Below are 57,671 nucleotides of genomic sequence, written 5' to 3' on the forward strand. Positions count from 1 at the left end.
TTTGTGTCACCTTTAATATTAATCACGACCGTCTCATTATCGATATCTGTTGATAATGAAAGTTCTTGTTTTTGTGTATTATTTTTAGTGTCTGTGTCTAATTTATTATTGAAATCAATCGTTGTTTTATCGTAGTTAGCATTGATTTCAATCTGACCTTTGTCGTTACGTTTATCCCCATCTTGTGATTCTGTATTTGTTAAAGTTGCATCAGACTTACGGTAACCATTATCAAAAGTTACTTTGTAGTTATCTTTATACTGATCGTCTTTTTTAGTCGACTTACCTTTCAGTGCTACTTCTTGGTCATCATCTGTTGTTAATTTATAATCAATCATTAAGTTATCATCATCAACTTGACTTGTCCCATTTAATTTCACTGTTGAACCGTCTTCATCTTTCATCGTTAAATTACGTTTAAGAATCTGATTATCGTCTTCCCATATAACTGATTTCACACTTGGAAATTCTGCTTTATCTGTATCTTTTACTTCTTTTAATATATCATCTAATTGTTTTTTATAGTCTTTCGCATTAAATTGATCTTCTGCAATCGCTTTAATATCTTTGTCTTTTTTAGCTTTTTCTAAAATGTCTGTTAAAATGGCTTTTGTTTCACCTTTACTTACATTCATTGTTACTTTTTTAACATCTTTATCCTCACCATTGACCTTAATTGTTACATCGTCTTTTTCAAAATTATCATCGTCTAATTTATCTGTAATCACTTCACTATATTTCTTGCTAATTTCATCAATTTTATCTTGAGATATTTGTGTACCAGATAACAACGAATTTAAATTTAATGAGTCATTTGTAATGCCATTATTTGTCCCTTCAACACTCGATGTTTCCCCAGTGATTTTTTTATACACATCGACAAGTTCATTATTCTTCGCTTTGTAAACATCATCTAAAATTGGAGCTGCATAATATTGATTTTGCTTATCGGCAGCCCATTGAAATTCCCCAATTTCATTATCTGCAACTGTAGGTGTTAAAGCTATAACTGAATGCTCTTTATCCGGATCATGTCCCAATTTAAATCCTAACTTCGAAGCATCTGCAACAGATTTTGGTATATCCGATGATTTGAGTAGTGCTTCTGGTACATCTGCACTTGCATTTAAATTAATTAAATACGACTCATCTTTCATCTTATCTTGAAATTCAAATTCATTTTCAAACCTGTCTTCACCATACGCTTTCATTTGCTTTGCTGTTTCCTGTTCACTTAGTAAATACGTATTTTTAGGTGTGTTCTTTGTGAAATAATACGCTGCTGCTCCCCCAATGCCACAAATCAGTAGTACCCCAATAACGACTGCTATAACAATCTTCACTGTCTTAGACATATCGTTCTACCTCCCCTTAAGTTTTAATTTCTTTTATAATAGCACAATATATATATATAATTAATTAACTAATTCTAAAATTCTAACAATTTATACATCTTTTTTAATAATAAATATTATATTTATTATTTGTATAAAAATATAATTATACTCAATGTAGTCCTTCACAGTAGGTTGAGCTTAAATTTTTCAAAAATAAAAAGTAGTTGCCATTTTTGATAATGACAACTACTTAAATATATTTAATCTTTTCTAACTTCATCTTCCCACCATAAAGCATCTTTAGGATTTTTCACTACATGATCATAATCCTCTTGCGTTTCGACATTTGGATAAGAACCTCTGAGTGATTTGTTAGAGGTAGATTTAAACATTGTTATGAAGATAATGAGTCCAACGACATTAATAAACATCAAGTAATAAGATGGTGCAATTTGTTGTCCTGTCGTTTCTACTAAAGTTGAAAGTATAAATGGCGTTAAACCACCAAATACCGCAGCACCAATATTATAAACAAGTGATAATGTACGTAACCTAACCTTTGTATGGAACATACTTGGTAATAAGGATGGCATAACACCTTCAAATGTTGACATAAATAATGCAATGATAAACAATCCAAGTATTACAAATGGAATCATTGGAATACTCATTAACCAAAATGCAAGCACCGAGAATAAACTAAATCCTGCTAAACCAAATATAATGGTACGTTTGTTACCAACTTTATCACTATACCAACCAAAGAAAAATACTGCTGGTATCATAACTAACATGGTTATGGTGCTCAATATGGATCCCATAGTTCCACCTAAGTTGATTGTTGAATTCAAGAATGATGGCATATAGGAAAGTACCATATAGTTGGCAACATTTAAGAAAGCTACGCCTGTAAAACAAACGACGACGTCTTTCCAATAATATTTGAAAATATCTAAATATGAATATTCTAATTCTTCTTGTTCTGCTAATGTAGATTCATAAGCTGGGCTTTCATCTAAACTTGAACGTAAGATAATACCAATAATACCTAATGGTGCAGCAAGGATGAATGGAATTCTCCAGCCCCAATCAGCCATTTGTTGATCACTTAATAATGAATACATCAGCCCCGCTAAAATAGCAGCCATAATATTTCCAGCAAGTGTACCAATTTCTAATCCACTGCCTAATTTACCGCGTGTCTTATCAGGAGCTGTTTCTGCAATATAAGTCATTGCACCTGCGTATTCCCCACCTGTTGAAAATGACTGAATCATACGAACAACAAGTAATAATATAGGTGCCCAAATACCAATTTGATCTTGTGTAGGTAACAGCCCGAGCATCAATGTCGATGCTGCCATAAGTAATATCGTTGTCGATAATACAATTTTCCGTCCATATTTGTCCCCTAAGTGACTGAAAAATATACCACCGATTGGTCTCACTATAAAAGCAAAGGCAAATACTGCAAATGTTGAAACAATTTGCATCTCTTGAGGTAAATTCCCAAAGAAATTTGCACTTAATATCACAGCTAATTGTGCATATAAACCAAAATCAAACCATTCTATTGCATTACCAATCCCTGTGGCTACAACACCTTTTTTGGCTTGATCAGAATCTACTCTGTTAACTTTCTCTTTTTTAAATTTCACAAATAAAAACACCCCTTAAATTGTTTCTATTTATATAACATAACCTATGTATTAACTTATAAACACTTATAAGTTATAATTTATTATTTTTTAATTTTCAAAATCAATAAATTTTAAAATGATTTCGCGAATTTATTAAATGCCATTTTAATTATAGACATTCATCTAATGCCGTATCGTAAACACACACTTCAATCTTTTAGTATTTATATAAGTATTTAAGGCAATAAGTTCCAACATGATATCTCAAAGACGCCGCTTCTTTCTCAACACGATATGACTCTGGTTCACTTTTGATATAATAGATTTACAAAATGAAACGGAGGATATTTTATGAAACAAATATATTTTAACCATGACGGTGGCGTCGATGATTTAATTTCTCTATTTCTGTTACTACAAATGGAGGATGTATCACTCATTGGTGTGAGTGCAATTGGTGCTGATAGCTATGTTGAACCTGCAGCAAGTGCATCTCAAAAAATCATTAATCGCTTTAGCAAGCAACCGATTCATGTCGCCGCTTCGAAACAACGCGGAAAAAATCCATTCCCTAAAGATTGGCGTATGCATGCATTTTTTATGGACGCTTTACCTATTTTAAACGAAGCTAATCAAAGCCATTCAAATTTACTTGAACACGATGCTTATGAAGATATTATTGAAAAATTACAAAAGAGTCATGCTCCAGTGACTTTATTATTTACTGGCCCATTAACGGACTTAGCTAAAGCCGTAACAGTTGAGCCTACAATTATTAATAAAATTGAACGTTTAGTATGGATGGGTGGTACATTTTTAGAAAAAGGAAATGTCGAAGAACCTGAACACGATGGTACTGCAGAATGGAATGCTTTTTGGGATCCAGAATCTGTTAAAACCGTCTTTGATACAAATATAAAAATAGACATAGTCGCATTAGAAAGTACAAATCGTGTACCACTGACATGGGAAATTAGACAAGCTTGGGCAAACGAACGACATTATCCAGGTGTTGATTTCTTAGGAGTCAGTTATGCTGCTGTACCTCCATTAACACATTTCCAAACGAATTCTACTTATTTCTTATGGGATGTACTAACAACTGCATATGTAGGTAAGCCTGAATTGGTACAGCAACATTCGGTCAATGCTAGTGTTTATACAGAAGGGCCTAGTCAGGGGCAAACGTATATAGATGATGTACGTGGCAGAACAATTTCAGTCGTCGATGATGTCGAACACGATGCCTTCTTTAAATACATTACAGATTTAGCAAAAAAAGTTGAACAATAACGTGTTAAAAAGCGCCCTTTCGTTGTTACACTTCAATACTGTGTAGTAACGAGAGGGCGCTTTTGCACTTTTATATATTTATTTACGCAACATACTAGTAACTCTTTTCATCCAAATATTGTTTATCATTCACATCTTTCGTAATACCTACAAGTCTCTGACGTGATACTTCCATGCCTTTTTTATCATTTAAAGCATGATATTGTGCCTGCTCATCTTTATAATGATCTAATTTATACATTTTAAAATTTTGAGGAGTTGCTTTTAAATAAGGTTCCCCATTTTCATAATGTGTCACCAATGATTTCCATTTAACATTTTTGATTTGTACGCCTTTAGGATTTTTTTCTAAATTAAAACGTATGTTACCACCTAATATATTCTTTTCAGTTCCTGTAGCTTGTCCATTTAGAAAATTTCCCAGGGAATAAGCAACGAGTGTTTTATGATTATCTTTCCCTTTCACCCATTTAACTGGCTGTATCACATGTGGATGTGTGCCTAATACGACATCTGCACCCGCATCAGCAAACACTTTGGCATACTGTTGTTGCGTCTCATTGGGTTTAGTCTTACCTTCATTACCCAAATGTGCGGAGACGATAACTGCATCACTTTTTTCTTTTGCGCTTGCGATATCTTTTTTGATTTGTGCCTTATCAAAATAATTGATTTGATATGGTTTTTCTCTAGGAATATCATTTGTTCCATATGTATAACTCAGCATTGCCATTTTAATTCCATTTTTCTCAATTACAGGAATCGTATCATGTTGCTTTGGCGAATCAAACGTTCCGAAATAAAACACGGACTTAAATTGCTTCCAAACGCTGATTTCATTTTCTAAACCAGCAGTTCCTTGATCTAAAGCATGATTATTAGCTCCATTAACCACATTAAATCCAGTATGTACTATGTTTTGTGCGATTGCCTCTGGCGTATTAAATTGTTTAAATCCTGACAAACCGCGTTCATCACCACCAAGTGGCGACTCTTGATTGATGTATGATACATCTGTTGATTGAACTTCATCTTTTAAATTGTCATACATTGACTCAAAATTGAACTGTCCATTATCTTGCAAAGCATCCTGATAAACGACTGGATGGATTAAATTATCGCCTACTGCATAAAAAGATAACGTTTGCGTTAATTTATCTTTTTCATTTAAACAACCTACACATAAAACTAAAAAACACGAAAACAAAAAACACAAAATAATCCCATATTTCCACATATTTCATAACCTTATCAATACTCATTAAATTTTATTATAAATTTGATAAGTCAATATATCAATAGAGTTGTAAAATCGAATACTATTTTTTATAAAGAAATAAAAAAGACATTTTTCAATATTAAAAAATGTCTTTCACTATATATTAAACGTATTTAGTCACTGTTTCTGTTGGTAATCTATAAGAACCATAGGCTGGATTTTTAGCTTTACCAATCGCAACAATTACTACGGGTACATAGCGTTCTGAATCTATACCAAATGCATCTGCGATTTGATCACTTTCAAATCCGCCAATTGGATTTGTATCATATCCATGGGCTTTCGCAACAAGCATAAATTGCATTGCGGCTAAACTACTATCAATCTTCACAATGTCATTCATTTGTTCTTTTGGTGCATTATCATATAATGGTATGACTTTTTCTAACATTTCTTGTTTTACTTCTTCCGGCATTAAATCATGTTTAACTGCATTACCATAAATTTCTTCGGCATTTGTTTGACTCTTCATATCACCAAAAATAACGACCATAGCCGCTGATGAATCATTTTGACGTGTGTTAAAACGAATGAGCGGACGTAATGTGTCTTTACCTTCATCACTTTCGACTACTAAGAATCTCCACGGTTGCATATTAACTGATGATGGTGCTGTCGTTGCTTTTTTAATCATTTCATCCATTTCTGCTTTCGGTATTTTCACTTGTTCATCAAATACTTTTACAGACTTTCTATTCATTAAAATTTCTTCAAAATTATTATTTATCATTTGTTATTTCTCCTTAATCATTTTTTACAAAATCAAATTATACTCAATTTAACTATAATTACAAATCATTTGTTTATAATTAGGAACAAAAAATATTTTACCTCAAACGCCCCACACTATTTACTTTGAGTAAAAACAAAAAAAAGCGAGTATAAATGAACCTCATATTAAAATGATGGTCATTTATACTCGTAGCTTTATTTTATAAGTAATACTTCTTTAAAGCATTCGGAATATATCCTTGTAACTTACATAAATTTGATTTATGAAGTTGGTTTCATTTTTTTAATACCTGGTTTAACAAAGCACATCGCAATAATACCGATGACTGCCGCTACTACTGCAGATATAAACATTGATGAATATCCATATGATGTTACAAGTATACCTGTTAACGTTGGCGCTATAATCGTTGCAGAGTTAACAAAGAAATGTGTAATACCGCCATACGTCCCAGTTTTCTTCGGTGCTGTATCAATAATGACAGACCAATAAACAGCATTTGGCAAGAATATACAGGCATTACCTAGCATCATTAGGAACATTATCCAGCCAATTTGATTGGTTGTTGGGATAATTAAAAAACAAATCGCTGCCAAAGTCATTCCAAATATCGCTAAACCTGATCGTGCAATTCTTAGACTGCCTGTTTTCACACGTAACCAATCTGATAATCTTCCACCGAAATATGCTGTAAAACAAGCACCTATCCAGGGAATCATACCAAGATACCACAATGAGTGAATCTCAAAATGATACTCGTCTTGTAAATACTTTGGTGTCCAAGTTAAAATCAAAAAGTTTATGTATTGAAAACCAAAATAACCAACCATATTAAAGATAAGTGTCGGACTTTTGAAAAAGTGATACCATTTTTCATGTGCATTGTGCTCAGTTTCAACTGTTTTTTCACCATGAACCGTTTCTTCTGTGGATCGAATACTTTCAATTTCTTCCTGAGAAACATGTTTATTATCTTCAGGATAATCGGTAAATACTTTATACCAAATAATAATCCATACGAGACCTAATAAACCTAAAATTACAAAAAGCACGCGCCAAGTTGAAATAACTAAGAAACCAGAAACAATCGGTGCTGTGATTATCGCACCCAGTGGTACACCAATTAAACCTAAAGCTGATAATAAACCGCGTTCTCTCGGTGCTGCCCAGTTTGCATTGGTCTTACTGATTGTCGAAAATATTGGACCTTCAGATACACCAAATAGTACTCTTAATAAGCCAAACCCAGCTAATGCAGAACCGCCAAATAAAGCTATGCCTATCTCACCAGCAAATGCCATACCTATTTCAAATAATGACCAAAGTGTACCAGCAATTAACCAAACAAATTTTGGCCCCTTTTTATCTGCTGTAACCCCTCCAAACAATGAACCAAGCATATAACCATATCCAAAATAACCTAATATTGATCCCCAAGCGATATTATCGAAACCAAATTCGTTAATAATATCTTCTTGAGCATAGGAAATAGCGCCACGATCGACATAGTTGATCATTGTCATAATAATAATCATCGTAATGATAAAATAACGATAGTTTTTCATTTTTTAATTTCCCCCACTTGGTTACAACATTGGTAAATATAGAAAAACTTAACGCTAAATGAAAACGCTGTCAACAATATTTTTGATTATTAAATTTACCTTTATTACTAATAATGTTTAAAACCCTTGCTATTAAAAGAAAAATAAAGTTTTTAAAAATAGCAAATATTCAAAAAAATTATTCTACTACTTTCATAGACATTGTAATATTTCTCTCTTGAAAACCAACTTTTTCATATAATAATTTAGCTTTATTCTGTACATTTACATTTAACCTAACTTCACCAATATGCTGTCTTTTAAAAAAGTCATTAACAAAATATATTAACTTTTTAGCAACACCCTGTCTTCTATAACCTTCAAAGACATATAACTCATAGATAAAACCATAATCTTGTTGTTCAAGGTAATCTGTTTTTTTATCAATAAGCACAAACCCTTTGCATATGTTTTCTTCAATCAACACGTAATATTTTGCACCTTGCAATAGCAATTGATTTGACATATCCCGCAATGACGCATCTGATAAATCAAAATTCACCATCATCGCTTCTTTGAATAACTTTGGTATAACTTTGTTAATGAGTTTCAATTCATTATCTTTAGCACATCTTATTGTCATGATATTCATCCCCTGTCTTTAATATTTTTATATACATTTCCAAAACTACTAACTATGCTTTAATATAATAAAAGTAAATAATGTATTTTACCTATAAGTTGAAGTCTTTTGCTTTTCTTTATACTACATAACCATGCTACAATATATGTTTTAGAAATAATTATATGCTTATAAATAATAATATATTATTATTCGTACGTTTTATGCACATAATAATCAAAAAAATTTGATTTCAAAGTTGAAAAGATAAAACAAAGTTTGTTAATATTTTACCTTATATAGAAGATAGTGAGAAAATTTAAGTAAAAAGAGGGAACACAATGAAGTCTATATCAGTCATAGTGACTTATTACAATTCAGAAGATTATATCGAAAGATGTTTAATAAGCCTTAAAAAACAAAGATTCCAAGATTTTGAACTCATCTTAGTAAATGACGGTTCAACAGATCAATCGAAACCACTTGCAACACAAATACTTAAAGATTGGGATATTCCAATTAAAGCAATTGATTTACCAGAAAATACAGGACATGCGCATGCTAGAAACATGGGCTTGAAAGAAGTTGAATCTCCTTACTTTATCTTTATTGATTCTGATGATTATTTGGCATCCTATGCATTATCATTTTATATGAAGAAACTAAATCAATTCGATGCGTTAATTGCGCCTATCCATGGGTTCACGTTGGATATACCTCAATACGTTGACCAAAATTTAGTGCGTACTCAATATTTAAATACTAAAACACATTCTAATCAATTTTTAAGAAAGCAAACTGCATGTAATATTGTTTTCAAAACTGCAATTGCACGTGGCCATAACTTACAATTTAATGAAGACTTGAACGTCTTTGTAGATTGGTCCTTTATTTTAGAATTTATTAAATATGCCAATGGATTCGTGCGTGTCAGTCGCTTTCCTTTCTATATTAAAGGGGAAATCTATGACCCGTTTGTGAAACCAGCACTGTCTAAACAAGATTTTGGCATTACGTTCAACGATTATGTATATAGTTTCTCTGATTCTGTTCAACGTGCGCCTTTAAAAGAAAATAAAGTTTTCATAAAAAATAAAATGAAAAATATTTACAAACATTCATTCGAACCATCATCAAGAAAAACCCCTGAGCGTTATAAACATAACAGTGAATTGCTTCCAAAAGTGACAAGAGAATTAATTCCGACGCTTTTCAAAAATGAGAAACCACTCTTTATATTAGAGTCATTGATGCTCATGGTGAATAAACGTAAATCCGCTTTTAAAATAAATAAACTTAGAAAAAAAGCACGTTTAGTAAAAAGTATCTTGTTACGTAGAAAAAATAAAAATCGTGCATTATACCAATTAACAGATAGTGAAGATAAAGTGAGTCCAAATACGATTGTATTTGAAGCATTTGCTGGTAAAAATTACAGTGATAGCCCGAAATATATTTACGAATATATGATGAAACGCCATCCGAATTATGAATTTATATGGGTCTTTAAAAAACCTTCTAAAGTACAAATTCCTGGCTCAGCTAAAAAAGTTAAAAAAGGCTCTAAAGCTTACTATGAAGCATATTCAAAAGCTAAATACTGGGTGTCTAACGCGAGATTACCGCTTTATCTGAATAAAAAACCAAACCAAGTTTATATACAAAATTGGCACGGCACACCATTAAAACGATTAGCAAATGATATGAAAGTCATTCGTATGCCAGGAACTACAACGGATAACTATAAACGTAATTTCAGAGAAGAAACAAGCCGTTGGGATTATTTAGTGTCACCAAATAGATATTCTTCTAAAATTTTCGAGACTGCATTTTGGATGAAACCTGAACAACTACTTGAAATTGGTTATCCTAGAAATGATGTATTAGTTAACCATGCAAATGACAAATCATATATCCAAGAAATTAAAGAAAATTTAAACTTACCTGCAGATAAAAAAGTCATCATGTATGCGCCAACTTGGAGAGATGATGAATTTGTGAAAAAAGGTAAATATTTATTTAATCTACAAATTGATTTAGATAATTTACAAGCACAACTTGGCGATGACTATGTTGTACTATTGAGAATGCATTATCTCATTTCTAATGCCTTAGATTTACGTGGTTATGAAGATTTTGCCATTGATGTTTCAAACTACAGTGATATCTCTGAATTATATTTAATTTCAGATTGCCTTATCACAGACTATTCATCCGTCATGTTTGATTACGGTGTATTGAAACGTCCTCAATTCTTCTTTGCTTATGATTTAGATAAATACGGTCAAGATTTACGCGGATTCTATTTAGACTATCACAATGATTTACCTGGACCTATTCACCAAGATCCATACCAATTAACAGAAGATCTAAAAAATCTAGATCAAGTTTCAATAGATTACAATGACAAAATCAATCAGTTTTATGATGACTTTTGTTCATTAGAAAATGGACAAGCGTCTAAAGCAATTTCCGATTTAATTACTAAAAATAACAACTAGCCTATTAAATTAGAAATAATTAGGAACAAAAATACTCATTCTGAAAATAAAGCGTCTGGGTCATAAATCCCCAATCTCAAAAAAGAGGACTAATCCTTAGTATGGATTGGTCCTCTTTATATTTAAATTCTAACACTTTCGGGTGTTTGTATTCTACTTTTCTTCCATACTAAAACACAATGTGTTTAAAGTTCTGGTTTAAATGGAATAAAAGCTAAATTATCTAAATTTCTATTCGATGTTACACCTTCAATCACAACAGCTGAACCGACATTATTTCTTACCAATGAAAAAATATTAAATATTAAGTTATACGTTCCAATCACTTGCAAGTCCTTGACTGCTATTTGACTCCATTCTGAAATCATTTTTTGATTTTCTGGTCTTCTAGACATTAATAATTTTGTTTTTTCAAATCTCCAGGATGTATTGAGGATTGCCCTCTAAATGGAGAATCTTCAGAAACAAGCAAACCCCAACGCTCTGGTCTCGGTAAAGGTACTTGCTCATATTTTTCCATTGCAATGGGTTCTATTAAAATCGCAATATCCAATAATCCATTATCAAGACGCTCACTGATTTCACTGCCTATACCACTTACGATATGAAAAGTGATTAAAGGATGTTCTCTCACCATCTCTTCTAATATCATGGCAAGCGTGTCAGAATTATCCGCTTCTACACATCCTATCGTAATATGTCCACTCAACGCTTGTTGTTTTTTATTTTCAAATTCTTGTTGCATCTGATTCGTTAATGACAATATCTATTCTGCTCTATTTTTAAAAATATGCCTTCTTCTGTAAGCATAATACCTTTATTTTCTCGATAAAACAGCTCTACCCCTAGTTCTAATTCTAAGTCATGCATTTGTCTACTTAATGTAGGTTGCGTAATGTTTAGTACCGTTGCCGCTTTTGAAATCGCATGTTCTTCAGCAACTGTACAAAAATATCTAAGTGTTCTCAATTCCATTGGGTATCCCTACTTTGTTTATGGTTTATTTTACTCGTTATAACAAAATTAAATGATACTTCCTTGTAATATTTGTGGTGTATAAAAGTCATTCATTCAACCACCATAGATTTAACCAAGTCTCCCCGATAAATAATATCTCTCATATTACGTAACAGCGCGTTATGCGTGCGTCTGTCGAAAATGAACTCGTAAAAGCTTTAAGTATCAAAAAAGGCAATGTTAGTCGGACGTGCACAAAAAAACTGCCAACAAAGTCTAAGCCTTTGTCGGCAGTCAGAGATAATAACAAATACATGCCTTACCTCTATATCTATTTCATTTATTTTAAAATATCATAATCAAACATTACTTTATAGTACCCGCATCTTTATCATGTACACCATGACGATAGAAATCAATATATTCTGGATCTAATGGTTTTTTACCACGAATGATGTCTGATGCTTTCTCAGCCATCATTAATACAGGTGAATGAATGTTACCATTTGTTGTACGTGGCATAACAGATGCGTCTACAACACGTAGATTTTCCATGCCATGTACTTTGAACGTTTCTGGATCTACGACTGACATTTCATCTGAAGCTGGTCCCATTCTACAGCTACAAGATGGATGCAATGCTGTTTCACCATCGCGTTTTACCCATTCAATAATTTCTTCATCTGTTTGCACTTCAGGTCCAGGAGAGATTTCTCCTCCATTATAAGGGTCTAATGCTTTTTGGCCTAAGATATTTCTAGCTACTTTAATTGCTTCCACCCATTCACGTTTATCTTCTTCTGTAGATAAGTAGTTAAACACAAAATCTGGCTTAACAAATGGATCTTTTGATTTGATTTTTAAATGTCCACGAGAATTTGAGTACATTGGTCCTACATGCACTTGATAACCATGTGCAGCTGGCGCTTTCGTACCATCGTATCTTACCGCAATTGGTAAGAAGTGGAACATTAAGTTTGGATAATCTACATCTTCATTTGAACGTACAAAGCCACCACCTTCGAAATGGTTTGATGCTGCAGCACCTTTACGTCCGAAAATCCATTGTAATCCTATGAATGGCATTTTTAATTTATTTAAACTTGGTTGCATTGAAACAGGTTCTTTACATGCATGTTGCACATAAACTTCTAAATGGTCTTCAAAATTTTCACCAACACCTGGTAAGTGAATACGTGGTTCAATACCTAATGAACGTAAATGTTCTGAATCACCGATACCTGATAATTGTAGTAATTGCGGGGAGTTAATTGCACCACCTGATAGGATAACCTCTTTCGCATTTACTGTATGTTCTCTACCATTTTTCTTAAATGTAACACCCGTTACTTTGTTACCTTCAAAATTTAATTTCGTCACAAATGCACGTGTTTGCACTTCTAAATTCTTACGTTTCATCGCTGGATGTAAATATGCTCTAGATGCAGAAACACGACGACCATTATGTACTTGACTATCAAATGGTCCAAATCCTTCTTGACGGAATCCATTTACATCTGGTGTTTTATTATAACCTGCTTCAACACCTGCATCGAAGAAAGCCTGGAATAACGGATTATCAGCTGGACCTCTTCTTAGTTTAATTGGTCCGTGATGTCCACGGAATTGATCATCTTTTGTTGCACCGAATGTTTTTTCTAAGCGTTTAAAATACGGTAAACAATGTGCGTAATCCCATGAATCCATGCCTTCAGGCTTCGCCCATTTTTCATAGTCCATTGGGTTACCTCTTTGATAAATCATACCGTTAATCGAACTTGAACCACCTAGAACTTTACCACGTGCATGACCGACTTTACGTCCATCCATATGTGGCTCAGGTGTCGTTTCATAAATCCAATCGTATAATTTATTTCCAGCTGGATACATTAATGCTGCAGGCATCTGTATTAATAAGTCCCATGGATAATCACTACGTCCAGCTTCCAATACAAGTACGTTATTCGATACATCTTCACTTATACGGCTACCAAGTACTGACCCAGCACTTCCACCACCTATAATGATATAATCGTATGATTGCTTCATTGTGATACTGCCTCCTCTAATTTATATACGTTCATTCTCTTATTTAAAAATCTATATTATGCTTTACCAAACCAATTAACTGGTTCTGGGTTTGTATTACGTAATATATGTTTCTCTACTTGATATTCAGCTAGACCTTCTTTACCAAGCTCTCTACCAATACCGGATTGTTTATAGCCGCCCCAAGGTGCTTGAGCAAAGTATGGATGGAAATCATTAATCCAAACTGTTCCCATCTTCAATTTATTAACGACGCGTTCAGCTTTGCCTATATCTTGTGTAAAGACACCGCCAGCCAGACCGTAAATGGAATCGTTCGCAAGTTCTATGGCTTCTGCTTCAGTTGAAAAACCTTCAATTGTTACAACTGGTCCAAATACTTCCTCTTGAACAATTCTCATAGAAGTATCACAGTTTGTAATTACAGTTGGTTCAAAGAAGAACCCATCTTGTAGGTCTTCACGTTCAGGACGTTTACCACCAATAGCAATCGTTGCATTTTCAGCTTTTGCAATTTCCATATAATTTTCAATTTTTTCTCTATGTTCAGCTGAAATCACAGGTCCCATTTCCGTTTCTGAGTCAAAACCATTACCTAATTTAATATTTTTAACTCTTTCAATAAGGGCTGCTTCGAATTTTTCTTTAATATCGTTATGCACGATAATTCTTGCGCCAGCAGAGCATACTTGACCTGCATGGAAGAATCCGCCATTTAATGCTTGATCTACTGCTAAGTCAAAATCGGCATCGTCAAAAATGACATTTGGGTTTTTACCGCCAAGTTCTAACGCTACATCTGTAACATGATCTGCTGCTTGTTTCATAATGTGTTTACCAGTTTTTATGCCACCAGTAAATGACACTAAATCCACTTCTTTATGTGCAGATAACGGTTCACCAACTTCAGATCCTTTTCCTAATACTAAATTAATCACACCTTTAGGGAAGCCAACTTCTTCCATTAATTCAAATACACGAATTGTTGTTAACGGCGTGATTTCACTTGGTTTCATAACAAGCGAACAACCTGTTGCCAATGCAGGTGCAAGTTTCCATGAAGCTTGCAGTAAAGGATAATTCCACGGCGTAATTTGAGTTACAACTCCAATCGGTTCTTTTATTACTTTGCTTTCTGTATTTGGGATTGGAGAATCTATCAATTCTCCACCATCTTTATCTGCCAAACCTGCAAAATAGTTAAATACGTTCGCAATATCATTCATATCTGCGTAAGATTCTTCTAATGTTTTACCTGTATCTAATGTTTCAAGTCTCGCTAATTCTTCACGATGTGTCACAATTAAATCGGCAATAGCACGTACTTTTTTGCCTCTATTTTCACTTGTTTCTAATGACCATTCACCTTTTTCAAAAGCACGACGTGCAGCTAATATCGCACGTTCACTATCCTCATCAGTACCTTCTGCTACTTCAAATATGACTTCTTGGTTAAATGGATTAATAATTTTTCTTGTTGCTTGATTCGAGCTATCTACCCACTCACCATCAATGTATTGACGACGAGACAATTGATTTACAAGTTCCATTAAAATTACCTCCGTTAAGTTTGTTAAATTTTTATTTAACTAATTTTATAGAGTTTATGTTAGCATAGTAAACGAAAGCGTGTCAAACCAGTTCAAATTTCAATTGGCTCATAACTTCAGAAACAAAGCGCTACTTAAATTCTGTTCGTTAACCTGCTATAATTTGAATTCACAATAAAATATTTGGTCGGAGGTGTACTACATGGCACATTCAAACAACCCTGAACATCAATTAGACGAAGCAAAAGATATTGTTATCAATGCGATTGGTGAAACAATGGATTTATATGGTATCAACAGAAGTGTTGGTAATTTATTTGGTACTATGCTCTTCGAAGATAGCATGACACTCGATGAGATGCGTGAACAATTACAAATGAGTAAACCAAGCATGAGTGCTGGGGTCAAAAGACTCCAAGAATTTGATATCGTTAAGCAACAATTTACACGCGGTAGTAGAAAACAACATTTTATTGCAGAAAAAGATTTCTTTAACTTCTTTAGCAATTTCTTTACACGCAAATGGCGTCGGGAAATCGTAATTAATGCCGAAGCTGTCCATGATGCCGTTGCGATACTAAACAAAATTATTAATGACGAAAGTACAGATGCCGCTATTAAAACTGAGGCAAACGAAACGAAACAGCAACTCATCGACACGTTACCTTATTACGAATGGTTAGATCATTTAAGTGATGCATTGGAAAGCGGAGAAATATTTAAATACTTCCCAATACCTGAAAATAATTACAAAGAAGATTAAATATGTGTAAGATAGTTAGCCCAAAATCAACAGAATTTCAAAAAGCGTCCGTGTGAAGTTAAATTTCAAACGGTCGCTTTTTTATTTAACAAATAAGCATGACAATTCAACCTTAAGTTAAAGCATAAAAAAGCTGAGACATCGTACTTGTCTCAGCTTTTATTTAAAATTACAAATTATCATCTTCTTTTTGTTCTCTAACTTGTGTGATACGCAATGAACGTCGCTCGACCTCTCTATACTTGTCTGCCCGACTTTCTAGTTTAAGTCGGTCCTCATTAAGTGTCCGCATAAATGCGACCATCATCATAACAAAGACTACAAGTACTGGCACACTCGCCAATAAGGCTGCTGTTTTCAGTACTTCTAACGCTCTCTCGCCACCGACTAACATAAGCGCAAATGGTAATAAACATAACGCAAACGCCCAATAAAGACGGTTTACTTTTAATGGTTCACCAATTACTTTTTTCTGAGATGCTGCTGCTAAGATATATGATCCAGAATCAAATGTTGTCGCTAAGAACAGCAATGCCGAAAGCATAAATAATACAATGATAATATTATGGAACGGTAATTGATGCAATACCTCTATGATTGTAGCTTCCGTACCATGTGTATTCAGATTTTGGATCACATCAAATTGTCCACTAATTTGTAAAAACACAGCATAGTTACCAAAAATACCGAAGAACAACATACATCCTAATGTACCATAGATAATTGTACCTAAAACTACTTCTTTTAACGTACGACCTTTGGAAATACGTGCGATAAACAATCCAATAAATGGTGCATAAACAATCCACCATGACCAATAGAATATTGTCCACTGTTGTGGGAAGTTCGTTTCTTTACGGCCACCAATACCGCCAAATGGTTCTAGCCAAGTAGCCATTTCGAAAAAGTTCTTAATCATATTACCCATACTTGTAATTGTCGTTTCCATAATAAATACCGTTGGTCCAACAATTAACACAAATCCAAGTAATACAAATGACAAAATAACGTTCCAATCACTTAATACTTTTATACCTTTTTTCAATCCAGAATATGAACTATAAGCAAAGATAGCAGTTACTAAAAACAGTATCGCACCACGCATTAACATGTTATCACCATCGATACCAGTCAAGCGCTCTATCCCTGCTGTAATCATTGGTACACCAAGTGCTAATGATGTAGCTGCACCACCTAATAATCCAAAAATGAATATAATATCGACAATCTTACCTACAAGACCATCTGTTTGCCCTTTTAATATTGGACGTAACGTTTGGCTTACTTTATAAATAGGTTTCTTCTTCACGAATAATAAGTAACCAATACACAGCGCTGGTAGTACAAAGGTCGCCCATGCAATCGGTCCCCAATGGAACATACCATACATCGTTGCATAATTAAGCGCACTATCTGTCATACCTTTACCACCATGTGGCGGATCTTGATAATAGAATGCCCACTCGATAATACCCCAATATAGAATATCAGACGCAATACCGGCACAAAACAGCATGGCAGCCCAACTAAAATTATTAAACTCGGGCTTATCTGTCGCTTTACCTAAAGTTACATTACCGTACTTACCAAAGGCTATGTATAAAACAAATATTAAAATAGCGAGTCCGATAAGCAAATAAACTGAACCTAATGCACTAGAAACGGCATCGTTCATTTTAGTAATCACATCTTGACTTGCTTTAGGAAAGACCATCATAGGAATTACTGCAATCAGTAAAATAACCGATGATCCTATAAAGGTCGTCCAATCCATAACTTTATTTTTCTTCATTATTGAACACCCCTGTATTTATTTTTATAACTATGTAAAAGTCGCTAAAAATAGATAAACATTAGCAAAAATATATATTAATTCACAAACATGAGCCTAACGAACTTTAAATAATAATGCAAATTGCATTCAATATTCTGAAATTAATTATATGAATATTTATATAAAACAGAGAATTAATTTCGGATTATAAATCGCTATAATCACAGTGTTAAGTTTAAACTTAATGAAATTAATGAATCTTATAAACTTTATAATATGTATCTTTATTCATTATTTACGTATAAATATTTGTTTTTATTTTTTTGTATTTTCAGAGAAAAAGACTGTTTTTTTATAAAATATCGCATAAAGGTTGTTCGATACATAATTAAATGTATGTCGTTTTTTGTGTGTTTTTAAATAGTCATCACAAACTTTTATACTTAAATATTCTATAATAGTGTAAACAGCAAAATAATTGTAATAAGCGGAGTGAATTTAAATGGAAAAATCAAAGATCATTAATTATTGGGATAAACGTGCTGAATCCTTTAGTAAAAATAAGCTAGCAGAATTAGAAAGTACGCATGCTCAAAAATGGATAGAAGAAATTAATAACATAAACCCGATACAACCTGGTATGAAAATCTTAGATATTGGTACTGGCGCGGGTTTTTTAGCTATTTTATGTGGAAAACTAGGTAGCGATGTCACAGGGATAGATCTTTCTCCTGAAATGATCCAATCAGCAAAACAGAATGCCGAAAGTCATCATCAAGATATTCACTTTCAAGTAATGGATGCTGAATCACTACAATTCAATGATGAAACTTTTGATATGGTTATTTCTCGCAATGTAACGTGGCTACTTCCTAATACAAAGGCAGCATATCAAGAATGGTTACGTGTATTAAAACCTAACGGTAAACTGATTAATATTGATGCCAATTATGGTAACGATTCATTCACTGACTATAAATCCCTGAATACTGAACATGCACACCACACACTCGGCAAAGATATGCTGGCTGAAAGTGAGGCAATCAAACAAAATATACCCATTAATCACCAACCCAGACCTCAAACAGATATGGATATCTTAAAATCATTAGGATTTGATCATATCCATTTAGACACTGAAATTTATTTACGTATGTACTCAGAACAAGATGAATTTTATAACCCAACGCCCATATTTTTAATTTCAGTTACTAAATCATATTAGCTACAGAAAAAATTTTTTATTAAAGACACAATTTCCAATATATTTTATCGTAAAAAGAGCCTACAGCTTGCGTTATTTTTTAATTTTTATCATACTATAAGAGAATATAGTAAAAGGAGTGGTAAGAATGAATCAAGAACAATTTGACAAAGTAAAAAATGGAAAAGGCTTCATTGCTGCATTAGACCAAAGTGGTGGTAGTACACCTAAAGCGTTACGTGACTACGGCGTTACAGAAGATCAATATGGCAGTGAAGACGAAATGTTCAAACTCGTTCATGACATGCGTACACGTATCGTGTCGTCACCATCATTTAGTTCAGATAAAATTGTAGGTGCGATTCTGTTCGAACAAACAATGGACCGCGAAGTAGAAGGCAAACATACAGCGGACTATCTAGCTGATAAAGGTGTTGTACCTTTCTTAAAAATAGATAAAGGTTTAGATGAACAAAAAGATGGCGTTCAATTAATGAAACCTATGCCTGAGCTAGATGACTTACTAAATCGTGCAAATAAACATAAAATTTTCGGTACTAAAATGCGTTCTAATATCTTAGAACTAAATAAAGACGGTATTGATTTAGTTGTTAAACAACAGTTTGATATAGCTAAACAAATTATTGCAGCTGGTTTAGTTCCAATTATTGAACCTGAAGTTAATATTAATGCTGAAAACAAAGAAGAGATTGAAGCATACTTAACTGATTCAATTTTAGAAGAACTAAACAAACTCAACGATGATCAACTTGTAATGCTTAAAGTAACTATCCCTACAAAAGCAAATCAATATCAATCATTAATCAACCATCCAAACGTTGTACGTGTCGTTGCGTTATCTGGTGGCTATAGCAGAGAACATGCAAATGAAGTACTTAAACAAAATAAAGATTTAATCGCTAGCTTCTCTCGTGCATTAATCAATGATTTAAATGTGAACCAATCTGATGAAGAATTCGACAAAATTTTAGGCGAAACAGTTGAATCTATCTATGATGCTTCTGTAAACAAAAATTAATCTATCCTAATACATTTAAATACAATTACAACACTGTCAGTGCGTTTCGATACGCACTGACAGTTTTTATTTTATGATTGTGAAAAAAATCCCAATATAGTCTAGCCAACTTCACTAACTATCTATATACTAATATTAATTTATGAAATAATTTAATTAAAAATAAGGAGATTACTTAATGAAAAATCATTTGCATAGGTGGGTTATTGAAGCATTAAGTTTTATGGCTTTGGGTTTGTTTGGCTCTTTAATTATTGGACTTATCTTAGAAACTATTGGCAATCAAACACTCATTCCACAAATAGATTTATCGTTTTTATCAGAAATTGGTAAGGTCGCAATGTCAGTTACCGGTGCTGCTATTGGGGTAGCAATTGCTTATGGATTAGGCGCTAAACCTCTAGTTATTTTTTCGTGTGTTATCGTTGGCACACTAGGTTATACGACGTTTGGAGGCGGTGCAGTTGGTGCCTATATTGCTACACTCATCGTCGTAGAATTAAGTAGATTTTATGCAAGCAAGACTAAAATCGATATCATTGTTACGCCCTTACTTACGATTGTTATCGGGGGCGCTATCGCAAAACTTTTTGGACCTGCGTTAAATGAGTTTATGACTGGGTTAGGTAAAGTTATCATTGTCGCAACTGAACAACAACCGTTGATAATGGGAATTTTAGTATCTGTCATCTTTGGTTTAGCACTTACTGCGCCAATTTCAAGTGCAGCACTTGCACTCATGCTTGATTTAAGTGGTTTAGCTGCTGGTGCAGCAACGATAGGCTGTGCGGCGCAAATGGTAGGCTTTGCTGTAAATGGCTATAAGGATAATGGTTGGAGTGGTATTTTATCTATTGGTATTGGTACAAGTATGCTACAAGTCCCAAATATCATTAAACATCCCATGATCTTAGTACCTCCAACAATAGCAAGTGCAGTTGTTGCTCCAGTTATGACAACTCTATTTCCTATGACAAATAATGCCGCTGGTGCAGGTATGGGTACAAGTGGTTTAATTGGCCAAATTATGACGATTAATACCATGGGTGGTTCACTTCAAACCTGGCTATTAATTATAATCTTCCATATTATATTGCCTGCAGTCATTAGCTTTGCTTTATATAAGTATTTCTTTAAAAAACAGTGGATTATGCCAGGCGATCAACTTATCCATGTCGCTAACTAGTTCAATAACATAACTATTTTCATTAAAAACAGCCGTGCCAGTTAAATTAAACTGACACGGCTGTTTTATATAAAGTGTTACTGATAATCTGATTGCTTGTCTCCTTGTATTGATACATAGGCATCTTCTGTTGTCTTTCTTTTTTGAGTTAAATAAAGTACACCTGCAATCAAATACCAAACTAATACAATTAACCACTCTGATGGCCAAGCTAACGATGACGGCATACCCGGTAAATAAATCACGATAAACAATATGCTCAAAATAACCGCAATGATACCAACAATTTGTCCGTTTTTAATACGGTAAGGACGTTCTAAATTAGGATGCGTTTTGCGTAACTTAAGAAATGAAATTGCAACCAGTAAATAACCTAGAACAACACCAATACCGCCTGCATTAACAATCCACGAAAGTGCTGGTCTTCCTAACAGCGGTGCTACAAAAGCGAGTACACCTAGAAATAAAATACCGTGCGTAGGCGTTTTAAATTTCGGGTGGATATAGGCAAACCATTGTGGAATCATTTTATTTTTAGCCATTGCATACAATATTCTACTTCCACCAATAATAAATGCATTCCAACTGGTGATAATTCCGGCGACACCACCGAGTACAAGTAACACACCAAATCCACTATGACCGAACAGATTAACCATTGCATCCGCCGTTGCTAAACTACTCGTGTTCAGTGCTGAAGGTGAAAGTCCTGTGGCTACCCCAAATACAATCAATAAATAAAATATAACAGAAGCAATGATTGATAATATTAAAATGCCACCAATCTTTTTAGAAGGTGCTTTCACCTCTTCAGCAATTTGTGGAATGACATCAAATCCTACAAATAAAAATGGAATCATCATCAATACGGACATGGTTCCGCCAACACCATTCTCGAAAGGTTTTAAATTACTAAAGTTGCCATTGAATCCAGCACCAAATACAAGCAACAAGCCCACTGCTACAATAAAGATAGTGAACACAGTCTGCATGATGGCTGCTGGTTTTACGCCGAAATAATTCAGTGATGTTAATACAATACTACCAATTGAACCAATTAATACCCATGTTAAATAGACATCCCAACCAGCGATATTCCACATAAAACCATGATGTTTAAAAGGAATGACGTAATCGATGACTGTGGGCAAAGCAACCGCTTCAAATGTAATTACGGATACATATCCAAAAAGTACGGACCAACCAGAAATGAATGCAATACCAGGAGAAAAAGCCTTTTTAACAAATACAAATCCTCCGCCAGTTTCCGGAATAGCTGATGCAAGCTCTGCGTATGTAAGGCCTATAACAATAACTAATAATCCACCAATTAAAAAAGCGACAATACTTCCGATAAATCCAGCTGCTGATACCCATTCTCCTGACAAGACTACCCATCCCCATCCAAGCATGGCACCAATAGCTAGAAATAAAACATCAACTATATTCATTGATTTATTAAATTGTGATTTTTGTGATTTCATTGAACATACCCCATAACATTTTCAATAACGTCAATTAAAGTTGAGAAGCGCGCAGCGTAGCGTTGTATTTATTTCACTTTAATAAACGGCGCCCTATCATATGTGATTAACCAATCGCTTTCCCAATCTTTAATTGACTGATTTTATATTTTCTTTAAGATTTGGTTTATCCTAATGCATTTTTATTCTTGTATAGAAAGATACTTCGTTTCTAAATAAGGTTCTATGCCTTCTACGCCACCTTCTCTACCATAACCACTTTCTTTCAAACCACCAAATGGTGCATGTGCAGCAGATGGTCCACCATCGTTCCAACCAATCACACCATATTCCAGTTCATTAAAGAGTTTTAATCCAGTTCGATAATCATTCGTGAAGAAATATGAAGCTAAGCCAAATTCTGTGTCATTTGCTATGTTAATCACTTCATCTAAATCACTATATGTCATCACTGGCGCAACTGGTCCAAACGTTTCTTCATGCATTGCTTTCATATCTAAATTTGCATTCGTAATGACTACCGGTTTTAAGAAATTACCGCCCAATGCTTGAATATCTTCAATACTACGTGATAGTTGCCCACCTTTTTCTTGCGCATCTTTGATGTGTGTTAACACTTTTTCTACAGCTTGATTGTCAATGAGTGGTCCAATTTTAACCTCTTCTTTCAAGCCATCACCTACAGATAATGCATGCACTTTTTCTATTAATTTTTCGTTATATGCCTCGGCGATATCTTCGTGAACATAGATTCTGTTTGCACATATACAAGTTTGTCCTGCATTTCTAAACTTCGAAGCAATCGTACCGTCTACTGCCGCTTCAATGTCTGCATCATTATGAACGATAAGCGGTGCTAAGCCACCTAGCTCCATCGTCACATTTTTAACTTGTTGCGCAGATGATTCAATTAATGATTTACCAACAGCAGTCGATCCAGTGAATGTCACTTTACTAATCAAACTATGATTTGTGAAAATGTCCCCTGCGTCTTTACCTGAAGCAATAATGTAGGAGATAGCATCTTTTGGAAAACCCGCTTGATGTGCAAGTTCCACAAGTTTAATCGTTGTCAGTGGCGTTTTAACTGCTGGTTTACAAATGATTGTACATCCTGCTGCCAATGCTGGTGCCATCTTACGCGTAATCATTGCTGCTGGGAAGTTCCACGGTGTAATCGCGCCTACGACACCTACTGGAAATTTATCTATAACAATTTTTTTCGAAGGTGAATTAGCTGGTATCGTACGACCATATACACGTTTTGCTTCTTCGGCATACCATTTGACGTATGAGTTCGCATAAGCTACTTCACCTTTTGCCTCTGCCAGTGGCTTACCTCCTTCTAATGTAATCAGACGTGCAAGTTCGTCTTGATGATCATCAATTAATTGAGCCCATTGCGCTAATTTCGCTGAACGTTCGTGCGCATCGACCTTCTTCCAGTTTTGAAATGCTTGATGTGCTTGTTTAATTTGATGATTAATTTGTTCATGCGTAGCATAATCTAAACGCTCTAAAACTTCATTAGTAGCTGGATTAATTACTTCTAACTTTGTCATGGTAACGACCCCTTTTTAAATATAATTATAAAAGCCCTTTCATTTATCCATACCCTTTCCGCTTATAAAATATATAATAATGTTACTTATTCATTAATTCGTTTGCTTTTCAATAGCCTTTTCAAATACTTCTGTTAATATATTTAGACCTTTGTTTAATTCTTGATCTGTAATAACTAATGGTGGTAAGAAACGAATCACATTGCCTTTAATACCAGCCGATAATAATAATAAGCCTTTTTCGTTTGCAGTTTTAATAATCTTATCTGTTAACGCTTTGTCAGGTTCACCAGTTTCCGGATCAACGACTTCAAATGCAACCATAGCCCCTAAACGACGAATAGCTTTAACTTGCTCATAATCTTGTCTCAATGCTGTTAAATATGTTTCTAGTTGATGACCGAGTTGTTCCGCTTTTCCATTTAAATCTTCATTTTCTATGATTTCAATCACTTTAAGTGCAGCTTCACATGCTAATGGATTTCCAGCATACGTACCGCCCAATTCTCCTGGTGATGCGCTATCAACGATTTCTTTTCTACCAACGACACCACTTAAAGGGAATCCAGCAGCCAATGATTTAGAAACCGTAATTAAATCTGGTTCAACATCAAAGTGTTCTATCGCAAATGTTTTACCTGTTCTAGCAAAGCCACTTTGAATTTCATCTGCTACAAAGACAATGCCATTATCTTCACAAATTTGTTTAACGGCTTTTACAAACTGGATATCAGGTATGATAAAACCGCCTTCTCCTTGAACAGGTTCCATGACGATACATGCTACTTCACTCGGATCCACCGTTTCGATAAAGAAATCATGTAACTTATTGATTATATGTTGTGTGTAAAGTTCATCTGATAAGTCTTCAGATTTTTCAGAAATATTAGGGTATGGTGCTTGATAAACTTCCGGAGCGAATGGTCCAAAACCTAATTTATATGGTTTCACCTTACTCGTCATAGACATGGTTAGATTCGTTCTACCATGGAATCCTCTTACAAATGAGACTACGGCTTGTCTTCCCGTATATTTTCTTGCAATTTTAACGGCATTTTCTACAGCTTCTGCACCTGAGTTAAGCAAAATTGATTTTTTGTCAAAATGACCAGGTGTAATTTCCGTTAATTTTTGCGCTAAATTTAAATAACTTTCATACATAATGACATTAAAACCGGGATGTATAAATTTATCCAATTGTGCTTTCAAGTGTTTCGTAATTTCTGGGTGGGAATGTCCGACATTCAAAGTACCAATGGCACCAGCAAAATCAATGAACACATTACCTTCGACGTCTTTAACGGTTGCACTTTGTGCCTCGTCCGCTACATGTAAATTTCCGTTTCCTACTCCACGAGCTACATATTTTTCACGTTGCGTTTTATAATATTCATATTTCTCCGACATAATGAAACCTCCTAGTTTTAAACATTTTCATTGATTGTCTAGAAATTTAAAATATTATTGGTCTTCTGTAAAGTACCAGTTATTAGTTTTTAATGGTACCAGTTTATTCAATAAGTACACTTTTTAAACGTTGAACTGCCTCTGGTATGTGATTTTGTTCTATTTTTGAAAATCCAATAATCAATATTTTAGGGTCATTATTTTTTTGAAGCGCTTTCACTTTAAATCTATTAATAGTATAAAGTTCCAATTTTTGTTCTTTCGCACGTGTTTCAATTTCTTCATATGAATACGGAGAATTCACTTCAATAATAAAATGCAATCCTGCTTGTGTATCTTTGATTTGGATATGTTCGCCGAAAGCCATACTCAAATATGCTATAAGGTTCTCTCTTTTTTTACCGTATAACTGATGCATTTTCTTTATATACTTTTCATAATGCCCTTCTTTTATCATCAAATTTAACGTTAAAGCGTTTAGCATGGAATAATCTGGAATTGTGTTTTGATTTTGTAGTTCAAATTGTCTAACTAATTTTGTTGGTAAAATCATATAACTCATTCTTATACTAGGCATCAGTGTTTTTGAAAATGTCCCTAAGTAAATAACACTCTCATTTTTGTCAAAACTAAATAAAGACGGGATATTATCTGTTTCATATTTAAATTCACTATCATAATCATCTTCAATAATATAGCTATGTGTTTTACTAGCCCAATTTAATAAATCTATACGTCTTGAAACGGGCATAATTGTCCCAATTGGAAATTGATGCGATGGCGTCACAATCACTGCATTAGGTTGAATATCTTTAATGCCCTCTAACGAAATCCCTTTACGATCCAATGCGATTGGCTCCATATGTATACGCGTTTGTTCTAGCAATGTTCTGAAACGAGAATAGCCAGGATCTTCAACTGCAATGGTTATATTTTTAGTCATGAGCTCAATTAATTTGGTTAATAATGCATTGGTGCCTGATCCTATGACAATTTGCTCAGGATAGCAATGGATACCGCGTTGATAGGAAATTAGTTTCGCAATCGATTGTCTAAGTTCCATAGGACCCTTTACTTCAGGAATAGATGATAGATAGTGATCATAATTTTGAAAAACTTGTTTCATCATTTTAGTCCATGTATCTACTGGAAATTCTGATATATCAGTGCTCATGTGTGAGAATGAATATTCAAATTCTGTTGCTGTATGCTCATGATATGTTTCTAATGACGGTTGCTTATCGTTTTCGATAATCAGTTTATCTATGGGTTCGATATAATAGCCCTTACGTTCTTGAGTGTAAATATAACCTTCTGCTAGCAACTGTTCATACGCTGCTTTCACACTATTTATGCTAATATCTTTATGTTTGGACATCACTCGCTTAGACGGTAATTTTTCATGGCTATTATATTTAAATGCTAAGATATCTTCTTTTAATTGTGTATATAGTTGTCTATAAATGTATAAGTTACTATCACGTTGCATAGCACACCTCAATTGTTTTGTTTATCAAATCATTATTTATATTATTAAAATGTTTTTCAATTATTCTAATAATTATATCATATAAAAAATCAGTAGTTATACGATGATAACTACTGATTCCAACAAAATTAATATTAAATTAAATGCTCATTTTGACTTTTATAATATTGGTGAGGCTAATTTGGCGATGGATTGTTTAAATTTAATCCAGTTTGAACGTTGATTATAACGTTCTTCTGTTAATTCTTTTGATACTTTTAAATCTTCTAAAAATGCTGCTTTAAGTTGTTTCGTAATTTGTTCGTCATACATAAAGGCATTTACTTCAAAATTCAATTCGAAACTACGGATATCCATATTAGATGAACCGACACTTGCCACTTCATCATCGATAATCATCATCTTAGAATGAATAAATCCATTTTCATAAGTATATACCTTCACACCATCTCTAATTAATTGCGCAACGCTTGTAATGGTCGCCCAGTATACAAAAATATGGTCTGGCTTATTAGGGATAATTAAACGAACATCAACCCCTGATTTAGCGGCGATTCGCAACGCATTAATATAACCTTTATCTGGTATAAAATATGGACTATGCATGTATATGGAGGATTTGGCATTCATAATCATTTTCATATATCCAAATTCAATTTGATGCCAATTATCACTTGGTGCACTCAGTGCGAGTTGCATTGACACATTACCACCTTGGTGCGCATTATCTGGAAAATACTTCATATTATATTCTAACTGCTCACGCTTAGCCTGGGAGTTCCAATCATGTATAAAACTTAATTGTAAGGCATCAACGCCGTCACCTCTCACTCTCAGGTGTGTATCTCTCCAATAACCAAACTTATCATTTAGACCCAAATATTCATCGCCAACGTTAAAGCCACCAACATAACCTGTCATCCCATCAATGACGACAATTTTACGATGGTTTCGATTATTCACTCTAAAGTTGATTAATGGTATTTTAGCTTGGAAAAATGCCTCCACTTGTCCGCCATTTTCTCGGAATTTTTTAAATTTCGACTTATGTACAGATTTAGACCCTACAGCATCATAAAGTAACTTCACTTCAAGTCCCTCTTCTGCTTTTTGTTCTAAGATATTAATGATTTCAGTACCTAAACCATCTAAATTCAATACATAATATTCCATATGAATATACGTTTTCGCATTGCGCAGATCTTCTTTCATTTGACTGAATAAATCATGACCATCTGTATAAATATCAATATTATTATCATTACTTAAAAAAGAAGGTTCTTTTGTTAAAAGTGTTGTTGCAATATCACGGTGTTTTCTCACAATAGGATTATCAGAATCACTGATTTTATTTGTCGAATCTTGTAGTTGGGCTTGAACTCGTTTCATCCCATCTTCTATCTGATTGTGCGCAAAGCCACGTTCACGTTTCTTACGAATACCTCTTCCGAAAAATATATAAATGAAAAATCCTAAAACAGGCATAACAAAAAGTAAAAATAACCATGCCCATGTTGCAGTAGCATCTCTTCTATCCCTGTCTAAAAAGACTATAACAAAGGCTAATATCACATTGATAACAAAGAAGAATGCTAACACACCCCGATATATGGCACTTACACTTGGATCAAATATTAATTGCATAACTTCACCTCATCATTCTTTCCCTAATATCTAAAAATATTTTCAACTATAATGTTTTAGTTCTAAAATTTTATATTACTTATACATATATTAATTTTAGTATAATTGGCTCCAATGTAATCTGATTTATTTCACATTGATTCATACCCATTATATGCCATTATAGGTATATTTACCATTTAAGCTTTAATCTAAATTCTATAAAATCAAGTTAAACACTTCACTTTTGAAGTGATTGTTCGATTGTTCGATTACGTCCTGCTTGTGAACCAAACAAAGTAATGATAACTGCTGTAAATAGTAATATACTTAAAGATGCAATCCAAGTACCCGTCATATCATGTAGAACACCAAATAATAACGGACCCATAGCGGCAAATAAATAACCAATAGACTGTGCCATACCAGATAATTTTGCTGCCGTTTGACTATGTTCTGTACGTAAACTAAAGAACGTATTAACAAGTCCAAAAGCGATTCCCCCAGCAACACCTATCAATATTGTAGAGATAATGGCCAGTTGAGGTACGCATAACATAATGATTACACCCGCAATAAACAACAATCCTGTCACGAAAGTTAATGTAAATTGCGATTTCATCTTAGTTGCAAATATTGGTGTGATAAAAGTAAATGGAATAATTGAAATCTGTAACACAGATAAATATACGCCCGCTTCACTAATAGACATACCACTCTGCGACAAGTATGCTGGCATCCAGTTGATGAGAGAATAAAATATAAGCGATTGCCCGCCCATTAATATCGTGATTTGCCAAGAAATTGGAGATTTCCACACATTCACACTTTTACGAGGTAACGCTGTAGCCATTTCTTGTTTACCTTTTAATTGAAATGACCAAATAATTATCGTCACTAATGTTACGATACCGATTAAGCTTATTGCTACATTATAATGAAACGACTTTAGCAATGGCGCAGTACCGTATGATGATAAACCACCAAATACATTCATTACAACAGTATAATATCCCGTCATGATACCGATATGTAATGGGAACTTCGCCTTAATGACTGCGGGTGCTAGGACATTACCAAATCCAATACCTATACCAATCAGCACTGTCCCAATATATAACCAGGAAATTTCTGTCATTGATCTTACAATAATACCTATAAAAATTAAACATAAGGCTAGAAAAATCGTTTTTTCTAAACCAAATTGATTACTTGTTCGTGCTGCAAATAATGAAATGACTGCAAAAGCTAATAATGGTACTACCGTAATAACACTAACAGCACTATTCGACATTGCTAAATCCGTTTTAATATCAGGCAATGCGACCCCAATAGAAGTAATAGGTGCTCTTAAATTCGCACCGACAAGTAATATTCCTATAAATAACAACCAATTGAATGGTTTTATTTTTCTATAATTTTCCATAATCTATCATTTACCACCTTATCAGGTCTATTTTGAAAACAACACATTATATGGTACGATATGTACGTTATAATGTAAATAGGAGAGATATATTTGTATAATATTCAAAGCATCGTAGCAAAAAATATTGCCGATTATCGAAAAAAGCATCAATTAAGTTTAGATAAAGTAGCTAATGCAACAGGCGTCAGCAAAAATATGTTAAGTCAAATTGAAAAGGGACAATCTAATCCAACGATTACCACATTATGGAAAATAGCAAATGGCCTTCATATTTCATTGTCGCAATTAACTTCTACATCCAATGATACAATCGATTTTATCGACGAAAGTGATATCATCCCTCTCATTGATAAGGAAGTTTCAATATATCCATACTTTCCTTATGATGAGAACAAGAAATTCGAAATGTTTAAAATGGAAATCCAACCTGGTGGCAAAATGCATTCCGACCCTCACCACCCTGGTTCCGAAGAGTATATTATTGTTAATGACGGTGTATTAGAAATCGAAGTCGATGGTAAACAATATACAATCAATCATCATCAAGCTTTTCGATTTAATAGTGATTTGCCTCATAGTTACTTTAATCCAGGAACATCAATCGTAGCACTAACTTCTACAATGTATTATCAATAACCAACGTAACACCCTCTGAATCATTTATGACAACCCTATACATCATTGTTATGTTTCACATTTTAATTGTGTGGAATATAAATAGTAAAAGCAATTTAGGGAGGTAATATGATGACTTTTGAATTTAAACATGATTTAGGTACAAGTGAATTACCAGAAGATATAACTTCAGCAGTAGCATTAGAATTTTCATTCGTTGATGCATTAGTTGCTTTAGATATAGATGTTAAAGGTATTGCCGATGACGGTGATAGTACAAATTTAACATCACCACTTAGAGAAGCAGTAGGCGATTATGTCTCAGTTGGTACACGTTTAGACCCAGATTTTGAATCTATTAGATCATCAGCACCACAACTCATTATTGGTGATTCTGATCGCCACAAAGAGATTTATGAAGAGTTAAGTGAAATTGCGCCTACCATTCTTTTCAAAAGCTTCGATGCTGGTTATCAAGAAACATTAGAAGTATTCCAACGTATTGGTACTGCCGTTTCTAAATCTAAAGATGCTAAAGAGCGTCTAGATAGACATCAAGCTTTAGTTAATGATTTTAACAATCAAATTTCTATAGATAAAAATAAAGAAACATTAGCTGCAGTCGTATCAGAACAAGGTGTGACGGCGCATTCAAATAGCACGTATGTAGGTGAATTTTTAACTAAATTAGGCTTTGCAACAGCACTTAATGATAAAGTTGCAGACACATTACCTGCTTACAGAGAATCAGATTATTTAGAAATGTCTTATGAACAACTTGCAAATGTTAACCCTGAAAGATTAATCGTGATGGTAGAAGACGATAACGATAAAGATTTAAATAAATTACAAAATAGTAATCAATGGGATGACTTAGAAGCAGTTAAAAGTCAGCGTGTACATTTTGTAAGCAGAGATGACTGGGCTAAATTACGCGGTCTTATCGCTTCAGAAGATATTGTTGAAACTCTAGCTAACCTTAATGAAGCATAAGCAATGAGGTCATAACAATGTAAGCTAACAAAAAAACGACCATTTCTATTAAAATAGAAGTGGTCGTTTTTCTGCTTTTCTTTAATATGATTAAAATTTCAAGGCCGCTAATCCAATATTTTTCCTGTACTCAGTGACTCGTATATTTATCTTAATATCTCTTATTCTCTCTTTTTGAATCATCTTATAAGCATTTTTCAATATAAAAGGCAGATTCTTCAATGGATTTATACTCTGTATTAATAACCGTTGCATTTAATTTTTCAAAAACTTCTTCTGCATGAATTAGCTCTTCTCTGATTCTATCCATACTATTATAGTTTGACGGACCCGATAACCCTAAAATTTTAACGCGCTCATTACGAATATTTAAAATATAGTCAGGACTCGCAGTTAAACCAAATACTTTCAAATGCTTATGTTTAAACACCTCATCTGGAATATCAACCTCTGGTACCAATGGAATATTCGCAATCTTATAGCCCTTATTTGCTAAGTACATGCTTAATGGCGTTTTAGATGTTCTTGAAACACCTACAATCAATGCATCCGCCTCTCCAATATCTGTAAAATGTTTACCATCATCATATTTCACAGCATACTCCATTGCTTCGATTCTCTTGAAGTAATTTTCATCTAGTTTACGTAATGCCCCACTTTCTAGTATGGGGTTACATTGTGTTTGTTGTTGAATAATGCCTATCAAATCAGACATATAATCGATATACGGAATTTGCAATTTTTTCGCAAGCTGTTGACCTGCAATATTGAAATCTGGATTCACTAATGTCGTAACAACAACGGCACTCAACTCTTTAGCTCTGTTTAAAATATGCATCAGTTCTTCATCATTTTTAATGAATGGATATTTTTTTATCTCTATTTGTGAAATGTCAGGAAATTGCGTTAACGTCGCATGAATCATTCGTTGCGCTGTCTCTCCTATAGAATCCGATATGACAAATAATCTCAGCTGTGGTGATTGTTGATCATCAAACATGTAATCGGTCACCTTCTACTTCACTTTGCGCAGTTGAAAGCAATGCACCCGGCACTCTAAATGGCGAACAAGAAACATAATCTATGTCTAATTGATTAAAATATTGAATGGATTTATGATCTCCACCTAGTTCACCACACACACCAATTGTTATGTCTGGATTCGCTGATTTTGCTTGTTGTGTAGCGATTTTTATCAGTTCACCTATACCTTCTACATCTAACGTCTGGAACGGGTCGTGCTCTAAAATGCCTAATTCAGAATAAGTACCAATAAACTTACCAGCATCGTCTCTTGAAAAACCGAATGTTAACTGTGTTAAATCATTTGTTCCAAAACTAAAGAAATCACATTCTTTTGCTAACTCACTAGCAATCAAGCAAGCACGTGGTGTCTCGATCATTGTTCCAATCATATAATGAATATGTTCTCCTGCTTCTTGTTGTAATGTTTCAATTCGTGAAATAATTTGCGCTTTCAACGTTGTAAATTCAGCAACGGTGGAAACTAAAGGAATCATAATTTCTGGTTGGCATGACACACCTTGCGCTTTCAGCTCCAATGCACTTTCTATAATCGCTTCTGCTTGCATGATATAAAGTTCAGGATACGTAATGGCTAACCTACATCCTCTATGTCCAAGCATTGGATTCACTTCATTTAAAGTTTCAATATACTGGTCTAATTCCTTAATCGTTACATTCAATTGCTCTGCAACTGTTACTTTTTCGTTATTTGAATTGGGTAAAAATTCGTGTAACGGTGGATCTAACAAACGAATAATCGTTGGTCGTTCACCAGAAAGTTTTAGTATTTCTTCAAAATCATTCTTTTGGTACTGCTTAATTGTGTTTAAAGCAGCAATACGTTTATCCTGTGTATCAGACAAAATAAATCTGCGCATTTCTATGAGTCGCTCTGGCGCGAAAAACATGTGCTCTGTTCGAACAAGTCCAATCCCTTTAGCACCAAACTGATAACCTGCTTGAATATCTTGTGCTGTTTCTGCATTCATGCGTACATCTAATCTTGCATTTTCTTCTGACCATTGCATAAATCTCTCAAAAGCATGACTACGCTCTGCTTGGATTGTCTCAACTTCACCAAAATAAATATCCCCTTTCGCGCCATCTACTGAAATGATATCACCTTCATATAGTGAACCACCTTTATAATATACAACCTTATCTGTAATATTAATTTCTAAGTCTGAACAACCTGTGACACAACACTTGCCCATACCTCGCGCTACGACTGCAGCGTGTGATGTCATACCACCATGCGTTGTAACAATTGCCTCACTTGCAACCATCCCTTCAATATCTTCTGGTGATGTCTCAGGACGCATTAAAATCACTTTATTCCCTTGTTCTGCTTGTTGTTTAGCCGTTTCTGCAGAAAAAACAATTGCGCCACTAGCTGCACCAGGACTGGCAGGTAAGCCGACCTTAGTTATAACTGACGTCTGTTTTAATGATTGTTCATCAAAATTTGGATGTAATAATTGATCAATAGATTTCACTTCAACATTCATGACCGCTTTTTCTTTGCTTATCACATCTTCCTCAACTAAATCAACAGCGATATGAATCGCAGCATTGGCAGTACGTTTACCACTTCGTGTCTGTAATATATATAAGTTTTCATTTTCTATTGTAAATTCAATATCTTGCATGTCTTTATAATGCGTTTCAAGTTGTATTGAAACTTTTACAAATTGCTCATGCACATGTGGCATTTGTTCTTTCAATGTTTCAATATCTTTAGGTGTACGAATACCTGCTACAACATCTTCACCTTGAGCATTCAGTAGATACTCTCCAAATAACTTTGCTTCTCCCGTTATAGGATTACGCGTAAATGCGACACCTGTACCACTTTTTTCACCACTATTACCAAATACCATTTCCTGTATATTGACTGCAGTACCAATATCCTGTGGTATTTCATTTAACTGACGATATACACGCGCGCGATCATTATCCCAAGATTTAAATACTGCTTCAATTGCCTCTGTTAATTGGTCAATCGGTTCTTGTGGGAATGGTTTATATGCTTCATCTAAGTAAACTGCTTTAAAATGTTCACAAATTTCTTTTAACCCTTCGGCTGGAATTTCTGCATCGCTTTCATAATGATGTTGTGTCTTGTATTTATCAAAATATGTATCAAAAGATGACATTGGAATACCATAAACAACCTGACCAAACATTTGCAACAATCTTCTATAGCAATCATATGCAAAGCGCGAATCATTTGTTTTATTTGCTAATTTTTTTACATTTTCATCGTTCAAACCTAGATTTAATATCGTATCCATCATACCTGGCATAGAAATTTTTGCACCACTTCTTACAGAAACTAGGAGTAAAGCACCATCATCAGAAAATGATTTCTGTATACGTTTAGATAACGCATCCAATTCTACATCTAACTGTTTCAGTAATAAATCAGGTAGTTTTGAATGGTTATTTAAATATTCTATACATGCTTCCGTTGTAATGGTGAATCCGTCTGGCACTGGTAAACCTAAGCGTTTCATTTCAGCTAGATTTGCACCTTTTCCTCCTAATAAATCTTTCATACTTTTTTGGCCTTCATCAAATGCATAAATATATTTTGTCATACTTAATCACCCCTATAAGTTATTATGTTATACTTATTGCTATAGAGTATGTCACATTAAAAAGAAAAAGACAACCATTATATTTAACATCAATAAAATATATTTAATTTTTTGTCTATTATTTAAACAAATACACATTGAAAAACTGTACGTTAAATGACTAAAAAAAGCCTCAGTAACAATGAAAGCATTGTTGCTGAGGCCATATTGTTTCACCAGTTTATTGTCCTTTTAAGTGAAAATATCTCCTGACATACTTAAATAATGATATGGGTTGGGTGGTAGTAATCAAAATAGACGCATTTATAAAGGCTACCCTATAAATGATAGCTCACGTTACAACGTTTTCTATTTCAAATCATATGTTCTTTAAACTGGTCCTTAAAAATGAGGAATTAAAAGTAGGTGAAATAGATAAAATTTAGAGTCTATGCATTGGGTTTTATAAATGTATGCATTTCACTTAAAAGTGACTGAATACCATAGTATAAAGCGTATTCAAGTAGGTACTGTAATATATAATCATTTGAAAGTGGTGAAAGAGGAATACTTGTTATTAAATTACAACAAGTTTAAGGGTTCACTTCACGTTAATTTTGACGTGATTAGACTGTTTGTTTTGTAGTGTAATTATTTTTTACGCTAAAACTTAGTTACAAAATAAGTCATGTGTCATCATATCATACCCATCATATTCACTCCCCATCTTTTTAAATACATCAAAGCAAGATTGATGTGAGTCATTACTCAATAACTCAAAAAATGGCGCCATTTCTATAACAAGTAAATTCAGATTGGAAACAAAACGTTTTGTATCTATAAAGATTTTTATTCTAAATTTAATAGAATTATTTAGTAATAACTTAATTTTATTATATTGTTTCTCGTGTAATTTGTAAAGCGCTTTTTTGTATTTACTAAAATAACATTTTTCTCGCCTTATCATATTTGTAAAATGAAAACCTCAAAAAATACTGTAATCTTTTTAATTGATTATAGCTATTTTATAAAATATTTTGTACTTAATGTCTATACTATTTAACACCACAAAGCAATTTGTAATTTGATTGCATCAGAATATTTTTTGGGGTTCAAACCTGTTTGTAGTTTACATTTTTCTAAACGATATAGCAGTGTGTTGCGATGAATATAAAGATACTTAGCCGTTTGTGCAATATTCAAGTCATTTTCAAATAAACTTTTTAATGTTTCAATACTTTGATTGTCTAACTCACCTAGTATTCTTTTTTTATATCTCTCCCTTATTTCCTCATTTATCTGATAAAGTAATGTTTTTTCTTCCACATCTTCAAATGAAGCGAAAGATACATTTTCTTCGTTTAACATAAACACAAGTTCACATTCTTCGTAAGCATTTTTAAAATCATTTAAACTTGTAAACACTAAACTAGAAGCAATACGTACATCTAAATTTAAGGATGTAAATACTTGATGAATGCGATATATTTTTTGATTCAGTTCATCTTGTAGCTCATCTGTTGCTAAAATAACAATATGATTATAATTAGTAAAAGCGACTGCGAAAGTCGCCTTATCCATTATTTTAGCTAATCTTTGTACAATACTACTTCGTGAAAAAATTTGTTTCTCCAAATTAATAATGATGCATTTTCTATAAGTTAGAAACGCTACATTTAATTGTTTTGTTAAATATTGGATAAAGGATTGTGAGGGTTCACTTTTCAATAATTCCTCGATTAGTAATTCCTGACTACGTAACTGTCCTTCTAATTCATATGTAAAATAATTTTGATAAAGTAACAACTCTGTGGACATTTTCACCAAATCAGCCACATGCACTAATGCTGATGGATCACCTGTAATACCAATCACACCTACTACGTTATCTTGAAATATAATTGGTAAATTAATACCCGGCTGTGTACCTTGTAAATAACTCGTTTCTTCTTCAGACAAGATCACTATATCCCCACTCGCTAATACTTTGCGCGCACCTTCATGAACTTGACCAATTCTACGCTTATCAAACGAAGCAATGATTTCTCCATTAAAATTCATTATATTAATATTACTATTCGTTCTTTTTACTGTTTCCTCAACGATTAATGCAGCTAATTCATCTGTTAATACATTCATCATTTTATCTCCTATCATTTTCATACAAATTAATAACATCATTTTTGTATATTTTAACCCTATTTTCAATAAAATTAAATCGATATAATAGAATAATACAATAATGAAATCGTTTACAAGGAGGATGGCGTATGAAAATTGTTTTAGCACCGGATTCATTTAAAGGTAGTATGTCAGCTACTGAGGTTGCTCGCTATATGAGTCAGGGTATTTCTGATATATTCCCTGAAGCCGATATACATACCTTACCCGTTGGGGATGGAGGTGAAGGCACCATGGAAGCTTTGGTAAATGCCACGAACGGTACATTCACCACACTCAATGTGACAGGACCACTTGGCGATACTGTCTCTGCACAATATGGTGTACTCCATGACAAGGAAACCTGTGTCATAGAAATGGCTGAAGCGTCTGGATTAAAGCATGTGCCAGACAATGCACTTAATGTGATGCAAGCCACTACATATGGTACTGGAGAATTAATTCTTGATGCATTGGATAGCGGTTATACGCAATTCATCCTTGCAATCGGCGGGTCTGCAACGAATGATGCAGGTGCTGGTATGTTACAGGCACTTGGTGCCAAACTTTTAGATCAGCATCATCATGAAGTTGATCTTGGTGGTGGTAATCTACAAAAGATACAGCATATTGACCTAAGTCATTTTGATGCACGTATCAACCAATGCAACTTTACGATTGCCACTGACGTACAGAATCCATTAATTGGTACAAACGGTGCTTCCTACGTTTTTGGTAAACAAAAAGGTGCAACAGAATCAGATTTAAAACAATTAGAACACAACCTGACACATTGGGCCGATTTAGTAGCCCATAAGAAAAGCATTTGTCTGCATGACTTACCTGGCGCTGGTGCTGCTGGCGGTTTAGGTGGTGCTTTCAAAGCTTTTTTCCCTAGTCATTTTGAAGATGGCATTCAAGTCGTCACAGACTATATCAAACTGGATCAATATTTAGAAAATGCTGATCTAGTTATTACAGGTGAAGGTAAGATCGATTTCCAAACATTATACGGTAAGACACCCATGGGTATTGCCAAATATGCAAACAGATACAATGTCCCCGTTGTTTTTATAGGCGGATCGATTGATGTCGATATCAATCAATTTAAAGATATGGGGGTAATTGGTGCTTTTAGTTTAACCGATGGACCGATGTCGCTGGAGGAAACAATAAACCAATCAGAAAAATTAGTTAAAAAAACAACCCAAAACATTGTTAGCCTCTTTTTTCATGAGTCAGCAATTTTATCTAAATTTTCTGAATAATGTTAAACTACAATTACTAGTCATGTGTTATATCATAATTTGAAGTATAAGGAGGAGATCATTTTGAAAACAAGCATATTATATGGTAAATCCAATGTCGAAATCGATTTACCTGATCACAGTGTATTGATTGAACCTACTGATATCGATGCACTCGATGACGATACAAATGCAATTCGTAATGCTTTAGCAGATCCTATAGGCACTAAACCATTAAATGAAATGGTAAGTGCAAACCAAACCGTCGCCATTGTCATTAGCGATATTACTAGACCAACGCCTAATCATATCCTTGTGCCATTGATCCTAGAAACTTTATCACACGTACCGCCTGAGAATTTCGTCATCATAAATGGTACAGGCACGCATCGTGATCAAACACAAGAAGAATTGATACAAATGTTAGGTAAAGATGTCGTCGATCAAATTAAAATTGTTCATAATCATTGTAACGACAAGGATACTTTAAGTAAGGTAGGCCATAGTAAATATGGATGTGATGTCTATTTAAATAAAAACTATGTTGAAGCCGATTTTAAAATCGTCACTGGATTTATCGAACCGCATTTCTTTGCTGGATTCTCTGGTGGCCCAAAAGGCATAATGCCTGGTATTGCAGGTATTGAAACAATCATGACTTTTCACAACGCTAAAATGATTGGCGATATACGCTCTACATGGGGCAATATGACGGATAATCCCGTCCAGGATATGACTAGAGAAATCAACGCTATGTGTAAACCTGACTTTATGCTCAATGTCACTTTAAATAAAGAAAAAGAAATTACCGCAGTCTTTGCTGGAGAATTATATGAAGCACACGATAAAGGATGCGCCTATGCTAAGGCTCATGCCATGTTTAAATGTGATGATCGTTTTGACGTAGTGATTGCTTCAAATTCTGGTTATCCGCTAGACCAGAACTTATATCAAACCGTTAAAGGCATGAGTGCTGCGCACAAAGTAGTTAAAGAAGGTGGCAGTATCATCATGTTATCAGAATGTAGCGATGGTTATCCCAATCACGGTAACTACGCTGAAATACTGAAAATGGCAGACTCCCCGCAAGGCCTTGTGGACATGATTAGCGATCCGAATTTTGCAATGCTCGATCAATGGCAAGTTCAAAAACAAGCAGTCATTCAAACATTTGCTGATGTATATTTATACTCTAAACTGACTGATAAACAAACAACAGATGCTATGCTTCATCCTGTACATGAGATTAATAACACATTAAAAGAACTGGAAACAAAATATGGAACTGACATGACCATAGGCGTCATGCCATTAGGACCACTGACAATTCCATATGTTGAATCATAATTGAGGAGGAATACTATGTTAACTGAAATGATTACAAAAGAACAAAAATTAGAAACAATTCTTAAAGATATGAACAGTGTTATTGTTGCTTTTTCTGGTGGTGTAGATAGTAGTCTTGTGCTAAAAAAAGCAATCGATGTTTTAGGACATGATCATGTCAAAGCCGTTATTGTTAAATCTGAGTTAACTAGAAATGAAGAATTTGATCAAGCCATTGCTTTAGCTCATCAACTCAATGCCCAAGTAATTGAAACTGAGATAGAAGCTTTAAAAGATCCACATATCGTTGAAAATACCCCTGATAGTTGGTATTACAGCAAACGTCTATTATATTCTAAGCTCGAAGCATTACGCGCACAGCTCAACTTTAACTATGTAGTTGATGGGATGATTATGGATGACATCAATGACTTTAGACCAGGATTAAAAGCAAGAACAGAATTTAATGTTAGAAGCATTCTCCAAGAGGCTGAATTGTTTAAATCTGATGTGAGAGCTATGAGCAAATCCAACCATCTACCTGTTTGGAACAAACCCGCATTATGCAGTTTCGCTTCTCGTATTCCTTACGGCGAACCGTTAAGCATTTCAAAAATAAATAAAATCAATGAAGCTGAAAAATTTATTTTAGCTTTGGGCTTAAACCATGTTAGGGTCCGCTACCATCAAAATATTGCTAGAATTGAAGTCAACGACGCTGATATACCTACTGTAATCCATAACAAAGACCAGATAACCGTCTACCTTAAAGAACTTGGATTCGACTACGTTACGATTGATCTTGAGGGCTACCGTACAGGCAGTATGAATGAAGTGATCGATACGCATCATACACATTAACAAAGTAAAGGTGGCAGTCAAATGGTAGAAAAATACGACGCAATAGAACAATTACTGAAAGCTGTACATGCAAATGAATTATCTGTCGACGATGCAAAAGACCAATTAAGTCACTACGACGAGCTAGGCTTTGCAAAAATCGATCTTCATAGAACACAACGCCAAGGCTTTCCTGAAGTCATTTTTGGTGAAGGAAAGACAAAAGAACAATTGCATGATATCGTGCATACACTTATTAAACATGACTCTATTGTTCTGATTACGAGAATTGACCAAGAAAAAGCTGACCATATTACTGCCAAATACGATCAGCTTGAATACCATGAAACGGCACGCATTGTCTCAACACCAATCAAACATATAGCTAAGACAAATCATTATGCCTCCATCATTTGTGCAGGTACTTCAGATTTACCAGTTGCCGAAGAAGCTGCTATCACCGCTGAAGTCATGGGGATTCAAGTTCAACGTTTTTATGATGTAGGTGTTTCAGGTATTCATCGATTATTTGCACATATTGAATCTATTCGACAAAGTAAAGTTTCAGTAGTTGTTGCTGGAATGGAAGGCGCCCTTTCAAGCGTTGTTGCTGGATTAGTTGATCATCCGGTTTACGCTGTACCCACTAGTATCGGTTATGGAGCCAATCTACAAGGTGTAACAACTTTATTATCTATGGTTAATTCATGTGCACCAGGTACAAGTGTGCTTAATATTGATAATGGTTTTGGTGGTGGTTACAATGCTGCTATGATTATTAATATGATTGAGAGTCATTAAAATTGGAGTGGTAAATTATGACAAATGGTCTTTATTTAGATTGTCATGCGGGTATCGCGGGTGACATGTTATTATCCTCTTTGGTAGATTTAGGTGCAGATGTAGATTATGTGCATCAACACTTATTATCACTACCTTTAGATCAATTTAGTTTAAACTTTGCTAAAAAAAATAAACAAGGCATACAAGCGATGGGTCTAACAATTGACTTTGAAGAAGCACATCATCATAGAAAAGCGTCAGACATTTTCAACATGATTAACGAGAGCACTTTACCCAACAGAGTCAAAGAACGTAGCATGCTGATATTTGATGTTATTGCACAAGCTGAAGCAAAAATTCATGGCATGAAAATAGAAGATGTCCATTTTCATGAAGTTGGTGCGATGGATTCCATTATAGATATTATAGGTAGTTGTCTTGCATTAGAAGATTTGGGTATTGATGAAATAAAATCGTCACCCGTACCTACTGGAAATGGCAAGATTAAAATTGCACATGGTATATATCCCATTCCAGCGCCAGCAACCGCTGAAATACTTAAGGATATCCCACTTGCAACATTTGATGTTCAAAGTGAACTGACAACACCCACTGGTGCGGCATTTATTAAGGCTTTAGCAACACATATCGGTCCTTTGACTGCTGTATCAATGTCAAATATTGGTTACGGTTGTGGTACAAAAGACTTTGAGTTTCCAAATGTCATACGTGCTATACAATATACAGCGACAGAAACGACTCCAAATCAAGTACAAGTATTAGAATGTCAAATTGATGATATGACGCCAGAAACACTTGGTTACTTTATAGAGCAAGTGATAAATGAAGGCGCATTAGACGCATTTTACACACCTATTACGATGAAGAAAAGTCGGCCTGCGACTCAATTAACAGTAATAAGTAGCGTCACACAAGCAAAGGAATTCGAAGATTTTATTCTTAAACACACTACATCTCTCGGTGTGCGCAGTTACGCTGTTAATCGCAAAATTTTGCATCGTCAATTCCAAACCATCCATACAACATATGGCGCCATTTTAGTCAAACTAGCAATGAAAGATAATAAAATTATAAAAGCAAAACCTGAATTTGAAGATGTTAAAAATGCAGCACTTCACTCTGGACAGTCTTTCACTAATGTATATAATGACATTCAAAATGAAGTCAGAAAACACATTCAAATAGATTAAAATGAAAAAGTGAGAACCTTCATCTAATCAACTAACTAGATGAAGGTTCTCACTCTTTTTTATAGCAGTAATGACTGCTCATCATTTGAAGAAAATCATCTTTACACGCTTCATGCGTTCTATTTTTGCGATGGTCCTACTTTGATGTTTGCACTATCCAATGCTTGTTCTAATACTTCAATAACTTGGATACTATGTTCTAACTTTTGGGCGGCTAAATCATTATTTTTCTGTTTAATGATTTGGGCAATTTTTACAAATTCTTCATACATGCGGTGATTATGTGGGTTTACTTGATATGACTGTGTGCCACCCTGGTTATATTTTAATTCGAATGCTTTTAATTCATTGGTCGGTCCCTTTATATTAATTGACGCATTGTCACCTTGAATATAAGACTGATTGTCAGAGTTTGAATCTTTAGCCCCTATACATACGACTTTTACATCATTATAATCCAGTTGTAATATGCCTGATGTGTCTATACCCTTTTGAATGTTAGCAAAATATGCAACGCCCTCGGGTTTACCAAATAATCCAACAGCCAAATGTATGTTATAAACATTGATATCCATTAATGCGCCGCCACCTTTAGACGGGTCAAAAGCAGGTGCTACAATGCCTTCTTTGAACTTGTCATATCTTGATGAATACTGTGAATAATTAAATTGTGCAATTTTGCAGTTTCCAAGCTCATTCATAGATTGTTTTAAAACTTCAAAATTACTCAAATATAGATTGGTAATTGCTTCAATAATAATGATATCATGGGCTTGAGCTAAATCTCTTAATTCTATTAATTCCGCTTTTGTTAACGTAAATGGTTTTTCACATATGACATGCTTACCTTGTTGAATCGCTTTACGTGCATAGGCATAATGTAAGTGATTAGGCACTGCTAAATAGATTGTATCTATCATTTCGTCTTGTATAAATTGCTCATAATCATCATATATCGTTTTAATATTAAATTGCTTTTGTAAATTTTTTACATTTTCTGGATTTCTCCCTGAAGAAACAATACTTTGAAATGTAAATTCTGAAATTTGTTCCATTACAGGTAATGCTTCTTTGACAATTTTCCCCGCACCAACGATTCCAATATTCATTAAATTACCCCTTTTTGTTTTATATTTTTTCCAAAACAATATGTATAGGTATAGGACCATTTACATCTCGTTTAACTTAATTCTTTTTCATTTATTAGCTTTATTCTACTTTATCGGTTCTGTGAATTCAAAATCTATCACTTCCTAGATTGGTTAACTATTTTACCAAACTGAAAATTCATCAAAAAAGTCTGAAACATTAATATGTCCCAGACTATATATTCGTTGTATTAACTTAAAATCACATCTGCAATTTCTTCGGCAGTTGTTTTGCCAAAATAATATGTCAAATCTATCTCATTTAAAGCTGCAACAATGTCTTCTTTTACGACACGCACACCCATTAACTGAGAGCTTCTACATCCTTTATATCACCTTGACCGAAAAAGTCTCCATAAATACGACATGCAGCAATGCGTCCTTTTTCAATTGCAAGTGAAATGTCAATTGTTCCAGCAGTCAATCTTGCATCTCTATTATATTCATAACGTGGAGAACGTCCAAAATTCCATTCCCAATTATGATATTTATTGTCGAGCATTTCATCAATGACTTTCCAATCCACTTCCGTTAACTCATAACGTTTCGCTTCACTTAAATCATCAATGCATAAAAATTGCTTAACCATTAAATCTTTAAATTCATGAATCGTAACATCTTGGTATTCAGATGCTAAGTACGGTCTGATACTACCGACACGAGAACGCACGGATTTAATACCTTTAGATTCTATTTTTTTACGATTTGGTTTCAGTACGTTAACCATTGGTTCATAATCTACATCTAATAAAAGTGAATAACCACCGTAAATACGTCCTTTAATCAATGTCATTGCTGCACCAGATATTTTCTTACCATTAGCCGCTAAATCATTACGGCCACTTTGTACAACTTCCGTTGCTCCAAGTTGATGAAGGGCATCGATACCAGGTTCATAGAATTTTTTGAAATCACCATAAATCGTGCCATCGTTTTCCAATATACAGCACATATTCACTGCACCACGGTCTACATAAACTGCACCACCACCAGTATCACGGCGTACAACTTTAATATTGTGCGCTTCTACATAGTCTTGATTAATTTCTACTGCCGTATTTTGAAAACGACCGATTTCCACTTTAGGATCACAATAATACGGGAAAATGAACTGTACCATCTTTACCAATAACACGGGTATCTTCACCTTCATAACGTACCAGTGATTTAAACGCTTCATATATACCTGCTTCTTTAAGTGGGAGTTGTCCTGTATCTGCGTGAATATCCAATGAACCCCCACGATTTTTATTTATCTCCGGTGATTCCTTTTCAAAAATAGTAAAATTATAACCCTGTTGTTGTAATAGCAGCCCTAGCATTAATCCACCTGGACCGCCTCCAATAATTGCTATGTTTTTAATATTTTTTACAGTTATACTATACCTTCTTTAATTAATATAATTGCTTTAATTCGTTTTTAGTTTTTTCAATAAATGCATCAAACTTTTGTTTCTTCTCAGCGTCATTCAATGCTTCTTTATTTTTTTCCATAATTTCTCTGAATAAATCTTATAACTGCGTACGTGCTTCCTTCATTGCTTCAAAATCCATATTTTTAAAATGTTCTAATCGCTGTAACATTTCATTGTTCATATTTTCATTTAAAAATGCATTACCTTCTTCTGTAATTGTGTATATCTTTTTCTTGCCGTCCTGAGAAATAGAAACAAAATCTCTATCTTCCAACATTTGTAATATCGGATATACTGAGCCAGGGCTTGGTGAATAAAAACCTTTAAATTGTGCCTCTAAATCCTTAATGATTTGATAACCATGCTTTGATTCTTCTTTAAGCATCTTGAGTATGACAAATTGTAAGTTACCTTTTTTAAAAAATCTTTCTCTACCTTGAGGACCTCCAAATCTTTCTTGACCTCTACCAAAACCGAATTCAAATCCTTCACGATTTCTCTTTGTATTATGAAAATGTCTTCTAAACATATAAATCACCTTTCTTTATTTCGATATATCGAAATATGTCAACGATATATCGTTATTCTTTAAAATTTATTTATATCTAACGTAAAATAAAGAACGACACAAACCCAAATTTTACCTTCGGATTTGTGTCGCTCTTATCTTTATTAATTATACTGCTAATTATCTAATATATTTTAATGACTGTAATCTTGCATCATTGCAACGATCTTAACCATTTTGTTTTGCGAAAGCTTGGCCAATTGCATTTAATTTATGTGGCGCGTCATGAACACCCATCTTAACTTCAATGAAGTGCATTGTGTCTGGTTGCGCTTCTATTTGAATTAGTACTTTTTGAAATGCTTCACTCGTATTCACATCATGTACTTGAACTTCATCTTTTCCACCAAATACGGTAGGTAATAATTTATAATCCCACATCTTAATATCGTTATACATAGCATTTTCACCATGGATTTTACGTTCTACTGTGTAACCATCATTATTAATCACAAAAATAATAGGTTTAATCTTCTCTCTAATCATTGTTGATATTTCCTGAACCGTAAGCTGTAGTGATCCATCTCCAATCAACAATAAGTTTCTACGACTTGTATCTGCCATTTGTGTGCCTAAAGTAGCTGGTAATGTGTAACCAATAGAACCCCAAAGTGGTTGTCCAATAAATTTATTGTTATGTTTCAATGCTAAATCATACGCACCAAAGAATGATGTACCTTGTTCAGCTAATATAACATCTTCTTCTCTAATAAAATCTTGCATCATTTTGAAATACGTTTCTTGTGTTAACGGCTCATCAGTCAAATCGTAATCATGTGCTTTCGGTTGTTTAAATTTTGGAAATTCCCCATTATTCACATAGTTAATGGTATTCAAGCCGTCCAATAAATCTACCAATGATACTTCTGTATCTTTCGTTTCATTCATTTTAAAATGATGATGATTAATCATAACTACATCGTCAATATCAAATTGATATGAATAGCCAGCTGTAGCAGAGTCAGTTAATTTTGCACCTATATTTAAGATAGCATCACTTTGATCTACGTAATTTCTAATATCTTCTTCGGCTAACGATGCATCATAAATCCCCATGTAGTAAGGAGATGTTTCATTAAATGCGCCTTTACCTAATGAAAGTTGTACAACCGGAATTTGAGATTGCTTTACAAACTGTTCAAGCTTCTCATGTAATTTAAAACTATTAATTTCATGTCCGGTAATAATAACTGGTTTGTCTGCACTTTGTAATTTATCTTTAACCATTGTCATGTACTTCGTTACATCAGTCTGTGGTCGTTGTTCAATTTCAAATGGTGTTGCTACATCAATTTCACTATTTGCCACATCAATGGGTAAATGAATATGCACAGGTCTTTTTTCATAAAGTGCTGCATTGATTACTCTTGGAATTTCACTTTGTGCATTTTCTGGTGTAATATACGCTTGCGCTGTAGTAATGGATGCATACATATTTCTATAGTCATCAAAATTCCCTTCTCCTAGAGAGTGATGTACATATTTCCCAGCGTTTTCAACTGCTCTTGTAGGTGCACCAGTTATTTGAATCACAGGCACACGCTCAGCGTATGAACCAGCTATACCATTAACGGCACTTAATTCTCCAACACCAAATGTCGTAACCATTGCGGCTATACCTTTCATGCGAGCATAACCATCTGCTGCATAACTCGCATTCAACTCATTCGTATTACCAATCCATTCCATGTCGTCTCGGCTAATAATGTCATCTAAAAATGTTAAATTAAAGTCTCCTGGAACACCAAACACTTTATCTACACCAACATCACTGATACAGTCCATTAAATATTGTCCAACTCTTTTTTTCATTTTCATTTCTCCTTTCAAACCATCTCAATTACACTACAAATTTAACTCATTTATTATAAAAGGTCAACAATGTTGACTTATATATTGATAGCGACTTTTTGTTTTAAAAAAGAAAACGATACAGCTCGTTACGCTATATCGTTAGTTAAACACTCATATTTATTTGTTAAAATCATCTTTTAGATATTTCACTTCCTGAAAACCAGTACGGTATGAAGCCAATTCTTCCATAATTGCATACCAATCATTACCTACTTTTTTCTGTATATCTTGAAACATATCATTTTGTTTTTTATTTAACTCTCTAACTAATTTCGTACCTTTATCAGTAGGATATAACGCTTTGACACGCTTATCCGTAGCTGTTTGCTTTTCAATGATGTAAGCTTCATCTTTTAATTTTTTTAATGTGGCATGACTACCTTGTTTAGATATTTCTAAACTTTTCAATAAATCTTTAATTGTAATACCAGGTACTTTCTCAATAAAAAATAAAAAACGATGATGTTGTCTATTCAGCCCATATTTTTCGATAATTTCATCTGCAGTGTTAATAAATGTTTTATAGGCAAAATAAAACAACAAATTCTCATAATCATTGTTATTACTATTACTTTCCATTACACACAATCCTCTGTTTCTTATTTTAATACAATTTTACTAGCTGAAATCCATATGAGCATTATCCATACATATATTACTCACTATTTTCTTTATTATAACAGTTCTCATGCCACGGATTATCTAATTTTCATATATTAACTGTCGAGATGTCTAATTAATAATAAATGATTACTTATTTTTCTAAAATGCTTACACACTTAAAAGTGATTTCTTATTGCTAAATCATCATCAGTACCCATTCATTTTTCAATCATTATGGTCTCTCTAAATGAATCATATCGTCAGCATGATCCGTAAAAATACCATCTACGCCCCAATTAGCTAATTGGTTCGCACGTAGTGATTTGTTAACTGTCCACACATTTAATGTATAACCTGCATTTTTTATCATTTTCACACGCGCTTGAGAAAGTTTGGCATCTTCAATATTCACAATATTTGATCCACAAAAATCTAATAAAGTTCTCCAATCTCCTTGGAACGCTGCAGATTTAAAAATTAATGCTCTTGGATATTCTGGCAATAACGCTTCGGCTAATTTAACTAAATAGACATTAAAACTTGAAATCAATACTTCTATATTCGAATCTAGTTCTTTTAATTGTTCAGCGACTTGTGTAACCATACTTTTAGATAAGGCCGTACCATTCGAACCACTTACGCCTTTTAATTCAATATTTAGATTTATTTGCGTTTCATTCGCCATCTTGATGACATCTTTAAAAGTCGGCAATCTTTCAGCTTCAAATGCTTTGCCAAACCAACTGCCAGTCGAAGCATTTTTTATGTCCATATAATCTAATTGAGTTACTTCACCTGTCATATCCGTTGTTCGATCAAGAAAATCATCGTGTATGATAACTAGCTGTTCATCTTTCGTAATTGCAACATCTAATTCAATCCATTTTAAACCAGGTATGTCAGCAGCCTTTTTATATGAAGCCAGTGTATTTTCTGGCGCTTTACTCGGTAAACCTCTGTGACCATAGATTGTAAACATCGAACCATCCTCTTCCGTTATCGTTTTCCATAATTATGATATGAACATAGCCATATTTCAAATAATCTATGTAAGATTCATGAAACTATTATTTATAATATGCCTTATTTAAAAATTAAAAACACCCTCAAATATGTACTAAATTCCTAAAATTAGGTTTTCATACCAATTTTCAGGTGCACATCATTGAGCGTGTTTTACTTTTATCATTACTAAAAACTATTTAAAGTATTGTCACTATTTTCGTTAAATACTAACTTATTTTCTAATTAAAGCTAAGATACCAGCAACTAAAATTAAAATTCCTGACAATATGCCAAAAAAGCTAATAAACACGATATTTAAAATGCCACCAACTAATAGCAACACTCCTATAAGTACTCTTTTTTTATTTATTATACAACTAAGCACTAGAGTTATAATACATGTTAAAATAACTGCTATGCCTAATCCTGTAATACTACCACTTTCAGTAGCTCCAAATTCTGCACCAATACCATCAAGCATAATAGCAAATAATCCACCTAAAATACCAAATATACTTCCTAAAATTCCTAAAATCATTTCTGCTACCCTGTTTGTTTGTCTAACCGTTTGATTTTGATTCATATTTATTTACCTCTTTCATTTTTAGTTTATGCTGCGTCATCTTCTGATGTATCTTCATCCGTTGTATCTTCTTCTTCGATTTTCTTCATTTCTTCTTCGTATTCTTTATCTATAGCTTCCATTTCCTCTTCATACTCTTTTTCATCTTGTTCCATTTCTTCTTCTAAAGCTTTGTCTTCTTGCTCCATTTCTTCTTCTAAAGCTTTATCTTCTTCATCCATTTTCTTATCATATAATGCGTCAACACGTGCTTCTAATTGATCATATTCGATTTCTAACACATCATCGTCTACATGATTCATTTTTTCACCATCAGTTAATGCGTTATATTCATCCACTAGTGCGTTATACATTTCTGCTGAATATCCTGTTTCTTCACTTTCAGTATCTTCTGAGTCTTCATCTGTTATTTTTGGTTCTTCGCTGTCTTCTGATTCAACATTAGTGTCTGTTTCCGCTTCATCATTCGACTCATTACTATTAGCTACAGATGCTTCCTTGATATCTGTTTTTTTAATTTCCCATTTAGCTTTTACATTATTGAATTTTGGCGTAGCATCCATCTCTAAAGTATAATTATCACTATCCGGCACATCATAAGTTATGTATCCAGAACCAGTGTTCCCTTTATTTAATTGATGAGAAAAGCCTGCATTCGTATCGTCATTACCAAACCATTCTTGATAATTTTCATTATTTACCTTCATGCTAAAGTCAGATGAATCCATAAGCACCTGATCTTCATTATTATTTTTAAATTTCAAATACACTTTAATAACTTTTCCGTTTTCTGGTGCACTATATTCGTCATAATCATTAACATATTCAATTTTAGTTAATTTCACTTGCACACCATCTGCATCAACAGCCTGTCCAATTTTAAACTTTTTCATTTTGCTAGTTGCTTTTGATTTATCTGAATCTTTATCCGCGCTTTTTGCTTCATCATTTTCAGTACCACAACCAGCTAATACAAACATAACCATTATTACAAAAAATAATAATCTTTTCATATTATCCCAATCCCCCAATTTTATTATTATTATTTATTTAATGTGTTTTACTCCATTTTAAAATTAATTATACACATACTCTATAATCTTATAAAATTTTTAATTAAAATCAATAGTTTTTAAAAGAAAAATTTTACCTTTTAAAATATTTTTGAATTGCGTATATAAAATGACTTAAAATAACAAAATAACCGTACAAAATTTATTTGTACGGTTATTTTGTGTAATTATTTTTGGAATTTTTAATACTAAACGAAAAAGTATGTATCTCATTCCTTTTCATCTTGATTGTGAAGCCACACCAACAAATACGCCTCACTATTCGTAATAATGAGGGAAGCGATGTATAAATGAATGCTTATTTTTATCACGCGTATTATAACACCACAGCAAGTAAGAAAGAAAAATGGAAGTTAACTCAAATATAGTTAATTATTTAAATGATTATGCCTCTATTTTTGTATCTTTGAAAAATATTCAATCAAACTTTCTTTAGTTTTATTTATTATTGGAACCTTGTTACTTTTATTTTTATAACACAATCCTATCGTTCTTTTCGCATCATGATTTTTTATTGGAATTTGTTTCAAATTAGGTAAGCGCACATCCCTCAAATGTGGCAATATAGATACGCCCAGTCCAGAACTGATAAATGTCGCTATTGTAATGACTTCGTCACCTTCAAAACTAATTTCCGGTGTAAATTGATATGCTTTTAATATTTCATCTACTTGTTGTCGTAATAATAAATTAGGCTTTAATAATATGAATTTTTCATTCACCAATGCTTCAATAGCAATTTCACTACAATGGCTTAACCTATGCTGTTCATGTAATGTCACATATAATTTTTCTACAATGAGCGGTTCAAAATGCGTATTTTGACTTGTTTCAGAAATAGTAGTAATAATCATATCCACTTCCCCGTCATCTAACATTGTAATTAAGCGTTTCGCATCATGTTGTATCAATTTCAATTGGATATTTGGATATGCTAAATTAAATGACTTTAAAAATTCTGATATATAGGTCACGCCCACTGAATGTAAAAAACCTATGACTAATTTCCCATTATATACATTAGTAGCATCAAGCACATTACTTTTATAGATATCCATTTCATTGATGATATTATTCGTCGTTTTTAAAAATGCGATACCGTACTTATTCAGTTTAATCGTTCTTCCAACCCTGTTAAAAAGTGGGATGCCTAGTTCCGCTTCTAAGTTCTTTATCGCCCTACTCAACGTTGATTGACTTACGTTTAACATTTTTGCACACTCTGACATATTTTCAGTTTGTGCTAATTGCTTAAAGTATTCAAAGTGATGCCACTCCATCTCAACAACCCCTTATGCATATTGTGCATTCATTAAATGAAAATAATGCATTTTTTATATTATTAATTACATGCTAACATAAATACATCAGATCATAAGCGGGGTTTTAACATTGGACGATTTAAAAAACAACTATGTCAAAAAAGGATCACAGGCTTATATAAAAATCATTGTTGCCCTGTTCATTTCAGGATTCACTATATTTTCAATTCTTTATAGTGTGCAGCCACTTATTCCACATTTTACAAATGCTTTTAATGTAAGCGAAACCGTTGCTAGTTTAGCGCTGTCTGCAGCAACAATCACCTTAGCGATTGCAATGCTGTTCTTCGGTGCACTATCAGAAGTTTTAGGTCGCAAACCGATTATGATATTTTCTGTTATATCTGTGTCACTTTTAGCATTGGTGCAACCTTTTATTTTAGATTTTAATACTTTTCTAATCGTGCGCTTGATACAAGGTATCTGTTTAGCAGGGCTCCCTTCCATAGCAATGGCTTATATTGGCGAAGAAATTTCTTCACATAATTTACCTGAAGCTATGGGAATTTATATTAGCGGTAATGCTTTTGGTGGTGCTTTTGGGAGGATATTCACTGGTTTTATTTCTAGTATTTATGGTTATCAAACAGGTCTAATTTCAATAGGTATCATTAGTGTGATTGCTGCAATTCTTTTTACATTTCTATTACCTGCATCTAACCATTTCGAAAAACAACGCTTTTCTGTCAAAGCATTATTAGTGAGTTACAGTAAACATTTGAAGAATATTAGATTATTAAAACCATTTATGATAGGTTTTTTGCTTTTAGGTTGTAACATTGCAGCCTTTAACTATATCGGTTTTGTATTAGCGGATGAACCCTATCATTTACATGATAGTGTGATTAGCTTTGTTTATTTATTATTTTTAATCGGTATGATTTCATCTATACTTAATGCAAAATTAAGAGCACAACTTGGGACTTTAAATGCTTTGAAATTTAGTATATTGCTGCTCATTTTCGGTATTTGGATCACACTTCTACCGCCATTACCCTTTAAAATACTAGGTTTAGCATTTAGTGTTTATGCGTTTTTCAGTGGTCATGCAATTGCAAGTGCAGTTGTTACAAGTCGTGCCGAAGATCATAAAGCACAGGCATCTAGTTTATATTTACTTTTCTATTACATGGGGTCATCTGTCGGTGGTACTTTAGCAGGGATTTTTTATGGCGCTATTCAATGGCCTGGTGTTGTATTGATGATTACAGCATTTATGATCATTGCCTTTATCATCGCGCTTACTATAAAACAAAAATAAGAGAATAGAACAGAAATCAAATTTTCTAATAGAGATTTGTTAGTTACATCCCTGCAATGTTGGCTGGGATAAAGGGTTACCCTAATCTAAAGGTCATATATAAGAACGACGCGTTTCTCTAAAAATAGAAAATAGTCTCTTTAAATAAGTGAGACTTTATATTTTCAATTCTGTCACCTACTACCTAATTTCAAACAGAGTCCGAGACAACTATCTATACCTCAGACCCTCATTACTATAATAAAAAGCTAACTCAGAATCCTTATGATTTCAGAGCTAGCTTTTATTTTTGATATTTTATTTGACTTGTTCCGTTTGTGCTTCAAATTCATCAAGTAATTTCCGAGCATCATCTGTCGTATTCGTACTCATCAATTGATGTCTTAATTCACTTGCACCTCGGATGCCTCGCACATATATTTTAAAGAACCTACGTAATGGCTTAAACTGACGTGGTTCATTTTCAGTATATTGATCGAACAAATCAAGATGTAATCTCAATAGTCCAAGTAACTCTTCACTCGTATGTTCTCTCGGCTCTTTTTCAAAGGCATATGGATTATGAAAAATCCCACGGCCAATCATTACGCCATCAATGCCATATTTTTCTGCAAGTTCAAGTCCTGTCTTTCTATCTGGAATATCTCCGTTAATTGTTAACAACGTGTCTGGTGCAATTTCATCACGAAGCTTTTTAATTTCACCAATCAATTCCCAGTGCGCATCTACCTTACTCATTTCTCTACGTGTACGTAGATGAATCGACAAATTTGCAATATCCTGTTCAAATACATGTCTCAACCAGTCTCGCCATTCATCAATTTCAGAATAACCAAGACGCGTTTTCACACTTACTGGTATACCGCCCGCTTTAGCTGCTTGAATAATTTCTGCAGCTATTTCAGGACGTTGAATTAAACCCGAACCTTTTCCTTTTGTCGCAACATTTGGCACAGGGCAACCCATATTCAAATCGATACCTTTAAATCCCATCTCTGCCATACCGATACTCATTTCTCTAAAATGATCTGGTTTATCTCCCCAAATGTGAGCAACAATAGGCTGTTCATCTTCGGTAAATGTTAAACGCCCACGCACGCTATGGACACCTTCAGGATGGCAATAACTTTCTGTATTCGTAAACTCAGTAAAAAATACATCTGGTCTGCCCGCTTCACTAACCACATGACGGAAGACCACATCAGTAACGTCTTCCATCGGCGCTAATACAAAAAATGGACGCGGTAATTCACGCCAAAAATTTTCTTTCATATATAATTAAACCTTCTTATCTATTATTATCTCGAATTTTTATTCATGACGATATTACCACAAAATGTCAACTTACACAAAAAGATGATAACCAATAAAAAAGACTACACACATATATCTTCAGAAGCCTTTTATAGATATAAATCATTCTTGCTTTGATATTATGATATGCTATACAAAAACACTTTGCACAAAAGTTAATCTGTTACTCTATAGCTATAAAAACTACTTAATAAGCCGATACACAGTATAACTGCTGCAAATATTAATGCTGCATTATAATTACCTGACTCGCCAATTAATACACCTGAAAAAGCAGGTGCAATCATTTGTCCTAAACTATATATGACAGTTAATGAAGCGACTAAATTAATTTTACTAGCACTTTCAAACATCAGCGTTTGTGCTTTAGACATGAATAATGTCGTCAAGCCAAGGAATGTTGCTCCAAAAAATAGCGAACTAATCACCAAACTCATCATACTTCCTGAAAATACTGGCAATACCACAGCAATAATTTGTAGGATAAACGCCAAATATATTGCTTTCGCATGCCCTAGCTTGTTAGCCATCATCGACCACAAAATCGTTGACGGAATTGCACCCAAACCTACAAACATCCAACTTAAAGCTGCATAATCGGCTAATTCGGGTATAGATTTAACGATGGCTACTAAGAAAGTACCCGTTATAATATATCCTGCACCTTCACAAAAATATGCTATTGAAAATCCCCAAATAAATTTTTTCTTCAACTTAACCGCTACATTATTTGTGTTATTTGATGAATTGGAATCTTCATTTTCAGTGATTGGATTTTCACGCATTCCAAATAATACAAAACTTCCCATAATTAATGAAAAAAGACTAAGTACAATCCAAGTCATCTTCCACGTGTCAGCACTAGTATAGATGAAAATAAATATACTACTTGTAAAAATTCCTAAACCTACACCACTGTACAACAAACCTGAAATACCATCTTTCTTAGCTACTCTTAACGCCTCAAGGGCTACATTTGATGCTAAGACAAAAACAGTACCACTTGTTATCCCAGAAATGAGGCGTAATATGGTCCAAACTGTAAAATCGTCCAACAACCCCATAATTAAGGTTGAAATGATATTTATAAATAAATAAATTTTCAAATCTGTAACTTTGTTCACTATAACTAACCACATAGGTATGATAGCACCTATTAAATAACCTAAATAGTTGATTGTTGCCAATAAACCAGCACTTTGATTATCCATATGACCTGTTTGTTGCATAAATGGCATTATAGGTGTATATGCAAAACGTCCAATCGCCATCACTATAAATAAACAAACCATCCCTAATATGAGTTGTCGGTATGCGTGTTGCACTTTCACCACCACTTTCTAACTATAATGATTCCATTATACGCCTAAGCTTTCACTTTACATATATTAAATTCCAAAAATATATGAATCACTTCTACCCCCTTTTAATTTTCGAATAGTAAGTATACAATAGATGCTATTAATATTTAGAATTTTCTTTATATTCAGATTATTGTAGGGGTGATTGATTTGGAACAACAAAACAACTTATGGAAAGATTGGAGATTACATAGCATCGTTTTGGTCATAGTCATTATTTCCGAAGTCATCGGTGCACATAAAATACCTTTGGGCATGACATCAATCCTCTTATTACCCGTAGTGTATGCTGTACTATTAGGTTTAGCTGTTTATTTCACGCCATTGATTAAGCACAAACAAGCTAAAAATTCTGAACCTATGGTGTTCATTTCTGTAGCTTTACTTATAGCAAAATTTGGTGTAGAAGCCGGACCTGCTTTACCCAAAATTATTGCTGCTGGTCCAGCTTTGATACTTCAAGAAATTGGTAATTTAGGAACCATTGTATTTTCTTTACCTTTGGCGATTTTACTTGGACTTCGTCGTGAATCTATCGGTATGACCCACTCTATAGGGAGAGAACCTAATTTAGCATTAATCACTGAAAAATTCGGCATTGCCTCTCCTGAATGGCGAGGCGTTATGTCCATGTACATATTTGGTACTATTTTCGGCGCTATCTTTTTCAGTATATTTTCTGGCATCATCATTTCAATTCTACCTTTAAGTCCCATTGCTTATGCTATGGCAACAGGTGTGGGAAGTGGTGTAATGACTGCCGCCGCACTTGGTCCTCTGGTAGAAATGTATCCAGATCAGACAAGCACAATCACAGCTTTTTCTGGTGTAAGTAATTTACTCACGTCCGTGACTGGTTTATATGTCGGCATGTTGATTGCACTACCTTTAACTAGAAAATATTATAGTTTAATCATGA

Annotated in this window: 45 protein-coding genes and 3 pseudogenes (2 of these 48 running past the window's edge); 15 read left to right on the plus strand and 33 right to left on the minus strand. The window is 33.8% G+C overall.

The genetic code is table 11. The features are described 5' to 3' along the window. Together ACP7BT_RS09335 and ACP7BT_RS09340 are read right to left on the minus strand one after the other, a co-directional pair. Positions 1 to 1,355, minus strand: the 5' portion of a protein-coding gene (locus ACP7BT_RS09335; RefSeq protein ID WP_011302204.1) for a DUF6583 family protein. 151 nt of this gene lie to the left of the window's left edge; 1,355 of the gene's 1,506 nt are visible here — the first part of the coding sequence; its start codon is at positions 1,353 to 1,355; the stop codon falls past the left edge of the window. 242 nt (positions 1,356 to 1,597) lie between these two features. Continuing rightward, positions 1,598 to 2,995, minus strand: coding sequence for an MFS transporter (locus tag ACP7BT_RS09340; protein WP_002482159.1), 1,398 nt, complete (start codon positions 2,993 to 2,995; stop codon positions 1,598 to 1,600). A 333-nt stretch (positions 2,996 to 3,328) separates the two neighbouring features. On the opposite strand from ACP7BT_RS09340, the gene ACP7BT_RS09345 reads away from it, so the two are divergent. Then, entirely contained in the window at positions 3,329 to 4,270 is a 942-nt protein-coding gene (locus ACP7BT_RS09345) for a nucleoside hydrolase (protein ID WP_041079494.1), read from the plus strand. 94 nt (positions 4,271 to 4,364) lie between these two features. Here ACP7BT_RS09345 and ACP7BT_RS09350 read toward each other — a convergent pair whose 3' ends face one another. The 4 genes from ACP7BT_RS09350 to ACP7BT_RS09365 form a co-directional block, all read right to left on the minus strand. Further along, positions 4,365 to 5,507, minus strand: coding sequence for a CapA family protein (locus ACP7BT_RS09350; RefSeq protein WP_041079496.1), 1,143 nt, complete (start codon positions 5,505 to 5,507; stop codon positions 4,365 to 4,367). Positions 5,508 to 5,652: 145 nt separating this feature from the next. Next, on the minus strand, positions 5,653 to 6,279 hold the full coding sequence (locus tag ACP7BT_RS09355; protein WP_041079498.1) for a nitroreductase family protein: 627 nt from the start codon (positions 6,277 to 6,279) through the stop codon (positions 5,653 to 5,655). Positions 6,280 to 6,542: 263 nt separating this feature from the next. Beyond that, a complete protein-coding gene (locus tag ACP7BT_RS09360) occupies positions 6,543 to 7,847 on the minus strand; it encodes an MFS transporter (RefSeq protein WP_115343678.1) in 1,305 nt (434 codons plus the stop codon). Between the two features lie 178 nt (positions 7,848 to 8,025). Continuing rightward, positions 8,026 to 8,469, minus strand: a complete 444-nt coding sequence (locus ACP7BT_RS09365; protein WP_041079913.1) for a GNAT family N-acetyltransferase — start codon at positions 8,467 to 8,469, stop codon at positions 8,026 to 8,028. A 320-nt stretch (positions 8,470 to 8,789) separates the two neighbouring features. Between ACP7BT_RS09365 and ACP7BT_RS09370 the strand changes: the two genes are divergently transcribed. Continuing rightward, positions 8,790 to 10,949 carry a bifunctional glycosyltransferase/CDP-glycerol:glycerophosphate glycerophosphotransferase gene (locus ACP7BT_RS09370; protein WP_037537527.1) on the plus strand — a complete coding sequence of 720 codons (2,160 nt, stop codon included), beginning with the start codon at positions 8,790 to 8,792 and terminating at the stop codon, positions 10,947 to 10,949. 185 nt (positions 10,950 to 11,134) lie between these two features. Here the strand turns inward: ACP7BT_RS09370 and ACP7BT_RS09375 are convergent, their stop codons facing one another. From ACP7BT_RS09375 to betB, 5 genes are all read right to left on the minus strand, one after another. Further along, complete coding sequence (locus ACP7BT_RS09375; protein ID WP_426303763.1) at positions 11,135 to 11,344, minus strand: LysR family transcriptional regulator; 210 nt, start codon at positions 11,342 to 11,344, stop codon at positions 11,135 to 11,137. Beyond that, positions 11,344 to 11,712 (minus strand): LysR family transcriptional regulator substrate-binding protein, encoded by a 369-nt coding sequence (locus ACP7BT_RS09380; protein WP_327083194.1) that lies wholly within the window; start codon positions 11,710 to 11,712, stop codon positions 11,344 to 11,346. Before ACP7BT_RS09380 ends, ACP7BT_RS09375 begins: the two co-directional genes overlap by 1 nt. Next, positions 11,703 to 11,924: a LysR family transcriptional regulator gene (locus ACP7BT_RS09385; protein ID WP_327083193.1), complete on the minus strand. Its 222-nt coding sequence runs from the start codon at positions 11,922 to 11,924 to the stop codon at positions 11,703 to 11,705. The genes ACP7BT_RS09380 and ACP7BT_RS09385 overlap by 10 nt, the downstream gene beginning before the upstream one ends. 348 nt (positions 11,925 to 12,272) lie before the next feature. Then, positions 12,273 to 13,955, minus strand: coding sequence for a choline dehydrogenase (gene betA, locus ACP7BT_RS09390; protein ID WP_041079912.1), 1,683 nt, complete (start codon positions 13,953 to 13,955; stop codon positions 12,273 to 12,275). Between the two features lie 56 nt (positions 13,956 to 14,011). Continuing rightward, the gene (betB, locus tag ACP7BT_RS09395; protein ID WP_041079911.1) at positions 14,012 to 15,505 is read right to left on the minus strand and encodes a betaine-aldehyde dehydrogenase; all 1,494 of its coding nucleotides are present in this window, start codon (positions 15,503 to 15,505) and stop codon (positions 14,012 to 14,014) included. Between the two features lie 202 nt (positions 15,506 to 15,707). On the opposite strand from betB, the gene cudC reads away from it, so the two are divergent. Further along, on the plus strand, positions 15,708 to 16,268 hold the full coding sequence (cudC, locus tag ACP7BT_RS09400; RefSeq protein WP_002482146.1) for a choline uptake/conversion transcriptional regulator CudC: 561 nt from the start codon (positions 15,708 to 15,710) through the stop codon (positions 16,266 to 16,268). Positions 16,269 to 16,437: 169 nt separating this feature from the next. On the opposite strand, the gene ACP7BT_RS09405 is transcribed toward cudC, so the two are convergent. Beyond that, entirely contained in the window at positions 16,438 to 18,060 is a 1,623-nt protein-coding gene (locus tag ACP7BT_RS09405; RefSeq protein ID WP_041079909.1) for a BCCT family transporter, read from the minus strand. 484 nt (positions 18,061 to 18,544) lie between these two features. Between ACP7BT_RS09405 and ACP7BT_RS09410 the strand changes: the two genes are divergently transcribed. The 3 genes from ACP7BT_RS09410 to ACP7BT_RS09420 all read left to right on the plus strand — a co-directional run bounded on the left by ACP7BT_RS09410 (position 18,545) and on the right by ACP7BT_RS09420 (position 21,471). Further along, positions 18,545 to 19,267, plus strand: coding sequence for a class I SAM-dependent methyltransferase (locus tag ACP7BT_RS09410; RefSeq protein ID WP_041079908.1), 723 nt, complete (start codon positions 18,545 to 18,547; stop codon positions 19,265 to 19,267). Positions 19,268 to 19,394: 127 nt separating this feature from the next. Continuing rightward, on the plus strand, positions 19,395 to 20,285 hold the full coding sequence (locus ACP7BT_RS09415; RefSeq protein WP_041079907.1) for a fructose bisphosphate aldolase: 891 nt from the start codon (positions 19,395 to 19,397) through the stop codon (positions 20,283 to 20,285). 178 nt (positions 20,286 to 20,463) lie between these two features. Continuing rightward, on the plus strand, positions 20,464 to 21,471 hold the full coding sequence (locus ACP7BT_RS09420) for a PTS transporter subunit IIC (protein WP_041079906.1): 1,008 nt from the start codon (positions 20,464 to 20,466) through the stop codon (positions 21,469 to 21,471). 77 nt (positions 21,472 to 21,548) lie between these two features. On the opposite strand, the gene ACP7BT_RS09425 is transcribed toward ACP7BT_RS09420, so the two are convergent. From ACP7BT_RS09425 to ACP7BT_RS09450, 6 genes are all read right to left on the minus strand, one after another. Then, positions 21,549 to 22,955, minus strand: a complete 1,407-nt coding sequence (locus tag ACP7BT_RS09425; protein WP_002482141.1) for an APC family permease — start codon at positions 22,953 to 22,955, stop codon at positions 21,549 to 21,551. A gap of 182 nt (positions 22,956 to 23,137) precedes the next feature. Beyond that, complete coding sequence (locus ACP7BT_RS09430) at positions 23,138 to 24,517, minus strand: NAD-dependent succinate-semialdehyde dehydrogenase (RefSeq protein WP_002482140.1); 1,380 nt, start codon at positions 24,515 to 24,517, stop codon at positions 23,138 to 23,140. A gap of 93 nt (positions 24,518 to 24,610) precedes the next feature. After that, the gene (gene gabT / locus ACP7BT_RS09435) at positions 24,611 to 25,924 is read right to left on the minus strand and encodes a 4-aminobutyrate--2-oxoglutarate transaminase (RefSeq protein ID WP_041079905.1); all 1,314 of its coding nucleotides are present in this window, start codon (positions 25,922 to 25,924) and stop codon (positions 24,611 to 24,613) included. Positions 25,925 to 26,027: 103 nt separating this feature from the next. Beyond that, positions 26,028 to 27,413, minus strand: coding sequence for a PLP-dependent aminotransferase family protein (locus ACP7BT_RS09440; RefSeq protein WP_002482138.1), 1,386 nt, complete (start codon positions 27,411 to 27,413; stop codon positions 26,028 to 26,030). A 159-nt stretch (positions 27,414 to 27,572) separates the two neighbouring features. After that, the gene (gene cls, locus ACP7BT_RS09445) at positions 27,573 to 29,057 is read right to left on the minus strand and encodes a cardiolipin synthase (RefSeq protein ID WP_069822086.1); all 1,485 of its coding nucleotides are present in this window, start codon (positions 29,055 to 29,057) and stop codon (positions 27,573 to 27,575) included. A gap of 220 nt (positions 29,058 to 29,277) precedes the next feature. Next, positions 29,278 to 30,462 carry a CynX/NimT family MFS transporter gene (locus ACP7BT_RS09450; protein ID WP_041079903.1) on the minus strand — a complete coding sequence of 395 codons (1,185 nt, stop codon included), beginning with the start codon at positions 30,460 to 30,462 and terminating at the stop codon, positions 29,278 to 29,280. Positions 30,463 to 30,555: 93 nt separating this feature from the next. On the opposite strand from ACP7BT_RS09450, the gene ACP7BT_RS09455 reads away from it, so the two are divergent. Together ACP7BT_RS09455 and ACP7BT_RS09460 are read left to right on the plus strand one after the other, a co-directional pair. Further along, a complete protein-coding gene (locus tag ACP7BT_RS09455; protein ID WP_002482135.1) occupies positions 30,556 to 31,101 on the plus strand; it encodes a helix-turn-helix domain-containing protein in 546 nt (181 codons plus the stop codon). A 111-nt stretch (positions 31,102 to 31,212) separates the two neighbouring features. After that, positions 31,213 to 32,073 (plus strand): ABC transporter substrate-binding protein, encoded by an 861-nt coding sequence (locus ACP7BT_RS09460; protein WP_037537515.1) that lies wholly within the window; start codon positions 31,213 to 31,215, stop codon positions 32,071 to 32,073. A gap of 184 nt (positions 32,074 to 32,257) precedes the next feature. On the opposite strand, the gene ACP7BT_RS09465 is transcribed toward ACP7BT_RS09460, so the two are convergent. The 3 genes from ACP7BT_RS09465 to ACP7BT_RS09475 all read right to left on the minus strand — a co-directional run bounded on the left by ACP7BT_RS09465 (position 32,258) and on the right by ACP7BT_RS09475 (position 37,817). After that, positions 32,258 to 33,073 carry a pyruvate, water dikinase regulatory protein gene (locus ACP7BT_RS09465; protein WP_037537513.1) on the minus strand — a complete coding sequence of 272 codons (816 nt, stop codon included), beginning with the start codon at positions 33,071 to 33,073 and terminating at the stop codon, positions 32,258 to 32,260. Beyond that, on the minus strand, positions 33,066 to 35,699 hold the full coding sequence (gene ppdK, locus ACP7BT_RS09470; protein WP_041079902.1) for a pyruvate, phosphate dikinase: 2,634 nt from the start codon (positions 35,697 to 35,699) through the stop codon (positions 33,066 to 33,068). The genes ACP7BT_RS09465 and ppdK overlap by 8 nt, the downstream gene beginning before the upstream one ends. Before the next feature lie 1,038 nt (positions 35,700 to 36,737). Further along, entirely contained in the window at positions 36,738 to 37,817 is a 1,080-nt protein-coding gene (locus ACP7BT_RS09475) for a CdaR family transcriptional regulator (protein WP_037537494.1), read from the minus strand. Positions 37,818 to 37,948: 131 nt separating this feature from the next. Between ACP7BT_RS09475 and ACP7BT_RS09480 the strand changes: the two genes are divergently transcribed. The 5 genes from ACP7BT_RS09480 to larC all read left to right on the plus strand — a co-directional run bounded on the left by ACP7BT_RS09480 (position 37,949) and on the right by larC (position 43,245). Continuing rightward, on the plus strand, positions 37,949 to 39,106 hold the full coding sequence (locus ACP7BT_RS09480) for a glycerate kinase (protein WP_041079900.1): 1,158 nt from the start codon (positions 37,949 to 37,951) through the stop codon (positions 39,104 to 39,106). Positions 39,107 to 39,169: 63 nt separating this feature from the next. After that, positions 39,170 to 40,432 carry a nickel-dependent lactate racemase gene (larA, locus tag ACP7BT_RS09485; RefSeq protein WP_041079899.1) on the plus strand — a complete coding sequence of 421 codons (1,263 nt, stop codon included), beginning with the start codon at positions 39,170 to 39,172 and terminating at the stop codon, positions 40,430 to 40,432. 15 nt (positions 40,433 to 40,447) lie between these two features. Further along, positions 40,448 to 41,272: an ATP-dependent sacrificial sulfur transferase LarE gene (larE, locus tag ACP7BT_RS09490; protein WP_002482127.1), complete on the plus strand. Its 825-nt coding sequence runs from the start codon at positions 40,448 to 40,450 to the stop codon at positions 41,270 to 41,272. Positions 41,273 to 41,293: 21 nt separating this feature from the next. Continuing rightward, positions 41,294 to 42,052: a nickel pincer cofactor biosynthesis protein LarB gene (gene larB, locus ACP7BT_RS09495; protein WP_041079898.1), complete on the plus strand. Its 759-nt coding sequence runs from the start codon at positions 41,294 to 41,296 to the stop codon at positions 42,050 to 42,052. Positions 42,053 to 42,069: 17 nt separating this feature from the next. Next, positions 42,070 to 43,245, plus strand: a complete 1,176-nt coding sequence (larC, locus tag ACP7BT_RS09500) for a nickel pincer cofactor biosynthesis protein LarC (RefSeq protein WP_041079897.1) — start codon at positions 42,070 to 42,072, stop codon at positions 43,243 to 43,245. Between the two features lie 119 nt (positions 43,246 to 43,364). Here the strand turns inward: larC and ACP7BT_RS09505 are convergent, their stop codons facing one another. The 10 genes and pseudogenes from ACP7BT_RS09505 to ACP7BT_RS09550 all read right to left on the minus strand — a co-directional run bounded on the left by ACP7BT_RS09505 (position 43,365) and on the right by ACP7BT_RS09550 (position 52,774). Then, entirely contained in the window at positions 43,365 to 44,354 is a 990-nt protein-coding gene (locus ACP7BT_RS09505; protein WP_002482124.1) for a Gfo/Idh/MocA family protein, read from the minus strand. Between the two features lie 230 nt (positions 44,355 to 44,584). Next, positions 44,585 to 45,501 (minus strand): annotated as a pseudogene (locus tag ACP7BT_RS09510) (lipoate--protein ligase); the annotation flags it as partial. Next, positions 45,497 to 45,715 (minus strand): annotated as a pseudogene (locus ACP7BT_RS09515) (FAD-dependent oxidoreductase); the annotation flags it as partial. The pseudogenes ACP7BT_RS09510 and ACP7BT_RS09515, both read right to left, overlap by 5 nt. A gap of 73 nt (positions 45,716 to 45,788) precedes the next feature. Then, positions 45,789 to 46,337: pseudogene (locus ACP7BT_RS09520) on the minus strand (PadR family transcriptional regulator). Positions 46,338 to 46,544: 207 nt separating this feature from the next. Next, the gene (locus ACP7BT_RS09525; protein WP_037537488.1) at positions 46,545 to 48,188 is read right to left on the minus strand and encodes an alpha-keto acid decarboxylase family protein; all 1,644 of its coding nucleotides are present in this window, start codon (positions 48,186 to 48,188) and stop codon (positions 46,545 to 46,547) included. 159 nt (positions 48,189 to 48,347) lie between these two features. Next, the gene (locus ACP7BT_RS09530) at positions 48,348 to 48,809 is read right to left on the minus strand and encodes a MarR family winged helix-turn-helix transcriptional regulator (protein WP_002482118.1); all 462 of its coding nucleotides are present in this window, start codon (positions 48,807 to 48,809) and stop codon (positions 48,348 to 48,350) included. A 256-nt stretch (positions 48,810 to 49,065) separates the two neighbouring features. After that, positions 49,066 to 49,812, minus strand: a complete 747-nt coding sequence (locus ACP7BT_RS09535) for a glycerophosphodiester phosphodiesterase family protein (RefSeq protein WP_002482117.1) — start codon at positions 49,810 to 49,812, stop codon at positions 49,066 to 49,068. A 258-nt stretch (positions 49,813 to 50,070) separates the two neighbouring features. Further along, positions 50,071 to 50,421, minus strand: a complete 351-nt coding sequence (locus ACP7BT_RS09540) for a DUF4064 domain-containing protein (RefSeq protein WP_011302165.1) — start codon at positions 50,419 to 50,421, stop codon at positions 50,071 to 50,073. A gap of 26 nt (positions 50,422 to 50,447) precedes the next feature. Then, a complete protein-coding gene (locus tag ACP7BT_RS09545) occupies positions 50,448 to 51,434 on the minus strand; it encodes a DUF4352 domain-containing protein (RefSeq protein WP_041079896.1) in 987 nt (328 codons plus the stop codon). A 452-nt stretch (positions 51,435 to 51,886) separates the two neighbouring features. Beyond that, positions 51,887 to 52,774, minus strand: coding sequence for a LysR family transcriptional regulator (locus ACP7BT_RS09550; RefSeq protein ID WP_002482115.1), 888 nt, complete (start codon positions 52,772 to 52,774; stop codon positions 51,887 to 51,889). 94 nt (positions 52,775 to 52,868) lie between these two features. Here ACP7BT_RS09550 and ACP7BT_RS09555 point away from each other — a divergent pair, with 94 nt between their 5' ends. After that, complete coding sequence (locus ACP7BT_RS09555; protein ID WP_074381770.1) at positions 52,869 to 54,077, plus strand: MFS transporter; 1,209 nt, start codon at positions 52,869 to 52,871, stop codon at positions 54,075 to 54,077. Positions 54,078 to 54,374: 297 nt separating this feature from the next. On the opposite strand, the gene ACP7BT_RS09560 is transcribed toward ACP7BT_RS09555, so the two are convergent. Both ACP7BT_RS09560 and ACP7BT_RS09565 read right to left on the minus strand, forming a co-directional pair. Further along, positions 54,375 to 55,349 (minus strand): tRNA dihydrouridine synthase, encoded by a 975-nt coding sequence (locus ACP7BT_RS09560; RefSeq protein ID WP_002482113.1) that lies wholly within the window; start codon positions 55,347 to 55,349, stop codon positions 54,375 to 54,377. Positions 55,350 to 55,546: 197 nt separating this feature from the next. Then, entirely contained in the window at positions 55,547 to 56,683 is a 1,137-nt protein-coding gene (locus ACP7BT_RS09565; protein WP_052463676.1) for a YbfB/YjiJ family MFS transporter, read from the minus strand. A gap of 219 nt (positions 56,684 to 56,902) precedes the next feature. On the opposite strand from ACP7BT_RS09565, the gene ACP7BT_RS09570 reads away from it, so the two are divergent. Next, positions 56,903 to 57,671 carry the 5' portion of a DUF3100 domain-containing protein gene (locus ACP7BT_RS09570; RefSeq protein ID WP_037537482.1) on the plus strand. Its footprint extends 35 nt past the window's final position, so only the first 769 of its 804 coding nucleotides appear in the window; the start codon lies at positions 56,903 to 56,905; the stop codon falls past the right edge of the window.

The organism is Staphylococcus sp. Y174-1, from assembly GCF_049897865.1.
Lineage (GTDB): Bacteria > Bacillota > Bacilli > Staphylococcales > Staphylococcaceae > Staphylococcus > Staphylococcus saprophyticus.

What these genes read in the sequence shown, in the direction of transcription:
- ACP7BT_RS09365 (WP_041079913.1), bottom strand. Translation starts at nt 8,469, where the DNA reads ATGACAATAAGATGTGCTAAAGATAATGAATTGAAACTCATTAACAAA.
- ACP7BT_RS09540 (WP_011302165.1), bottom strand. Translation starts at nt 50,421, where the DNA reads ATGAATCAAAATCAAACGGTTAGACAAACAAACAGGGTAGCAGAAATG.
- ACP7BT_RS09560 (WP_002482113.1), bottom strand. Translation starts at nt 55,349, where the DNA reads ATGAAAGAAAATTTTTGGCGTGAATTACCGCGTCCATTTTTTGTATTA.
- ACP7BT_RS09360 (WP_115343678.1), bottom strand. Translation starts at nt 7,847, where the DNA reads ATGAAAAACTATCGTTATTTTATCATTACGATGATTATTATTATGACA.
- ACP7BT_RS09475 (WP_037537494.1), bottom strand. Translation starts at nt 37,817, where the DNA reads ATGAATGTATTAACAGATGAATTAGCTGCATTAATCGTTGAGGAAACA.
- ACP7BT_RS09350 (WP_041079496.1), bottom strand. Translation starts at nt 5,507, where the DNA reads ATGTGGAAATATGGGATTATTTTGTGTTTTTTGTTTTCGTGTTTTTTA.
- larB (WP_041079898.1), top strand. Translation starts at nt 41,294, where the DNA reads ATGGTAGAAAAATACGACGCAATAGAACAATTACTGAAAGCTGTACAT.
- ACP7BT_RS09345 (WP_041079494.1), top strand. Translation starts at nt 3,329, where the DNA reads ATGAAACAAATATATTTTAACCATGACGGTGGCGTCGATGATTTAATT.
- ACP7BT_RS09425 (WP_002482141.1), bottom strand. Translation starts at nt 22,955, where the DNA reads ATGAAATCACAAAAATCACAATTTAATAAATCAATGAATATAGTTGAT.
- ACP7BT_RS09405 (WP_041079909.1), bottom strand. Translation starts at nt 18,060, where the DNA reads ATGAAGAAAAATAAAGTTATGGATTGGACGACCTTTATAGGATCATCG.
- ACP7BT_RS09565 (WP_052463676.1), bottom strand. Translation starts at nt 56,683, where the DNA reads ATGGTTTGTTTATTTATAGTGATGGCGATTGGACGTTTTGCATATACA.
- ACP7BT_RS09410 (WP_041079908.1), top strand. Translation starts at nt 18,545, where the DNA reads ATGGAAAAATCAAAGATCATTAATTATTGGGATAAACGTGCTGAATCC.
- ACP7BT_RS09480 (WP_041079900.1), top strand. Translation starts at nt 37,949, where the DNA reads ATGAAAATTGTTTTAGCACCGGATTCATTTAAAGGTAGTATGTCAGCT.
- ACP7BT_RS09355 (WP_041079498.1), bottom strand. Translation starts at nt 6,279, where the DNA reads ATGATAAATAATAATTTTGAAGAAATTTTAATGAATAGAAAGTCTGTA.
- larE (WP_002482127.1), top strand. Translation starts at nt 40,448, where the DNA reads ATGTTAACTGAAATGATTACAAAAGAACAAAAATTAGAAACAATTCTT.
- cudC (WP_002482146.1), top strand. Translation starts at nt 15,708, where the DNA reads ATGGCACATTCAAACAACCCTGAACATCAATTAGACGAAGCAAAAGAT.
- ppdK (WP_041079902.1), bottom strand. Translation starts at nt 35,699, where the DNA reads ATGACAAAATATATTTATGCATTTGATGAAGGCCAAAAAAGTATGAAA.
- ACP7BT_RS09530 (WP_002482118.1), bottom strand. Translation starts at nt 48,809, where the DNA reads ATGGAAAGTAATAGTAATAACAATGATTATGAGAATTTGTTGTTTTAT.
- ACP7BT_RS09535 (WP_002482117.1), bottom strand. Translation starts at nt 49,812, where the DNA reads ATGTTTACAATCTATGGTCACAGAGGTTTACCGAGTAAAGCGCCAGAA.
- ACP7BT_RS09505 (WP_002482124.1), bottom strand. Translation starts at nt 44,354, where the DNA reads ATGAATATTGGAATCGTTGGTGCGGGGAAAATTGTCAAAGAAGCATTA.
- betA (WP_041079912.1), bottom strand. Translation starts at nt 13,955, where the DNA reads ATGAAGCAATCATACGATTATATCATTATAGGTGGTGGAAGTGCTGGG.
- ACP7BT_RS09460 (WP_037537515.1), top strand. Translation starts at nt 31,213, where the DNA reads ATGACTTTTGAATTTAAACATGATTTAGGTACAAGTGAATTACCAGAA.
- cls (WP_069822086.1), bottom strand. Translation starts at nt 29,057, where the DNA reads ATGCAATTAATATTTGATCCAAGTGTAAGTGCCATATATCGGGGTGTG.
- ACP7BT_RS09415 (WP_041079907.1), top strand. Translation starts at nt 19,395, where the DNA reads ATGAATCAAGAACAATTTGACAAAGTAAAAAATGGAAAAGGCTTCATT.
- gabT (WP_041079905.1), bottom strand. Translation starts at nt 25,924, where the DNA reads ATGTCGGAGAAATATGAATATTATAAAACGCAACGTGAAAAATATGTA.
- ACP7BT_RS09525 (WP_037537488.1), bottom strand. Translation starts at nt 48,188, where the DNA reads ATGAAAAAAAGAGTTGGACAATATTTAATGGACTGTATCAGTGATGTT.
- ACP7BT_RS09375 (WP_426303763.1), bottom strand. Translation starts at nt 11,344, where the DNA reads ATGTCTAGAAGACCAGAAAATCAAAAAATGATTTCAGAATGGAGTCAA.
- betB (WP_041079911.1), bottom strand. Translation starts at nt 15,505, where the DNA reads ATGGAACTTGTAAATCAATTGTCTCGTCGTCAATACATTGATGGTGAG.
- ACP7BT_RS09550 (WP_002482115.1), bottom strand. Translation starts at nt 52,774, where the DNA reads ATGGAGTGGCATCACTTTGAATACTTTAAGCAATTAGCACAAACTGAA.
- ACP7BT_RS09465 (WP_037537513.1), bottom strand. Translation starts at nt 33,073, where the DNA reads ATGTTTGATGATCAACAATCACCACAGCTGAGATTATTTGTCATATCG.
- ACP7BT_RS09430 (WP_002482140.1), bottom strand. Translation starts at nt 24,517, where the DNA reads ATGACAAAGTTAGAAGTAATTAATCCAGCTACTAATGAAGTTTTAGAG.
- ACP7BT_RS09440 (WP_002482138.1), bottom strand. Translation starts at nt 27,413, where the DNA reads ATGCAACGTGATAGTAACTTATACATTTATAGACAACTATATACACAA.
- ACP7BT_RS09370 (WP_037537527.1), top strand. Translation starts at nt 8,790, where the DNA reads ATGAAGTCTATATCAGTCATAGTGACTTATTACAATTCAGAAGATTAT.
- ACP7BT_RS09420 (WP_041079906.1), top strand. Translation starts at nt 20,464, where the DNA reads ATGAAAAATCATTTGCATAGGTGGGTTATTGAAGCATTAAGTTTTATG.
- larC (WP_041079897.1), top strand. Translation starts at nt 42,070, where the DNA reads ATGACAAATGGTCTTTATTTAGATTGTCATGCGGGTATCGCGGGTGAC.
- ACP7BT_RS09545 (WP_041079896.1), bottom strand. Translation starts at nt 51,434, where the DNA reads ATGAAAAGATTATTATTTTTTGTAATAATGGTTATGTTTGTATTAGCT.
- ACP7BT_RS09385 (WP_327083193.1), bottom strand. Translation starts at nt 11,924, where the DNA reads ATGGAATTGAGAACACTTAGATATTTTTGTACAGTTGCTGAAGAACAT.
- ACP7BT_RS09450 (WP_041079903.1), bottom strand. Translation starts at nt 30,462, where the DNA reads ATGGAAAATTATAGAAAAATAAAACCATTCAATTGGTTGTTATTTATA.